Here is a 55,265-nt window from a genome sequence, read left to right as displayed (position 1 = left end):
CGCATCGAGGCGGGACAGTCGGAGGTCGAACAGTTCGCGCGGTAGCGGCACAATGTCGTGCTGCTGACAGGGATTGCCGGAAAAGCGGGCGCCCGACGGAACAGATCTACGCGTTTTGCATCGCGCGGAACTACCACGATCTCCACACGCCAAAGATGGTCCCCGTCGACGTTCATGCATTCAACGACGCCGTTTTTCGCGTGTTGATGCCGGGCGGCCATTACGTAATCGTCGATCATCGGGCGCAGCCGGGTTCGAATACGCGGGTGAGCACGACGTGCTGCATAGTCACCGCGATCCGCGGACGTCCTGCATCTTCGCGCGTGGAATCCGATACGACACCGATGGGTTTATCGTGAAATTCGGAGGCCTGCTGAGCTTACGTGTCGTGTTCGTCAATGACCGTTATCTGAATGGAACCGCCGTCTGAATGTCTTCGCGACGCTTAGGAAGAAGGTCTCTTCCTGGCCGATCTTTGTCCGACGTCGATCAACGGCACGCGAGCCACTTCTGCCCTTCGACGTGGAAAGACCGCAACAGCAACTTCCAAAGTACAGCGGCCGTTCACGCGGATGTCTATGCGCCACACGAGGCGCGCGCGACGGTCAAAAGGAGAGCTTTGACGGCCTGCCTCGAAGTACTCAGCTTCAACGTCCGATACAAAGACTACGAGCGTCATAACCACACGGGCGCTAGCTGGAGCGCAAACACGCGCCAGTTGAGGCGTTCAGCGTTCCTTGCCATGTGTATTGGAGTCGGGCGCCTCCGTGCAGCGCGTTGAGGCGTAACCTTTCAGCATGCTGGTCGTGCACGTGGTGAGGTGGCTTCCAATGCGTCACGCGTTCGGATCTGCGGTGAAGCCTCGCCAACGATACTGCGGCTGCTCATTCGCAAACTCGCCCGATGATCGGCCTGCCAGCGGGCGCGCGTCTGGATCCGGGCTTTTCCTTAATCGTGCAAGCAGCTTTGTTAGAAGCGGAATGTTGGCTATCTTTGACTCACCATCTGCCAGGCCGAACGAGAGAGGCAATCATGAAAGCATGGAACGTCGTGAATCTGCTCGTCGTCGTGGGATGCGTGACGTTGACGTCGAACGTCTACGCGCAAGCCAGCAACGCTATGCCGATGGGCTCGAGTCCGGCTGCAAGTTCAGGCAAGGCGACGCCAGCGGACAAGAAGCTGGCTCGGGATGTACGCAAGGCGTTGTCGAAAGCGCCCAACTTCAACGTGTCGAACGTATTCGTCAAGGCGCGCGGCGGTGTCGTGACATTATCCGGCAGCGTGTCGGACGGTCCTCAGATCCAGCAGGCCGCGGAAGTGGCGAAGGGCGTGCCGGGTGTAACGTCGGTGAGTAACCATCTGACGCTCTATACGAAAGGCTATTGACGCTTCGAGGCGGCGCCGGGAAGTACTGGCCGTTTTCAGCCGTGAAAAGAGGAGCCGACGCTCTCGCAGGACAAGATGTTCACCGTGCCGGTGGACTATCTCTCCTGGTGCGTGGGCCACGAACGCTCGGACCTGAAGTATCTGAAGGATTCGGTGCGCGCGATGTACCGATGAAACGTTGTTCCAAGAGCGCGAAAGGCACTTGACGACCCGATACTCGGTCGTTCAAGTCCAGTTCGAATGTTCCTTGCGCAGCTTATCCGGCCTCGGGTTGGATTTAGAAATGTTGGCGTGGATGCGAAGGAACGCGAGATAGTTGTCGTCTTCGGCCAGCATCAGGGTCGGCGTAGACGATGTAGCCGCGTTCGTTGACGAGAAGAATGTCGTTAGGCATGGCGGTGTCTCCTCGAAGATTAACAGTACTTGAAAAGCAGGGGCCGAACAACCCGTGCTACGAGCATGACTAGGTCGGTAAGGCCAGTCTTCGTGGTCAGGGTGCTGAGCCCTCGCGAATTCCGACTCGATGGGGGGAAGGATTGCGTTCGCCGTCCCAGCTCCGGCCATTCGCCGCGCGCGATACCCGTCGCGCGGTGCGCCGTACGCCCGGTTCAATGCGATCGGCCGTGGCCGCCGCCACCCCAGTAACGGCCGCCGCCCCAGCCGCCACCGCCGCCACCGCCGCCGCCGCCGCCGCCCCAGCCGCCACCGCCGCCGCCACCGCCGCCGCCGCCCCAGTTCGCGTGACCGGCGCCCGAAGCGCTGCTGCCGTAGCTACCACCTCCCCAGCTGGCGTGACTGCCGCTCCACGCACCCTGTCCATTTCCCGAGTAAGCGTGGCTGTAGTAGCCGTGTCCATAGTACCCATGGCCCGAGTAGCCGTGGCCGGCCCAGTACGTGTGATGGCCATAGTGGTAGTGGCTGTAACCGCCGCAACACCCGCCCCAGAAGGCGAACGACACCGACGGCCACCAGTAGTAGCCCGGCCAGTACCCGTAGTACGGGTATGGATACGCGTAGGGGTAGACCGGTGGATAGGCGATTGGATAGTACGCCGGCGCGCCATAGGCGGGCGCGGGGGCGAAATCGTACGTCGATGGCGGCCCGTCGGGCGACGTGCCGTCGGGCATGTTGAAGTCCTCTGGCGCCGGAGCCTGCTGCGTCGGGTCCCCGGGCGCGACGGGCACGCCATGCTGCGTGGCCGCCGTCGGCACGGCGGGATAGCCATTCGGATAGGCAGTGGAATAGGTAGCAGGATAGCCCGGGTAATACCCGTAGCCCGGATAGTAGCCGTACGGTACGTAGTAACAACCAGACAGCGCGCCGGACAACGCAAGAACTGCAACGGCGCTGCCGGCGCGCAACGCTGCATCGAGCGGGTTCATGACATGCTCCCTCGTTATTCGCGCGGCGACATGCGCCTCACACTTTCCATTCAGCTTATGTCAGGGTTCCATGTTGCACGTTATAAATTGGTAACGGCGTATTTCAGGTAGTGACCCTCCCGTAGATTGAACTGAACATCGCGAGGTCGTATCCGCCTTCAGCTTTTCGCAGATCGCCCAGATTTCCTTGAGCTTCAGCGGAGGCTTCTGATCAGTGAGCTTTGCGCTGGGCCGCGTGCAAGGCACCGTGAGGCCCGGACTAGCCTTTTTGCATCCAGTACTCGCCCTCGCATTTACTCTCATTTAGGTTCTGTGAGACGTCCGTGTTGGTCACAAAGTGAAGGATGCCGCAAATGCCACGCAGCTTCCCCGTGCCGCCAGTGAGCACCGTGCTTCCTATGACGGTGCGGACATCGGCGGACTGGCCGGTTGCAGACTGTGAGATCCCGTCAAACTTGCCGAAAATCTTGTCGCCGTCTTCCAGGTTGTAAAACCCATAGCCGATGACGGTGCCGTTGCCATCGACGGTGTCAACGGTGCCGCGCATCCATTGCTCCGTGACGCTTACGCCAGCAAACATCAACGCGCCCTTGGGAAAGGTGCGATGCAGTTCATAGAGTGCGAGCGAATGCCCCGGTATGTCTTCAACGTCCAGCAGGTGAAGCAGCGTGTATTTCGAATTTTCGCCTGACACCTCGTAGGATATTTTCTCCCGCCTTTGAGCGGAACTTGACTGGTTCATAGTCAGCCTCCATTGCGTAGTCCGTTCACCTTGCCGATGACTTTGCCACTAACTTCGGTAGCGGGCACCCGCAAAGCACTTTCAGTATCGGACGCGCCGTGGCACCCGCAAGGGATTTTCACATCCGTTTCGGCGTTCCGCCTTAACACGGTTCGGAGACCGTAGACGACCCACAAGGGACGTTAGCGTTGCTCTGAAGCAGCCCTTCACGCATGAACAACAGCAAAGTTACGGTCTCGCGATGAGTTGGTGGTGCGCCGTTACGCCAATTTCGCCGCGCTGCTTGCCGTGTGATTTTCCGTCGGAGTGATAGACCACGAGTACAGCGTTGTCGTGCGTCAGCGGCACTGGTGCGATCGTGGTGAGCGCCGCGTTGCCCTCGGCGTCTGCTACCAGGTCGTTGTCCTGACCGCTACCATCAAGCGGCGTGAAGCCGATCGGCTTCTCATTGAAGTGATTTTCGAAAAGGCTGTAGTGTCCGTTGGGCTTAAGACCAGAAAGCACGACAGTTACCTTCTCACGCCCGTCCGGCTGCGGCGTCAGGATCGCTTCCCCTCTGGCACCAAGCCAGGCGCCCAAGGTCAGATTCATCCGCTGGCCGGTAGCGGTCTTCAAAGGCAGCGTCGGCGTGTCAGCGATTAGCGCATTGCGAAGGCCAGCGCTTCGCTTAATCCCTTGCGGCCCGGTAGCGGCGGGGGCACCCGGTTGCTCGACGAAAACCTGTGGGTCCAATGGTGTCTTTTGCTGTGTCTCCCTAGAGAAGAACGCGGCATGAGTTTCAAACGGCAGCACTTTGGCTTCGTCGGCTGCATGCGCACCGAGCGCCGAGAGACCGACCGTTGCGATAAGAATCCTGATCGTGTGCGAGAGTTTCATATTTGTCGTTCGCATGTGTTCTCCGTTGTACTAGCACGAGGCTCGAGACGCCCAACGGCATTACCTGCCGAAGTCGTTGGCGTCGGTCAATCCGTCGCTTGCCAACACGAGGGTTCTCTGGGCTCGGCCAGCTTGCTGCCGAGATTGTCAGCGATCTGGCCCATGATGTCGAACGTCTCAAACTGGCCGAAAGTCGCCCAAAAGCACGACTGGTGCATGAGCAGCAAGGAAAGTTGTTTGGGTGTGCCAGAAACGCGAGCGACTGCTCGCGCATCGCTGACATATAATTCGAAAGTTGGTTAATTAGGATTTATATGATGGCGGATGAGCGACACATGGAGACCGCGCGGCCGGAGCTGCCAGCCGAGCGCGGTGTTGCGCAATATCACCGGCTGGCGTCCCTGCTGCGGCACCGAATTGCGAAGGGCGAGTACCCGCTCGGCACGCAGCTGCCGCCGATCACGCAACTCGCGGACGACCTGAGCGTCGCCGTCATCACCGTCCGGCAAGCATACGAGCTGCTTTCCAAGGAAGGGCTTATCCGCAGCCAGCGGGGCGTCGGGACCCACGTTGCAGCGCTGCCCGCCGTGACGGGCGACCTCGAACAGGTGATCAACAACCCCTTCGCCGCACCGCAGGCGCTTGCCTTCGAGATACTCGAAGTCCGGCGCCGCACCCTTGTGCCACAAGAACTGCTTGGACCGGATGGCCGGTCGGCCGACGAATACGTCTGTGTCCGCAAGCTGCACTCCTATTCCGGCGAGCCGTTCTGCTACGCCGAAATCTATGTGCCGACGCCGGTTTTCGAATCGTTGCCCAAGGACATCGCCATGCAGCGGAAACTGCTCGCCGCGGTGCTCGACAAACTTGGCGCGCGCTGCAAACGCTTGCGACAACGCGTGACCGTGATACCCGCCGATTTTCCTCTGTGCGATATGCTGAAGATCCCGTTTGCCTCGCCCGTCGCGAAGATGACGCGACGCCTGGTTGACGGCAAAGGCAACGTGCTGTACGCCGGTGCGACCTGGTATCGGGGCGACCGCTACGTTTCCGAGATCGACCTCCCCGCGTCCGCCCTGAAAACCGTGCCTGGGATCACCGAGCCGCAGCGGCGGGCTGTCGGGTAAGCCCGGACTTGACGCCGCTTTGCGCATGCCTAAACTACTAACATTAGGCATTTAGGTTTAAGTCCCTGAAGTTGAGTCCTGATTGGAGCTCGATGCGCATGCGGAACCTTCTCTTCCTCCTGGCTACCCCCGTCCTTGAGCCGCAAGCGATGGCGGTGGCCCCTTATCCGGCCAAGCCCATCAAGATCATCGTTCCCTTTCCGGTCGGAAGCGGACGGGACGCCGGGGCGCGCGTGCCCGACCAATCGCTGCCCGCCAGCAAGGGCCAGCCCGTCATCGTGGAAAACCGTCCCGCCGCCTCCGGCTTCATGGCGGCGCAGGCCGCCGCCCCGGCGGTCAAGATCGCATGGAGCCAGCCCGAATGAAGCCCGTACCTACCGTGGTCAGGGCGGCCGATCTTGCCGCCTACGCGCCGGCGAACCATACCGGCACCTCTAACGTGCGCGTGATCGGCCCCGAGACTGTCGGCGCGACGGCGCTCGAAGTGCTGGTCGGCACGATCGTGAAATCGCACGGCGCGCGGGCGCACGCGCACCCCCACCTGGAGCAATGCGCCTACATGATCGAGGGAACCGGCGAGTCGGGGGCGGCGGGCAGCGTGGAAGCGATGGCGCCCGGGACCTGGGCCTACGTGCCGGCCGGCGTATTCCATTCGTTTCGCGTGACCAGCGACCAGCCCGGGCGTGTGCTGGTCGTCTATACGCCGCCGTATGGCGAGAACCCGGCGCACACGATCACGGAACCCGACGACGCTGCCGCCGCGCCCGCTCACGGCAAGGTGCGCGTGCTTGCCGCCGGCGACGCCGCCACCGGCACGGTTCCCCTCATCGACCGCGAGACCGCTGGCGCGCGCTGGGTCGACATTGCGGCGCTGCGCATGCCTACCGGCAGCCCATCGGTCTGCACCGCGGAGCCTGACGCCGAGCAGGTTCTCTACGTCGAAGACGGACGGATCGACGCACGTGTCGACGGGCAGGACTTCGGTCTCGCCCCGGGCGACTTCCTGTTTCTTCCGCGCGGGGTCGCCGCCTCCCTGCGCTGTTTGCCGGAGCAGCCTGCATCCGGCTTCCTTATCAGGGGGCGGCTTCCATCCACTGCTTCAAATCCAGTAACAACGGGAGACAATTCATGAACGCAAGAATGCTCGCGCAGCCCACCACGTCCACCGGCGCCCCGCTGCCGCTGCCCGCTCTGCCACAGGACAAGCTCCTGACCGTCAACATCGAGCAGATCCCGCTGATCAGGGATGTCTTTCCGGGCATCCACATCAAGCCGCTGCGCCTTGACCTGGAGCGCGGCGAGTGGGTCTTCATGGCCATCCTGGAACCCGGTTGCTCGCTGCCGATTCACTACCACACCGGTACGGCGCAGGTGTGGACGATCCAGGGCTGCTGGGCGTATCGCGAGTACCCCGAGCAGCGGCAGACGGCAGGCTCTTACCTGTACGAGCCCGGCGGCTCGGTGCACACCTTCTACACCCCCGAGGACAACACCGAGGACACCATCACCATCGCCTGGATCGAAGGCGCGCAAGTGAGCTTCAACGAGGACGGCACGTTCCACTCGCTCAATGACGCGGTCTCGATCCGATACGCGATCGAGGCCCTCGCGGCAGCGCGCGACATCGGACCGGTGCCCTACATCCGCGGCAATGGCGCCGACGTAGCCGGTTCCTGACCGGAAAGAGGAGCACGGACAGAATGAGCAACGACTCGAACCAGGGTGGGCCGCTAGCCGGCCTGCGCATCATCGACATCACCGAAGTCGTCATGGGACCTTCGGCCACGCAGATGCTGGCCGACCTGGGGGCCGACGTGATCAAGGTGGAGCCGCCCGGCGGCGACATGCTGCGCGCCGTCGGACCCGGCGGGCGCTCGGGCGCCGGCCCGCTGTTCCTCAACCTGAACCGCAACAAGCGCAGCGTCATGCTGGACCTGAAGCGCCCTGCCGGCAAGGAAGCGCTGCTGAAGCTGGCGCAGACGGCCGACGCGCTGGTCTACAACGTGCGGCCGCAGGCGATGCAGCGCCTCGGGCTGGATTACGAGGCGCTGCGGCTGGTGAACCCGCGCATCGTCTACGTCGGCACCTTCGGCTTCAGCCAGCGCGGCCGCTATGCGGACTCGCGCGCCTTCGACGACCTGATCCAGGCGGCCGTCGCGATCCCCGAGGCCAGCGTGCGGGCCGGTTCCGACGTGCCGCGCTATGCCCCGCTCAACCTCTCGGACCGGGCCACGGGCCTGTACGCGTTCGGCGTGATCTGCGCGGCCCTGCTCGCGCGCGAGCGCACGGGTTGCGGGCAGGCGGTGGACGTGCCGATGTTCGAGACCACCGCGCAGATGATGCTGGGTGATCATCTGTACGGCCACACGTTCATCCCGCCGCGCGGCGGCTTCGGCTATCCGCGGCTGCTCAACCCGCAGCGGCGGCCGTACGCAACGCAGGACGGCCTGGTGTGCCTCGTCGTCTACACCGACGAACAGTGGCAGGCCTTCATGCGCGTGGTCGGCGAGGCCGAGCGGTTCAACAGCGACCCGCGGTTTGCCGACGGCGAATCGCGCACGCAGCATGTCGAGGCGCTGTACGAGATCCTCGCCGACAAGCTGAAAGCGCAGACCACGCAGCAATGGCGCGAGCTGCTGGAGCCGCTCGGCATCCCGGTGTTGCCGGTGCACACCTTCGAGTCGCTGATGGACGATCCGCACCTGCAGGACATCGGGTTCTTCCAGCAGTTCGAGCATCCCACCGAAGGCATGCTGCGAACCATGGCGGTGCCCAGCGAATGGCCGCAAACCCCGCTGCCGCCGCTGCGCCCGCCGCCGCTGCTGGGTGAGCACAGCGCGCAAGTGCTGGCCGAGGCCGGCTACTCGCCGCAGCAGATCCGCGAGATGGCGCAGGCGGGCGTGACGCAAGTGGCGGCGTGCAGCGAGTCAACGGGAGTCGAAGCATGACCGAGGTCGTGCACGCCAGCCGGCAGGACGGGCGGCTGATTCTCACCATCGACCGTCCGGAGCGCCGGAATGCGCTCAACGCGGAAGTGATCGGCACCTTGCAGAAAGCGCTGGATCGCGCCCGGTCTGACGAGACGATTCGCGCGGTGGTGCTCACCGGTGCGGGCGACGAGGCGTTCTGCGCCGGCGCCGACCTGGGCGGGGATGCCTTCGCGTTCGACTACGCCACGCCGACCAGCGCCTACGCCGACCTGCTGCGCACGGCCCGCACGCTGAACGTGCCGCTCGTCGCGCGGGTCAACGGCGCCTGCATGGCCGGCGGCATGGGCCTGCTCGCGATGTGCGATCTCGCCATCACGGCCCGGCACGCGAGCTTCGGCCTGCCCGAGGTGAAGGTGGGCGTGTTCCCGATGCAGGTGCTCGCCGTGCTGCAGGCCCAGTTGCCGCTGCGCTGCCTGGCGCAGCTGTGCCTGACGGGCGAGGCCATCGACGCGGCGCGGGCACGCGAGATCGGTCTGGTGAACGAGGTGGCTGACGACCTCGACGCTGCGCTCGAGCGCCTGCTGTCACGGCTGCTCGCCAACTCACCTACCGCGCTGCGGCGCGGCATGTATGCGATGAAGGCGATGCGCTCGATGTCCTTCGAAGAGGCGATCGCCTTCGGCGAAGGGCAGATCGGCCTGCTGGCCCTGACCCAGGACGCGCGCGAGGGCCTGACCGCATTCAAGGAAAAAAGGAAACCGCAATGGACGGGCAACTGACATCGTCGACGCCGGGCAAGGTTGTGCGCATAGGTGGCGCCTCAGGCTTCTGGGGCGACAGCAGCCTCGGACCGCTGCAGCTGGTGCGCTGCGGCGCCATCGATTACCTCGTGTTCGACTATCTCGCCGAGCTCACCATGTCGATCCTCGCGGGCGCGCGCATGAAGCGGCCGGAGGAAGGCTACGCCATCGACTTCGTCACGGTGGCGCTGCGCTCGGTGCTGAAGCAGACCGTCGAGCAGGGCATCCGCATCGTCAGCAACGCCGGCGGCGTGAATCCGAGGGGCTGCGCCGCGGCGGTGCGGGCTCTGGCCGACGAACTCGGCGTACCGGTGCGGGTCGCGATCGTCGAAGGCGACGACGTGCTCCCGCTTGCCGCCGCGATGCGAGCGGCCGGCACGGTCGAAATGACCAGCGGCGAGCCCATGCCGGAGCGCCTGGTGACGGCCAATGCCTATCTCGGTGCACTGCCCATCGCGCGGGCCCTGGCCGCGGGCGCCGACATCGTCATCACCGGCCGCTGCGTCGACAGTGCGGTCACCCTCGGCGTGCTGATGCACGAGTTCGGCTGGGCGGCCGACGACTTCCACCGGCTCGCCGCCGGCAGCCTGGCCGGCCACATCATCGAATGCGGCTGCCAGGCGACAGGCGGCCTGCACACCGACTGGGCCAGCGTGCCGGACTGGGCGAACATCGGCTATCCGATCGTCGAGTGCCGCGAAGACGGTAGCTTTGTGGTCACCAAGCCCGCGGACACCGGCGGCCTCGTCACGCCCGCAACCGTCGGGGAGCAACTGCTGTACGAGATAGGCGATCCGGCCAACTATCTGCTGCCGGACGTGACCTGCGACTTCCGCCAGGTGCGCATGGAGCAGGCCGGGCCGCATCGCGTGCTCGTGACCGGCGCGCGCGGCCGCCCGCCCACCGGCACCTACAAGGTCAGCGCCACCGCGCCGGCAGGCTTCAAGGTGTCCGGGCAGCTCACCATCGTCGGGATCGACGCCGCAGCGAAGGCCAAACGCACGGGCGAGGCGCTGCTCGAGCGCGGCCGCCGGCTGCTGCATGAGAGCGGGTTCGTGGATTTCCTGGCCACCCATATCGAGCTGCTCGGCACGGAGTCGGCTTACGGGCCGCATGCGCGACCGTTGCCGACGCGCGAAGTCGTGTTGCGCCTGACGGTGACGCATGCCGACCGGCGCGCACTGGAGATGTTCAGCCGCGAGTTAGCCGCACCAGGCACATCCTGGTCACCCGGTACGACCGGTGCCGGTGGCCGTCCCTCGGTGTCGCCGGTGCTGCGGCAGTTCGCCTGGCTCATTCCGAAGGCGCGGGTGACGCCGACGGTCACGCTCGACGAGACGACGTACACCGTGACGCTGCCGTCACCGCAACCGCAGGTCGCGCCTGGACCGCTGGCGCCCATCGAGGGCGCGCTGCCCCCCGGCCCACGCCAGACCGTGCCGCTCGTGAGAATCGCGCTCGGACGCAGCGGCGACAAGGGGGACACCTCCAACATCGGCCTCATCGCGCGGCATCCGGCCCTGCTGCCGGTGCTGAAAGACCAGGTGACGTCAGAACGCGTCGCGGAGTACCTCCGCCATCTGATGCAGGGGCCGGTCCACCGTTACGAGCTGCCCGGCATCCATGCCATCAACCTCGTCTGCGAGCGGGCGCTGGGCGGCGGCGGCATGGCGTCGCTGCGCAACGACCCGCTCGGCAAGGGCATGGCGCAGATGCTGCTCGATATGCCGGTCGACGTCCCCGCAGACCTGCTGCAGGAGCGCCCCGCATGAATTTCGACTTCTCCGACGACCAGCTTGCAATCCGCGACGCCGTCGAGGCCCGCTGCGCCGACTTCGGCGCCGATTACTGGCTTGAGCGGGACCGCGATGGACGCTGGCCCAGCGAGTTCTGCGACGCCGTCGCTCGCGGCGGGTGGTTCGGCGTGACCATGCCCAAGGAACACGGCGGCGCCGGCCTCGGCATCTCCGCGGCTGCGATGGTGATGCGCACGATCGGCAAGCTCGGCTCGGCGGCGGTGTCGTCGGTCCACCTGAACCTGTTCGGCCCGCAGCCGGTGGTCGTGTTCGGCAGCGAGGCGCAAAAGCGCCGCATGCTGCCGCCGTTGATCGACGGTTCGGATCGCGCCTGCTTCGGCGTGACCGAGCCCAGCGTCGGTTCCGACACCACACGCATCAGAACCTTCGCCCGCCGCGCGGGCGACCGCTACATCGTCCACGGCCAGAAGGTCTGGACCTCGACCGCGCAGCACGCCAACAAGATCCTGCTGGTGGCCCGCACGACGGCGATCGAGGCATGCGCGCGGCCGATGGAGGGCGTCACGCTGTTCTACACCGACCTCGATCGATCGCGCGTGCGCATCAGCGAGATCGACAAGATGGCGCGCAAGGCAGTGGACTCGAACGAACTGTTCATCGACGGGCTGGAGATCCCCGTCGAGGATCGCATCGGCGACGAAGGCCAGGGCTTCAGCTACCTGCTGCACGGCCTGAATCCGGAGCGCATCCTCGTCGCGGCTGCGGCGCTCGGCGCCGCTGAGACAGCGCTGGCGCGGGCAACCGACTACGCCAGGGAACGCGTCGTGTTCGGCCGGCCGATCGGCAAGAACCAGGCGATCCAGCATCCGCTGGCGGAATGCTGGATGCACCTGCAGTCGGCCGAACTGCTGATGTGGAAGGCGGCGGCGCTCTACGACGCCGGCAAGCCCTGCGGTGTCGAGGCCACGGCGGCCAAGTACCTGGCGGCGGAGGCCAGTTTCGAGACGTCGTTGCGTGCGGTGCGCACGCACGGCGGCTACGGCTACGCGAAGGAGTACCACGTCGAGCGCGGCCTGCGCGAAAGCGTGCTTTCGCTGCTCGCACCGGTGACGCAGGAGCTCGCGCTGTGCTACGTCGCCGAGCAGGCGCTCGGATTGCCGAAGTCGTACTGACCCGCGCAGCGCGAGACAAATCGCATCCAGGGCGCGGCAAAGGCAGGTCCGACGACACCAACCGGATCAATCAGCAACGGTCCATAAACCCGAGCCTGGAGACTGCGAAATGACGATGAACCTTGCGGGAGGACAGTTTCATGAAGAGGTTTGAGGGTAAGGTCGTAATCGTCGTCGGCGCCGCTGGCCACGGCAACATGGGGCAGTGCATTGCCCGACGCTTCGCCGGCGAAGGCGCCAGCGTGATTGTGGCTGGACGACGCGCGGAGCCGTTGGATCACCTGGCAAGCGAAATCGGAGGCGCCAGCCGGCTTTGCGATTTCACGCGCAAGGAAGACGTCGAAGCCCTCGTCGCCTTCGCGCACGAGCGCTACGGCCACGTCGATGTCGGCATCAACGCCACGGGCTGGGGACTTCTCCGGCCGTTCGAAGACACGAGTGAGGAAGAACTGCAGGCGATGATGGATCTCCAGTTCAAGGGGCCCTTTCAGTTCATGCAGGCGCTCGTGAAAGCGATGAGGCAAAATCCGACGCCGGGGGCTCGATCATCATGATTTCGTCGGCGACCGCGACGATCATGCTTGAGAACCACGCCGCCTATATGGGCACCAAGGCTGGCACCGACCACGTCGTGCGCTGTGTCGCCAACGACTTTGGCCATCTCGGAATCCGCGCCAATTCGATCTCTCCTGGCATCACTCGCACGCCGATGTCGGGTGACGCCCTGAACATCCCCGAAATATTGGGGGCCTTCGAGGCCGGCTATCCGCTCGGACGTATTGGCACTGTGGACGACGTCGCCGAAGCGGCTCTGTGGTTGGCAAGCGACGTGTGCTTCATGACGGGACAGAACCTGCAGGTCAATGGCGGTCTGACGCTGCGCCGCAATCCGACAGCGACGGAAATGGGCGCCGCCTATGCCCGGGTTATCGCGGACCTGTCCGCATGACGGAATCAATGGGGCAGACACGATTGAATATTCGTCCGCCGCCGAACGTGTCGTGCGAGGGGAGGCCGTGACGCAGCTGGAGGAAGCGGCGCCATGACAAATAAGTGCATCGGTTCTGGGGCGCATCCAGGCGATGCAGCTTCCTTGGTTCTCAAATCCAGTAAATCAAAGGAAATGGCGTGAGCATCTTCACACTGATATCGCCTGAATTCAGGGATCAGGACCGGCTGCAACTGGTGCATGAGTTCAATGGCTTCGACGGAACCGGCCAGAACCGTTCGCCCGCGCTGCAATGGCACGGCGCGCCGGCAGGCACCAGGAGCTTCGCCCTGACGCTGTACGACCCGGACGCACCCACCGGCAGCGGCTTCTGGCACTGGATCCTGTTCGATATCGATTCGTCCGTCACCCAGCTCGCCGCAGGCGTAGGTGCACCCGACGCCACTGACCTGGGCGCCAGCGGCACTCAGGCCATCAACGATTACGGCGCCACCGGCTACGGCGGTCCCTGCCCGCCCAAGGGCTTGCCGGCGCACCGCTATATTTTCACCCTGCACGCGCTGGGTGTGCCCAAGCTGGAGCTGCCGGCCAACCCGCCGAACGCGGTGGCGCGCTTCGTGATCTACCAGAACACGCTCGCCATGGCCACCCTGACTGGCCTCTACAACCGCTGAGGGTGCGCCTTGCTGTCACTGTTTGAACCGCTCGCCAGCAGCCCCAGGGCCATCTGCCCGAATCGAGGAGCACGATCTAAGCATGGGGACTGCTTCCTGCCCACTCGATGCCGGTAGAAACGCCCGGCCCAGTTTCATTCCAGCACTAGCCGTACGCCTGCCGGAAGTGTCCCGAGATTGCAACACAACTAGGAGACCGAAATGAAATCGAAGTGGGGTGGCGCTGCAGCGCTTGTCGTGTTCGCGAGCGCAGCACACGCGCAATCGTCGGTGACGCTGTACGGCATACTCGATACCGGGTTCCTGTATCAGAGCGCGAACGCGAGCAACTTTCAGTCGAAGGTGAATCTCGGGCATGTCTACGAGCTCAAGGACGGTGGCATCTATGCGAGCCTCTGGGGCCTGAAGGGCACCGAGGACATCGGCGGCGGCTACAAGGTCAACTTCAAGCTGCAGGGGTCGTTCGACACGCCCACCGGGAGGGCCGGATTGGCCGACACACCGACCGCCACCGCGATGTTCAACCAGCAGACGACGGTGGGCGTGTCGAGTCCATACGGCACGCTCGACCTGGGCCGGCAGATCCTGCCGATGATCTATGCGATGGCGGACACCGACGTACGGAACGCCCAATACTTCGGCAGCATCCTGACCGCGTGGCTCGGCCTGAACCAGGCCGCGGGCTGGCCGGGCACCAGCACGAACGGCTCGATCGGCGCGCTGTATGACGACAATGCGATCGTCTACCAGTCGCCGAAATTCTACGGCGCATCGCTTGCGCTCGAGTACGCGCCGGGCGGCGTCGCCGGGAAGTTTCAAGGCGGCACGCGCGAGTCGGCCGTGCTCAAGTATTCGAACTACGGCCTCAACGTGGCGGGGGTGTACTACAACGGACACGATGCCAACCCGTTTGCGCCCAACGGTGCCGTGACCCCGGCGACAGGCCTGAACAACAACCGGTTCTGGTACGTTGGCGCGCAATACACGTTTTACAATGTTTCCGTGTCGACGTCGTACGGCATGGGCAAGAACCCGGCGAAAAGCAGTCAAGACAGCTTCGAGATGATCTCCGCTGGCCTCGGCTACCAGTTCACCCCATTCTTCAAGGTCACGTCGGGCTTCTATTACTTGAGGGACCGAAATTTTTCCTCCAACCAGTCGAATCTGTTCGCGGTGGGCGCCGAATATAACCTGTCCAGGACCACCCTCGCCTACGCACAGGTCGGGTACGTCAACAACCGGGGCAACATGAGCCAGACGATCGTATACGCTGCGCCGGTTCCGGAAGGAACGTCGAGCACCGCAGCAATGATCGGCATCCGTCACGCTTTCTGACCCCGTGAACCACGACAATCGGAGCATCGAATGAGCACAAGCAACATGGCACTCAGGATGGCCGGCGGCATATTGCTCGCGCTGGCATCGGTTCACGTCTCGGCGCAGTCAGGCGCAGCGAGCGCGGCGTCGAATGGTGCCGCGACGGCGGCGTCGGCCGCACCGGCGGCCAAATCGGACCGGGCGGCCAGTCGCGCACTGCGCCGCAAGGTCTATTCGGCCATCGTGAAGCACAAGGAGATCAACGCCGGGAACATCAGTGTCGTCGCGAAGGGTGGTGCAGTCACCCTCTACGGGACGGTCGTCGACCCATCGCAGATCGACAAGGTGGCCGAAATCACCAAGGGCGTCCCGGGCGTCATCTCCGTGACCACCAAGCTGACGGTCGAGAAACCGTTCGGCGGCCAGTAAGCTATGGCGGTTCTGTTGCAGTAAGGCCGGTCCGCTATGATGTGCGGAACGACATGAACGACTGAAAGCTCGATGAAGACGATGAATCCGGTGGTGGCCCGAGTGCTCAAACGCCTGCATTATCCGCTGGACGTGATTCTGACTTGCGTGCGCTGGTAAGTGGTCTATCCGCTGAGCCTACGGCACCTTGAAGACATGATGGCTGAGCGCGGCGTTTGGATCGATCATTCGACTGAGCACCGCTGGGCCATCGAGCGCTGTTGCCGGTGCTGGAGAAAGCGTTTCGCCGCCGCAAGCGTCCGGTGGGTAAGAGCTGGCGGATGGACTAGACGTACATCCGCGTCAAGGGGGAATGGCGGTATCTTTACCGGGCCGTTGCTCGATGCGCAGGCACAGATGATCCATATTGCGCCCCGCACCTGGCGCACCGCTCTCTGGGCGATCGATCTTTCCGCCGACCTTCAGCAGATCGATCAGCGAGTGCCCGGCGTGTAACTGGATGAGCCCGAGATCCGCCTGTTCCTTTTCCACACTGCAACCAAGCACATCGCAGTAAAACCGGGTCTCGAATCGAGATCGGCGGCCCTGATCACGACGTGGTCGATCTCACGGATTTGAAACTCCATGGAAAAGCCTCCTCCTTCGTCCGGTTCTTCGTGCCGCTCGCGGGAACTTTCCGAGTGTAGGAGAAGGACGAGCCGGGCGTTAGCCTAGTCGCTTCGCCGAAGGTGAATCCGCTTGCTCATCGCCATGCGGATCGCACGTTGTCGGTATTTGCAGAGACGACCTGACCGTCGGTGATGTTTTTGAATGCCCCGGTGTACGCGCACGGGGCGATCAGGATTTCCAGCGGCATCATCGCGCGCGGGCCAGATCTCCGCGCTGTCCAACAGACGGCTGCTGCCCAATAGAAAGTGCGCACGAAAATCGCGTCGCGTTTGAGCGACGTTGCGTCCGGTGCAGTTCCAGTCGGCGGGCAGTCACTTTGAGTGACCGTTGTAGCTCGCGCAGCCGACGTTCGAATGTCCGCGTGACAGCGCGAGCCAACGGCCGTAGATGGCCACCCTTTGCCGACGTTCACCGCCGCTTAAGTCGAACGACCGGTTCCCGAGGTGGAGCAGCCAACGGGCTCCTCGACGCCGCGATGGCGAACGGCGGGAAGCAGTCAAAACGTCCCTCGGACCTATCCCGGTCTGGAATGAGCCGTATTCCTTTCCGCCAGTTCCCGCGCTGGTTGCGAATGGATACATTGCACAGCAACGATCTCGATCGCCGCGAGGCGGTCCATGCGATTCTCCCTCACTCAGTTGGCGGCAATCAGTTCATCCGCTCTCGACAGAAACATCTTAAGCACAGGCGATGCATTCGAACGACTGTAGCCGATCGCGAGATCGACGGTCGGCGCTTCGCCTTCCAGCGGCCGGCTCACCACCGACCACGGCAACAGGTTAATCGCATACTCGGGCATCAGCGACAGCCCGCGCGTCGAAGCGACGAGCGACATGGCCATCGCCAGGTTGTCGACGCCGTGCTCCGGCTTGGGGTCGAGCCCGTTCTCGTGCAGATAGCCCGCGACCACATCGTGCAGCACGCGCGCCTTGTTCGACGCCATCACAAACGTCTCGCCTTGCAGGTCCGACGGATGAATGGCTTGCTTCGCCGTCAGCCGATGATCGCTCGGCATCAGCACGACAAGTTTCTCGCGATAGACAACGCGATAGTCGAGATCCAGCCCCGGCTCCATGCGCACGAATGCAAGATCGAGCTTGCCGCGCGCCACGGCGTCGGCGAGATCGGGCGAATAGCCGCTCGACACCGTCACGTCGATGTTCGGCAACTCGTCGCGCAGCACCTGCATCGCGCGCGGCAGCCAGGTCATTTCCTGGCCTGTCAGAAAGCCGAGTGCGAAAACCTGCTTCGCGGGACGCGCAGCACGGCGCGCCGCTTCGATCGCGGCGTCGACCTGCGCTAGCGCAAGCCGTGCATGGTCGAGAAAAGCCTTGCCGGACGCGGTCAACTCGACGCCGCGCGCGCTGCGGCTGAACAGTTCCGCACGAACTTCGTCCTCGAGATCGCGGATCTGTCGGCTCAGCGAAGGCTGCGACGTGTACAACCGCTGTTCTGCGGCGACGGTGAGGCTGCCCGTTTCCGCAACGGCAACGAAATAGCGCAGATGACGTAGCTCCATGCGTTCTCCTGTTTTGCTCCGTTCTATCGCTCCACTTCGGGCCATGCTTCCGGGCCATGCTTCCAAGGCATGCCGGCAAGCCTACAAAGTCTTTTTCCGTTACGCAAGCAATGGCTAGATTATCTGCGAGCAGTCGCATCGAGCAGCGCGGAAGCCGGCGGCCCAGTTTCGCAGCCATACCTGCCTGTTATCGCTGACGGCCCGCCGATCAACCAGACGGAGCTTCGCCATGAATGACCTCGCAGGAAAAACCGCGCTTGTCACGGGCGCATCTCGCGGCATCGGCCGCGCCATCGCACTCTCACTCGGCCGCGCCGGCGCGCAGGTGCTCGTGCACTACAGCAGCAACGAAGCGGCGGCCGATTCGGCCGTCGCCGACATCGTCGCAAGCGGCGGCCACGCGCAGAAAATCGCCGCCGATCTGCGCACCGCCGACGGCCCGCATACGCTTGCCCGACGCGTGCGCGCCGTCGTCGGCGGACGGCTGGACGTGCTCGTCGCCAACGCGGGCATCGCCAGCGCCGCGAGCATCGAAGACACGACGGTCGAAAGCTTCGACGACCTCTTCGCCGTCAACGTGCGCGCGCCCTATTTCCTCGTCCAGCAGCTTCTGCCGATGTTGTGCAAAGGCAGCAGCGTCGTGCTGCTTTCGTCGCTGGCAGCGCGTGCATCGGTTGGCGAACTGGCTGCGTACGCCGCAACCAAAGGCGCAGTCGATACGCTCGTGCGCCACTTCGCTTCCGCGCTCGGCGAGCGCGGCGTGCGCGTGAACGCCGTCGCGCCCGGCGTCGTCGCGACCGATATGTCCAGCTTCGTGACAACCGACCAAGGCCGCGATTATGCGCTGAGCCTGCAGGCCTTGAAGCGCGTCGCTCAGCCTGACGACATCGCCGGCGCGGTGAGCTTTCTTGCTTCAGACAGGGCGAAGTGGATCACGGGCGACACGCTGCGCGTCGACGGCGGATCGAAGCTCTGAGTCACGTTAGAACCGCAATGGACCCGATCCATTTCAATCGATAAGGCATCCGGAATGACTGATACAAACTTAAAACTGTTCTCGTCCACCACAGTAGGACGACTGCAACTGTCACATCGCGTCGCACACGCACCGATGACGCGCCTGCGTTCCGACTCCGGCGACAGCCCGAGCGCGATGATGGTCGAGTACTACCGGCAGCGCGCGTCGCAAGGCGGTCTGCTGATTACCGAGAGCGCGCATCCTTCATACGACAGCCGTGGCTATGTCGGCGCGCCGGGCATTTACATGGACCAGCACGTCAAAGCGTGGAAAAAGATCACCGGCGCCGTTCACGCGAAAGGCGCGCATATCTTCATGCAGATCGCACACGACGGCCGTCAGTCGCACGTCGATCTGAGCCGGGGCAATGCGCCCGTTGCGCCCTCTGTCGTCCCGTACGAAACCACCGTGTTCACGCGGAACGGCTGGGTGCCAAACTCGCCGCACCGTGCGCTGGAGATCGACGAAATTCCGGCCATCGTCGAGTCGTTTCGTCGCGCGGCGGAACGCGCGAAAGCCGCGGGTTTCGACGGCGTCGAGTTGCACAACGCGAACGGCTATCTCGCCGACACGTTCCTGTAGGACGGCACGAACAAACGCACCGACGCCTATGGCGGCACGATCGAAAAGCGCGCGCGTTTTTCGCTGGAACTGGTGGACGCGTTCGCGTCCGTGTGGGGCGCGGATCGTGTGGGTGTGCGTGTCTCGCCGAGCGGCCGCTGGTTCTCGTCGAACCCTGATTTGCCCGAGCGCCTGCGCCGCAATTTGCCGCTCACGCCGTATCAGCGCGACGCGTTCTGGGGCGGCGACGAACGCGCCTACACCGACTTTTCCGCGTACGACGCAGCCCGCAGCGACGCTGCCGCCGAAGCGTCGACAGACGAAACCACCTGATTCAAGGAGTCACAACATGTCGACCAGTAACACCTCCAACACAGCAAAAACCGTCAAGATTCCCGGCCCCGATCATCCGATCACGATCGAGCGCAATCCTTCGCGCGTCGTGGTCAAGGTCGCCGGCCACACGGTCGCCGACACGCGCGACGCGCTGACGCTGCGTGAGGCGCACTATCCGCGCGTGCTCTATATCCCGAGAAAAGATGTCGACATGACGTCGCTCGAACGCACCGGCCATTCGACGTACTGCCCGTACAAGGGCGATGCCGCGTACTTCTCGATCCCGTCGGGCGGCGAGCGCGCCATCAATGCGATCTGGACTTACGAGTCGCCCTATCCCGCCGTCGAGCCGATCCGTGATCGCCTCGCGTTCTACACCGACCGTGTCGATTCGATCGAAGAACACGCATAAGGAACCGACATGAACGAACAGACAGTGGTGCTCGTCACGGGCGCATTGAGCGGCATTGGCCGCGCGACCGCTCTCGCCTTCGCGCGCTCGAAAGCACGCGTCGTGATCTCAGGCCGGCGAGCAGACGAAGGTCAGGCGCTCGCCGATACGCTCCGCTCGCTCGGTGCTCAGGCGGAGTTCATTGAAGCCGACGTGCGCGTCGAAGACGACGTGCAGGCGCTCGTCGAGCGCACGGTCGCGCGCTTCGGCAGGCTCGATATCGCGGTGAACGCGGCCGGCACGGAAGGCGAATCCGCGCCCGTCGTCGAACAGACGACCGCGCGCTATGCAGCCGTGTTCGACGCGAACGTGCTCGGCACCTTGCTCGCGATGAAGCACGAGCTGCGCGCGATGTCGGCGCAGCGCGGCGGCAGCATCGTCAACGTGTCCTCGACGATGGGCGCGCGCGGCGCGGCGGGCGCGTCGCTGTATGTCGCGAGCAAGCACGCCGTCGAAGGGCTGACGAAGTCGGCCGCGCTCGAAGCCGCTGCATCCGGCGTGCGCGTCAACGCGGTCGCGCCGGGGCCCGTGCAAACGCCGATGCTCGACAGGCTCACGCAGACGTCCGAGCGCAAGACAGCGTTTCTCGACACCGTGCCGCTCAAACGCGCCGGCACGCCCGACGAAATCGCCGAAGCAATCGTGTACCTGGCGTCGGCCGGCTTCATGACGGGCGAAGTGCTGCGCGTGAACGGCGGCCGCACGGCGTCGTGAGCCAGTCCCCGAGTCATGCCTTTCAGGCATGCCACACAGCTTATAAAGTCTTTTTCTTCGTGGTTCGACGCGCCTACATTACCTGTCAGGACGGCGCGATAAGAAGCGCAGACGGGCCAGCCCCCGCAACAAGCCCGACGCACCCATACGTTTCAGCTATACCGCGCCGCATCGACTTCAACCGGTTCTGAAAGGACAACTGCCATGACCCGCCATACTCACCAGACCGCGCCGACCCAGTTCGTCGAGGCCAACGGCATCCGTTTCGCGTATCGCCGCTTCGGCAATCCCGGTGCCGTGCCGCTCGTGATGAACATCCACTTCACGGGCACGATGGATCATTGGGATCCCGCCGTCACCGACGGTCTCGCGCAAAACCGCGAAGTGATCCTGTTCAACAACGCCGGCATTTCGAGCAGCTCGGGCACGGTGCCGGAGTCGATCGAAGAGATGGCCGCCAATGCCGGCGCGTTCATCGAAGCGCTCGGACTGAAGCAGGTCGACGTGCTCGGCTTTTCGATGGGCGGACTGATCGCGCAGGAACTCGCGATCGCGAAGCCTCTGCTCGTGCGCCGCGTCATTCTCGTCGGCACGGGCCCACGCAGCGGCGAAGGCATGGCGACGCTCACACCGGAAGCACAGGAGATATTCGGCGCCTCGTATGCGAATCCCGACGACCTGTGGCTGCGCGTGCACTTTTCGCATTCGGAAGCGAGCCAGGCGGCAGGCCGTGGCTTTGTCGGACGGTTCCGTCTGCGCGCCGACAACCGCGATCCCGAAGCCAGCGACAAGGTCGCGCCCGCGCAACTCGCCGCGCTCGCGAAGTGGGGCGCGCCGCGCGAGAACCCGTACGACTATCTGGACGCGCTGAAGCAGCCGACGCTCGTCGTCAACGGCGACAACGACGTGATCATCTACTCGATCAACTCGTGGCACTTGCAGCAGCACATCCCCAACGCGCAGCTGATCCTCTATCCGGACGCCAATCACGGCTCGCTGTACCAGTACCCGGAGCGCTTCGCCGCGCACGTCGATCAGTTCCTCTCGGAAGCGGACGCGCCGCAGGCGTAACGCCCTCTCACACGACATCGAACGGAATTTCATCATGACCAACCTGACAGGCAAGACCGCCCTCGTGACGGGCGCATCCCGCGGCATCGGCCGCGCCACGGCGATCGCGCTCGCCAAAGCAGGCGCGCGCGTGCTGGTCCACTACAGCAGCGCCGAGCAGGCCGCCGACTCGGTCGTCGCGGCGATTCGCGCGGCAGGCGGACAGGCCGACAAGGTCGCCGCCGATCTGCGCGACGCGCACGGGCCACATGAACTCGCGAAGCGCGTGCGCTCGCTGACGGGCGAACGGCTCGACATTCTCGTCGCGAATGCGGGCATCTCGAAGGCCGCCCCGATCGAAGAAACGACCGTCGAGGATTTCGACAATCTGTTCGCCGTCAACGTGCGCGCGCCGTTCTTCCTCGTGCAGCAGTTGCTGCCCGTGCTGGGCGACGGCAGCAGCGTCGTGTTGCTGTCGTCGCTCGCGGCGCGCGCCTCCGTGAACAATCTGTCGGCATATGCAGCGACCAAAGGCGCTGTCGACACGCTCGTGCGCCACTTTGCGTCCGCACTCGGCGAGCGTGGCATTCGTGTCAACGCGATCGCGCCGGGCGTCGTCGAAACAGACATGTCGAACTTCGCGAAAACGGACGCGGGCCGCGATTTCACGCTGGGCATGCAGGCGCTCAAACGCGTCGCGCAGCCTGACGATATCGCGGGCGCCGCCGTGTTCCTCGCCTCCGACGACGCGCGCTGGGTAACGGGCGACACCTTGCGCGTCGACGGCGGATCGAAGCTCTGAGGTGCTCGCAGCCGCGCGCCGTTCTGAATCGCGGCGCGTGCGATCGTTCAGACGTTGTGGACGAGCGCCGCGCCCGCGACGAGCGACGCCTGGCGTGCGCGCCTGGCACGCGAGCAACACGACGATCTTCGCGATTGTCTGGGGCATGACCAACCTTCTTTTAAAACGCCTGTGTTACGGAGCAATTCGTGCAGGCGATTGCGCGGCAGCCGTATCGATGCTGTTGCTCGCACTCGCCGCGCGCATTCATTCGCTGCCGCTGCTGATCGTCTCCGTCCTCGTGGCGCGCATCGGGTACGCGCTTCTCTTCATGGGCGGCCTCGCGTTCGCGATTACGGCGTCCCACGCAGGCCTGAGCGATGCCGTCACGAATTGCGCATCGCGATAGCTGTAGCGTGCGTGCTGACGGCAGCAAGCTCGGGAAGGTTCGGGACATCTTGTAGTAATCCGTGATGGGCAAGCTGTCTGAGCGAACGGTTGCCCGCTTCGAAAGTACGCACGAGTGCGTGCGCAACACGTGTTTCCGGCAATATGCCGAGGTGCTGAAAGACGTGCGGCGCCCTGATCCGTTCGACATGCCTACCAGGCATGCCCTCCAGCCTGGAAAGTCTTTTTCACGGCCGCAAGCGACGCCTAAAGTTAGCTCCGTCATGCTCACCGAGCAGCGCGATACGACCGACGTGTCGTGAAACCCACTGACAGGAGCCTCAAATGAACCAACCCGTCGTTCTCATCACTGGCGCCCTTACGGGCATCGGCCGCGCAACCGCTTTTGCGTTCGCCCGTTCAGGTGCGCGGCTCGTCGTATCCGGTCGACGCGCTGCGGAAGGCGCAGCGCTTGAAGCAGAGCTTCGCGTAGCTGGCGCCGAAGCACACTTCGTACAGGCGGACGTGCGCCGCGACGACGAAGTCCGCAACCTCGTGGATCAAACCGTCGCCCGCTACGGCCGGCTGGACGTGGCCGTCAACAACGCCGGCACCGAAGGTCGGCCTGGGCCCGTCGTCGAGCAGACCGCCGACAGTTATGCCGACACGTTCGACACCAACGTCCTCGGAACGCTGCTGAGTCTCAAGCATGAACTGCGCGTGATGACCGCGCAAAAGGCCGGCAGCATCGTCAACATCTCGTCGACTTACGGTCACGAAGGCGCTGCGTTCGCATCGGTCTATGCAGGCAGCAAGCATGCCGTCGAAGGCATCACGAAATCGGCCGCGCTTGAAGTTGCATCGACGGGTGTTCGCGTCAACGCAGTCGCGCCGGGGCCAACCGACACGGGAATGCTCGACCGCTTTACCAGCACGGCGGAAAACAAGGCAGCGCTCGCCGCCACGGTGCCGCTCGCGCGCATCGGCAAGCCCGACGACATCGCCGCAGCGGTGCTCTATCTCGCTGCCGACGGCGCCGCGTTCGTCACCGGTCAGATCCTGACGGTCGACGGCGGCAAGACGGCAGGCTAAAGCGACCTGACATGCTCGCCTGCGTAGCGACTGCTTTGCGGGCGAGTCAACTCTTCTCATCGAACTGGACCAGTACATGAATACCGATCTCACGCTTTACGAATCCAAGGCTTCTCCCAACGCTCGTCGAGTCCGCATTTTTCTTGCCGAGAAAGGCATTGAGATTCCGACGAAAGCTGTGGACCTTGGTGCGAAAGAGCAATTCTCCGATGCGTACGTCGCAATCAATCCTCGCCGACAGGTCCCGACGCTTGTACTCGAAGACGGCACGGCGATTGGCGAAGTCCCTGCAATCTGGCGCTACATCGAGGACGCGTATCCCACGAAGGCCGCATTGCTAGGCACGGCGCCGCAAGAGAAGGCGCTGATCGCGATGTGGGAGCGGCGCGCCGAACTCGACGGATTTGCGGCCGTGATGGAAGGCGTGCGAAACGCGGTCGCCGGATTGAAGGGGCGTGCATTGTCGGGCCCGCATGCTTATGAACAGATTCCTGAGATCGTCGAGCGCAGCAAGCTGCGCGTAGCCAACTTCTTCGCCGACTTCAACGAGCGTCTAAAGACGGTTCCTTTCGTGGCAGGCGACAAGTTTTCCGCCGCTGACATCACAACGCTGGCTACCGTCGATTTTGCTGCGGGCGCCATGAAGATGCGCCTTCCCGCCGAATTCGATGCCCTGCAGACCTGGTACGACAAGATGTCGGACCGCCCTTCTGCGAAGGCATAAAGGACCGGACACGGAAGGCGATGCCCGATGTTTGGGCATCGCTACGTAGGCTAAAGAGTTCGTTTCAATCCTGGAAGGTGAAAGTCGCGCTATCGCGGTTGGGAACACCGTGACTGGTGGGGATCCAATGTTCGTCGTGCCCCGTCGCCATCCCGGAGGCCCGGCTTCCGAAGTGAAACAGCCAATCGAGTGTCCTGGCGGTGCCCCGGTGAACGGCCGAAAGGGGCCGGGTGCCGACTCATGCCATTGGCATACATGCTTCGCCCTTGCAGGGGTGCGTTCGGCAGCCGGGACCCGTTTGAGACACTCAATGTCGCCGAAAGCAGCCGCTCGACGGCTCGACCACGTCGCCGCGCTACCACAGAGAAAGCTAGCGGCGCGGAGAATCATTGGAACTGCTAGCGCCACCCCATTTGCGCTCCCGACCCGGCAACTCCTGCAGCATAGTCATGAACGCTCGCACCTTCGCGCTCAGAAGCCGGCGCGAATTGTAAAGGGCCCAGATTTCCACGGGCGAGCCCGCCTTTCCCCAACAGGCGAGTCTTCCTGTCGACACATCATGCTCAACCAGCAAGCTGGGCAAGAGCGCCGCGCCTACGCCCTCGAGCACCGCGTCACGCACCATCAGCAACGATGACAGCCGCAACACGGGCATCGGCCTGATCGCTATCGCACCACCGTCTTCCGTTCGCATGTGCCATAACGCGCCTGATGGTGCCGCGGCCGACATAACGGCCGGCACCTCCAACCCGGTTGCATCGGGTGCCGGTCTCGAAGGTATCGACATGCCCGGCGCCGCGACCACGAGGCGCTCGTCACCGAGGATGCGCCGTCCCACGAGCTGCTCGCCATGCGCCGGGTCGATACGGATAACGAGGTCGTAGCCGTCCTCCACCGGATCCACGATGCGGTCTTCTGCAATGACCTCAAGTTCGACCTGCGGATAGGCGAGCGCAAAGCGCGCAGCGATCCGGCACAGCACGACATGCGCGAAAACGACAGGCGCGCTGATGCGCAGCCGCCCGCGCGCCACCGGGGCGCGTGAGGCGAGCGCTTCACCCGCCTCCTGAATCTCAGCCATGAGCCCCCGCGTGCGTTCATGGAGTGCAACGCCCTCTTCTGTCAGACGCAGCCTGCGTGAGCCTCGCTCGATCAGCCTGACGCCGAGGCTTTCCTCGAGCTCGGCCACGCGCCGCGAGAGGGTGGCCTTGGGGCGGTCGAGCGCCCGGCTGGCGGGCCCAAAGCCACCGTGCAGTGCAACTGCATTGAAATCGCCGAGCGACGTCAAATTCATGATCGTTCCGTGTACGAGACGAAGTGTATGGATTCTGGCACTTTCGACTATTGAGCGAAACGACTATTGTTTGTCTCACGGGCGGACCCAGCCCATCCACTTCAAGGAGATACCCATGGCAGTCCTCGTTACAGGCAGCACGGGCGTGATCGGTAAGCAGGTTATCGAGCATCTGGGCGGCAGCGGTGCCGAGGTACGCGCGCTGACCCGCACACCGGAGAAAGCGCAATTTTCTGGTGGCGTCACCGCAGTGAAGGGCGACCTGTCCGACGTCGACGCGGTGCGGCAGGCGATGATCGGCGTCAGCACGTTGTTCCTGCTTGCGCCCAACGTCGCGGACGAGCTGACTCAGGCGGTGCAGACCCTGAGCGTCGCACGGGAAGCGGGTGTGAAAGGCGTGGTTTATCTGTCGGTGTTCAAGGGCGCCGAATACGTCGACGTGCCGCACTTCACCAGCAAACATACGGTCGAGCGCATGATCGAACACCTCGACCTGCCGGTGACAGTGCTGCGCCCCGCGTATTTCATCCAGAACGACGTCCGGCAGAAAGACCCGCTGCTTTCGCACGGCGTCTACGGCATGCCAATTGGCGCGAAAGGCATTTCCATGGTCGACGTCCGTGATATCGGCGAGGCTGCCGCGCGCGAACTGCTGCGCCGCGAGCGTGGCTCAAACCCGCTGCCCGGCGAGACGTACGAACTCGTCGGTCCTGACGTGATCAATGCGCAGACCGTGGTTTCGATCTGGGCCGAGGCGCTGGGACGTCCCGTCCGCTACGGTGGCGACGATCTCGACGTCCTTGAGCAGCGCCTCAAGTCGGTTGCTCCTGCCTGGCTCGCATACGACATGCGGCTCATGATGGGCCGGTATCAGCAGGACGGCGCGGTCGCGTCCAGCGCGCACGTCGAGCGTCTGGCGACGCTGCTGGGACGGCAACCGAGATCCTATCGGGACTTTGCCGTCGCCATGGCTGCGGCGTGGGCTAAGGACTGACCTGCCAGGATACGCGATCGCGACTTTCAGAGGCTGGCACGCGCGACGGGGGGCTTGACGGGGCCGACCCCTGCTCGCGGGTGTATTCCGCTGCTTATGAAGGCCGCGTGGATATCGACCCAGCGTGACACTCGTGGCTTCAGGGAGCGGACGTCCGTAAATCGTCTCCAGAAGCACGAACGATTCAACGCGTTTCCCGCCGACTTCAGTCAGGGCCTCGCATCCTCTGGCTTGGGGCTCCTGGCATCAGCAAAGCGGCTTTGTACCGCGACGAGTTGGTCATCAGTGGTCGCCACCAGCCACAACCGTGCGTGCTCCGCGATTTGGCGGTTGTGGTCCTTCAACGGGCCCATTGCCGCGGCGGACTTCCAGACCACGGGGCCAATTCGGCTGCTCCTGCCCGACGGCGCACCCACCAGCAGGCAGTATGGCCCAAGAGGAAGCGAGACAAACGGAAGGGCCGGACTAGCGCGCACGCGCCAGTCGATGAACGGCGCCTCGCTGATGAGCAGGGGCGTGGGCAAGCCGTAAAGCACACTGAAATCGTACAGCGCCAATTGCTCGCGCATGCCCGCGTAGATACGTCGGATATCGTCGACAACCGCAGCGCGGATTTCATCCTCGAACATGGGTTCTTGCGCATAGCGTGCGGCGGCCTGCTGGGCGCTCAACTGATATGCGCTGAACAGGCCGAGTTCCATGCAGTCCTGCACTGCGCGCTGGACCTCCACGATAGTGCCGGCCTCCTCGGGCCTGCCTAACTGCGCTGCCCTCAAAAACCGGGCGAGTCCCGCTTCCTGGATCGCAGGACCTTCCACAGGCGCATCGTCGTCGCCATCCTTGTCGAGCGGCACGTGAATGTATTCTTCGGCCGCGAAGCGCGACTTCTTGCCTTCGTCAAACTTGATTTCGCCATCGGTGCAGTCCAGATATCGGGTACCGATTCGGCCATGCTCCCAAACCCAATTCTTCAGGAGCGGACGTAGCGGATGCAGTCTGTCTTGATTAGCCATCGAAGCCTCCAGGTACCCCAGTATAGATCCACATGACCGCTTGCTACGTTGGGGAGGGACATGGCATCAAATCTAACCAGTGGATCGACCTTTTCAAATCAGGCTTTGGGTCTCGCTGGCCAGGCACAGACTGGCCAGATCGGCCGCCCTCGAAATACTTGACGGGGACGGACTCAGGGCTTGTGGCAGCCGCTCAGCGACCTCGCAGAGCCGTTCGCGACGGTCTCAAATTGGCCGAACCGAGACGGCCGGTGACCGTCTCAGGCCGACCCGTTGCAGTCCTTGAAGCCGTACTGTGTCAAAGGCCGGTGTCAAGTACGCAGCGGACGCCGCCTGACAATTACCACAACCGCAGGCGGCGCATCGCGTTCGATCATTCTCTGCTGGACTTTGCCGCGGCTTGCTCGATCAGCTTTGCGACTTCGGCCGCATGCGAAATATAGGCGACGTGGCTCGAGTTGATTTCGACCGTGGTGCTCCCGGCGCGCTTGGTCATGAAACGTTCGAGATCGGGATTGATTGCGCGGTCTGCCGTCGCGACGACTGCCCAGCTCGGCTTCGTTTTCCATGCCGGGCTTGTGATCGGCACGCCAAACGACTGGGCGGCCGGCATCACCTGTGAGATCGCCATGAACTTCGCTTCGGCGGTGGGTACGTCGGCGGCAAAATCCGTATGGAACTGGGCCTGGTCGAGATACAGGTAGCCGTCTGCGGTTGCTTTGATCGCCTTGGTCGCGGGCGGCATTTTTTTTGTCAGATCCATCGGGCTTTCGCCGGCATCCGGCTGGAATGCAGCCACGTAGACCAGGCCCGCCACCTTCGCGTCGTTGCCAGCCTCCGTCACCACCGCACCGCCGTAGCTGTGGCCGACGAGGATGCTCGGACCATCCTGTGCATCGATTACCCGCGTGGTTGCCTTCACATCATCTGCGAAGGAGGTTTCCGGCTCTTGCACGACAGACACGTTGTAGCCGTCGCGCGTCAGGATTTTCGACACTGCCTGCCAGCCCGAGCCGTCGGCGAAAAAGCCATGGACCAGCACGATGTTCTTGACCGGCGCGGCCACCGCGGCCTGGGAACCCAGGGCGGCGAAGGAGAGAGCGAGTGCGGTGGCGATACGTGTTACACGTGAGGCTGCTTTCATTTTCAGGCTCCAAAAAGATCAGGTGATGAGAAGGTGTTGATGGGCATTCCCGATCGACCCAACCATCCTACTGGTAGGATGGTTGGGTCGCAAGTACTTTTTTAGAAATTGGAAATTTTCGCGCTCCGAATGTAGACTTACACTTAATTCAACCGACTAGATGGTAGAGGGAAATGACAGCGACCGGCGAAACCACCGCGGCGAAAATCGTCGAGGCAGGGCGACAGCTCATCATGCGTCGCGGCTACTGCGGGTTTAGCTATGCCGACGTTGCCGACGCGATCGACATTCGCAAGGCGAGCATTCACCACCACTTTCCCGCCAAGGCAGATCTGGTAATCGCCGTGGTGAAGCAGTGGCGCGAAAAGTTCGACTCCGACATGGCGTCACTGGAGGCGAGTGGTGCCGACGCTCTGGCGCAGTTACGGGCCTATATCGGCTTTTGGGAACGCTGCATTGCGGACGACAGCACGCCATTCTGCGTAGCCGGCATGCTTGGCGCGGAACGCCCGGCTTTGCCCGACGAAGTGGCGCAAGAGGTCAGAGCGTATTTCGAGAACCTCGCGGCGTGGCTCGAACATGTGCTCGAGTCGGGCGCGAGAGCCAACCAGTTCAAACTGAGTACGTCGGTTCAGGCTGAGGCCGCAACGCTCGTGTCGTTGGTCTACGGTGCGATGCTGGCCGCGCGGGCCTATGGCAACGCCGCACTCTTCAAGGACGTCACAGACGGCGCCGTCGACAGGATTGTCAAGCCACGCAAAAGAACCCGAATCGCCTGACGGTTGGCACGCCAGGTCTCTCGGCGTAGACGACGAATCCGGCGTCGGGGTACCTCGCGACTCGCGCTCGGGATGGTCTTGGACCGCGTGAATTTCGAGTCGTGATCACAGGGCGTGGGCGTTCGGACTGGCGCGGGCAGTGCTCAGCGGATAATCGCAACAACCGACAATGCAAAGTGAGTGTTGCGGGCGACTGGCGGCTTGTTGGGGCGGACCGGACGCCCGAGTGTCCAGCTAGAGCGGCAGACGAGCCCCATTGCCGCCAGTCGCATATGCGAAAAGCAGACGTTCACAGCGCGGAGTCGGCGGCTATCTCAGCGCGCTGGCAGCGTGAATCCGGGGGGCGCCCATTTCCTGGGCCATGTCCTCCAGCAATCAACGTTCGTGAGCAGCAAAGGTGCGATGACAATAATAGGAAAGCTCGTATCCCTGGTAAGCCGTCGGACCTTGCGGGCTGAAGGTCATGTCTTCGCCATAACGCCCGAGCGCATCGGGATTGCGGAAGGGATACACGCTGCGCTTGCGATGGCGCCGATGCTCTGTGCCGCGGCGATTCTCGGTCGTTCGGATATCGCTTTCGGAGCCGTTGCGGCGTTCTGGAACTGTCTCTGCGATCCGCAAGGGTCCAGGTCACAGCGCCTGAAGGCGATGGCCATCTTCACGGCCATGGGCGTTGTCGTCATGCCGCTGGCGTCCTATGCCGCGCATTGGGGCTATGCCGTCAGCATTGTCACCCTGTTTGTCCTGGTCTTCCTTTGTGGACTGACACGGTCCTACAAGCCCTCGCTCGGGCCTATGCCGGCGCAGGCGGGGTTGATTGCCTCGCTCGCGGTCGTGATCGGAATTGCGTCGCCCGAGCCGCTTGCCGCTGCACTCGCTCATGGTGGCTATTTTCTGCTCGGCTCAGCCTGGACCATGCTGTTTTGCATCTTCCTCTGGCCCGTCCCGTTCCCACAGTCCGCGGGCTTCACGCTCGCGACGATCTTCGGCAGGCTCGAGGACATGGCCGGTTTTTTGGAGTCGCTGGATTCGCGGCCTGGAATGGATGTGCAGGGCTGGACCGAGTTCGATACCGTTTATCGCCGCGGGGTGCGCATGTCGATCGAGCGCGGCAGGGCATTGGCGGCGCATGATGTTCGCAACGGCCCTGATCTCGGGCCGGGCGTCGATGCCGCGGGCAGGGTGTTTTCCACGCTGATCGCAATCGGTCATGCCCGACGCAACGCAGCGATTGGCGACGACGATGGATCGCGGCAATCGCTCCAGGGCCTGCGACAGTTGCTGCAAAGCGTGGCCGCGCAGGCACAGCAAGAACTGCACATTCCCGATACGCTGATAGCGCAAGCACACGCATTGTTGCGGCAGACGGCTGAACGGACGGACCAAACGGCAAGCGCCGTTGCCTTTGCGGCAAGGGCCATCGCTCGGCTCGCGGACGGGCGACACGCGCTCGCAATGGACCCCGAGACGCCCACGCCTGCCGCCGCTCGCGCGGTCAAGATTGAAAGGCTGGTCTGGGACCATGCGCTGAGGGTGGCTGTCGCATCGGTGCTCGCTTTCATGATCGGCACATCGCTCAGTGTCACGTTTGCATACTGGGGCGTGATCGCTGCAATCGTCGTGACCCAACCGGTTTCCGCCAATACATGGTTGCGCGTGCTGGAGCGTGCATGCGGCAGCCTCATCGGCGGAACGATCGCCGCTGTTCTTCTGACGAGTCTGTCCGGTCCGGTTGCGGTGACATTGGCAATCTTGCCGCTCGCCGCGGTGACCGTCGCATTGAGGTTGGTGAACTACGGTCTGTTCGTTGTCTTCCTGACGCCGATGTTCATGCTGATGTCGGATTTCATCCATCCGGCGGAGGGACTGATTGTCGCTCGTCTTACCAATGAATTCGTCGGTGCCTGCGTAGGCGTGGCGGCGAGCTTTCTTCTCTGGCCGCAGAAGGAGAGTAACGCGCTGAATGCCGTGATCTCAGCCGCGATTTCGGCCAACATGGCATTCGCGTCCGCCGCGCTTCGGATGGCTGGAGGATCGACCGCCACCCTCGATCGCCTCCAACGCGAAGCCGGTCTGGCCAGCTCACGGCTTGAAGTTGCGAGAGAACGTATGCTCCTGGAGGGCCAGCGGCGATCTGCGCGGCTCGAACAACTGCGGAACCTGACCGTCGCGGTGCGGGTGGTTTGCGGCGCCGCCGCGGTGATCGAAGTCCTTCGGAGCGGGGAACCGGACGCACATGACCGGGAAAGGGCCAATCGCTACGATGAGATGACCGCCACACTGCTGGAAGCCCTGACGTCGAGGGAAGCGATGCCACTGAATCAGTCTTTTGAAACGCCGGCAGATGACCTCGAACAGGCGATCCAGCATCTCGTGACCGCATTTGATAGCTACGTGGGAACCGTATAAGAACGCCAGCGAGCCCCTGTTTGACCGCGGCCTTGCGTCGGAGAATTTCCGCGTTTTCGTGACCGTATTCTTTCAAGCGAAATGACGGCAAGTCCGCTCGTCTACGCAATGCCGACGCTGCACAACCCTCTTGGCTGGGTAATGAGCGCGCGGCGGCGCCGCGAGCTTGTCAGTATCGCTCGACAGCATGGACTGATCCTCATCGAGGACGGGGCCTACGCATACCTCGCAGAAGATGCTCCGGCGCCGTTGGCATCGATTGCTCCGGAGACGACGATCTATGTCTCGAGCTTGTCGAAGAGTGTCGCGACAGGTCTGCGCGTCGGTTTCGTCTGCGCACCACGCGAATGGATTCCCAGGCTTGAACGGGTAATCCGGGCCACGACGTGGAACACTCCCGCAACCATGACGGCAATCGCCTGCAACTGGATAAACGACGGCACGGTGGCCCGGCTCGAAGACGAGAAGCGGCGGGATGCGAAGACGCGCCAAATCCTTGCCGCCGAAGCGCTCGGCAAGCTTAAGACGATGAGCCATCCAGCGTCGTACTTCATCTGGATCCCCCTGACGCAGGAAGTCCGCGCCGACGCGATTGCGATGGCGCTGATGCGTGAGCGCATTTCAGTGTCGACGGCCCTGCCGTTCGCGACATCGACGCATGTACCTCACGCCATCCGCCTCGCGATTGGGTCCGTCGATCTGGCCACGCTGCGCCGGTCGCTGGAAACAGTGGCCCGGGTTATTACCGAACAGAGCTACTGACCGGCAAGCGCGAGGGCGCGGTCTGTCCACCAGGATTGTCCGGCCAGGACCTGTCGTCTCACTACGACGTACTTTCTGTTGCGATGCAATCGTAGAACACGCCGCGACATACCCTTTCCCGACGACATCGCACGAAACGACCCTCGAAACGGAATGCGTCGCTTTCGAGTTGCCAGCACAAGCATAAGACCGCTTCGTTCCTGCACAAACCGGTGCAAAACGGAAGGGAGAAATGTGCTGACTGGTGCGCAGCGCCCGCGCACGTCCGCAGCCACCCTGGATGGATAGCATCGCGTTGTAAAGCGTCGAGGTCCCATCCCCGGACTGCGACGTGTGTGGTAGTGCCCGCACCTTCGTGTGCGGATTTTTTTCTGCCTTTTGGAGGTAGGGAAATGAGGCTCGGTGCAAATGTCTCCAGTGTGCGTGAGTACCTCGGATGGACGCGAACCGAGTTCACGTATCGTTTCGCGCCCGCCACGTTCGACCATAACAACAGGAAGCGCTGCTACGACAATCTTCGTTCGCTCGAAGTGCGAAAGCAGCATTCGTCAGAATTGCTTGCGTGGATGGAACCCGTGCTGAGAATCAGCGTCGCCGTGTTGCAGACCGACGATCTGACCCAACTCACGCATGATGCGATGTCATCGTTGCGTGCCCGGTATGTCGGCCCGCCGATGGATGCGCTTACGGTGGTGGTGAACCGGTGCTGTGATGGTGTCGAGCCGACGCCTGATGAATACCGGGCCGCTATGGAACAGGCGGATAAAGCCGGCAACCGCGAAGAGGTGTTGCAGTTGCTGGAGAAAATCGCAACAGAACGGCGCAAGTGGCATCGTGGTGGATCGCCCCTGGCCCAATCGCTGGAATCAGGCGTAACGGCAAAAGGCCCGCGCAGTAGCGAGCCTCTTCGCAGAAAAAGTCCCCGCCGAAGCGGGGATAGCGAGCCGAACTCAGAGATCAACGAAACGCGGCAACAGGTCCTGATCGGCGAGGCGGATTTCGATATCGTTAGCCGCCTTGACGTGCTCCCGGTTGTTCACATCAAAGACTTCATCCGTCACGCTGACGATGATCGTGCCTTGCTGCCTGCCATCGCGCATGACAGGGATTAAGTCGCGCGCTTCCGGCACCTGGGCCGGCGCGAGAGCGTGCGGTAGGTAGAGCATCCAGCTTACGCCTAAGCGGTCATCAAAGACCTGTTGATCCTGATAAGCGCGCGGCCCGAACGTCACATACAGCGAGCGATAAAGCTCAACCACTTTGGCTACAACTTCGGCCACGGATTTGTAATTGCCTAGCCGCGAAAGACCATTCGCTTTCTCATCCAGAGACAATTCGATGTTATTGGAAATAACTCCCGTGTCGATCATTAAGGACATGATGGCGGTCGCGCCGTCAGTTTGTCTTCCGTTCCATATGCCTATGACTTTCGGTCGATCAATTTTTTTCCCATGTCCATACTCTGCCTTCAAAACATCTATAGCAGCCTTCGACGCTGCTCCATTGGCGAAGACCTCATATTGAAGTGCATCTTGTTGCGTGTCTCCTGCGAGATACCAGTTCCCACCCAAGGTTTCGTCCTTGGTTGCAATAAAGTCGACAATGGCTTTAATGCGTTGAAGATGAAATTCGAATGCGCCTTTTGGTGCGGCAGCTTGATCCCGATGTTGTTCAAGTAAATTCACGATAATCACTCACGATTGATGGACCGAAGGCACGCCAAACTGGCGAAGTGTGTTCATCATGTAAGCTCGCGTTTGCGGTGTCTCAAAGTACCACATTAATCTGCTCGGCGGATTGGCGCGAACAGCTTCTCCTTGAATTGCTATTTGCTCCTGCATTTTTGTGAATCCTTTAAACGGAAATTTCAATTCCTTATTTTCTTTGAAAAATTGATCGTAATTTCCCTTGGCTTCCTGCAAGAGACATTGGGAATGCTGAAACCCATCAAAGTCTATGTCAAGCCAGTCCCATTCCATATTCCAGCCTTCGGCGGTCTCACGGCCTTTTCCGTCCGTTGCTATCGCATACTCGAAGCCGGTAATGCGCGCCTGGTATCGTCGCGGCTCAGGGTTCATGCTGTGGTTCTTTCGCACCAGTGCGCCTTTCTCCGGGGGGCACTTGCACGGTCTTTCGCGTTCGCGGCTCCGGTCACGCGGCAGTTCGTCCCATCCGCCGTCTGCACCCGCACCAGTGCCGCTGCTGCCTGCGGGACCAGCAGACGGTGCGGCGGTGGGGACCGGAACAGGCATAGGCATTGCATGCGCCATTGCGTTTGCTGCGCGTGCGAGCGTCGCCGGGAATGGAATACCCATCACCGTTTCTCCTTCATTTCCTGTTGCCTTTTACCCATTGCCTGCATCAACACTTCGAATCGCTGTTCACCCGGAACGCCTGATTTGTACAGCCATGCTATGACCGCCGGAATGCTGTAAAACTCCGGCGTCGTTGCTTCCACATACAGGAAATCGACTATCGGCACGTCATGCGTGAAGCGGAGCAACTTTGTTCGCGCGAAGGCCGCATTAAGCCGGTCGCGCAAAGTCGGATCATTGGCCAGCGCGGGATAATCGCGCACGATATGACCACGGATAAAGTCCACATAGTTACGGTCTTCATAGGCTTTCAGAAGCGCCCATTGCCCTTCAGTAAATTCCATTGTCGTTGATGGTGAGCCGTTGTCGTTCGTTGAGGTAGTGCCACGCATCGGCAGCCCTGAAAAGCTCGCGCTCGCTCTTGCCGTGGCATACCGCATTGAGCGCATGCAGCACCCTGGGGTCCCAGAAGCGCAGCAGGGCGGCTCGTCCTTTCGGTATGCCGGTATTCAGGTACGGGCGCAGCTTTGCGGCCTGCCTCTCCAGGCTTTCTGAGGTAATCAGCCAGATCACGCCAGGGCGGGCCTGTTCGAGTTCGCCCAGGTCCGCAAGATGGTCGCGCGCCGTCTTCGGATCAACCAGCCACGGCCCCGCGTGTGCGAGTGCCATGTCGTTCGTGCCCGCGAACAGCGAAACCGTCATGTGGTCTTCGGGCGTGAGTTGCTGGCCGGTATGCTGCTCGTACTGGATTCCGTCCACTAGCGCCAGCACGCGGCCGCTGTAGTGCCGTTCCCCATACTGTCGAAGCTGTTCATTGACAGAGGCGGGAATCATCAGCGCTCCAGGGTCATCGCGCCTTGCCCGGCAGCGTGAATCATGCATTCGAGACAGATGGACGACTGCGGAAGCACCGGCCAGGGCGTTGCGCCGTAGTGCGATAACGGGCCTTTTTTCTGCATCGTATTAGGGGAGCGTCCGCGACAATCGCACGCCCACGCGTAACCCAGGGCTTCGGCCATCTCGTAACCGGTTGCATACGACTTCAGCGTGTCGAACGGAAACCATTCGCCGGTTTCGGCATTCAGCGCCATTGCCGACGGCATTGGCGGGAAGTTCGAGTAGACTGAATAAGTGATACGGCAAAGCCCGCACTCTTCCTTGTCCCCGGTTTCATCCAGTTTCTGTTGTTCCATCTGACCTCTGCTGTTTTCCAGACACATCCGACGAATTAACCATCTAAAACGCGACACGGTCAACGACTTTAAATTGAGACAAAACTGTTTTGACAGATATTCACAATTGCTCTGCCTATCTCATTTTCAGGTGCATTTTTTCAGTGTCACCGTCCAACAAAAAAGCGGCATTGAGCCGTAATGCCGTTCAGTTAAGGTCTTTTTTGAGGTATCGAACGGTATAACGGAAAGGTCTGGATTTGACGACCCGAGCGCAAGTGCGCCCGGGCCGTTTTTCGTGTGCGCCCAGCATGGGCGCACTCCTGGAGGTGCAAGTCCTCCCATAAGCTGACCACAGCGAATGAAGTGAAGCGCAACTGCGTAAGGGTGACCGAGCGTGGGGAGGAAGCGTGGAGCAAAGCCGTGAGCCGATGGACAAGAACCGGATATGAGGCGGCACCGATCAGGGCGAGCGGGCACGAATCTGCGAAGCTCTTGTGGTCAAGGATTGGTGCCGTAAATCCGGCGGTTGTGCGGTGAAGGAGTGCTTTCTTACCTGGGGAGATCTCGCCTCATGCCTGAAAGGGCAACGGTGTCGAACCGGAGCGAGAAGTCAGCCGAGGTCGTAGTAGTCACAGGACAGGTCGGCAAGGCTGAAGCTGGTGACGAAGGACCGAACGGGAAGGAGTGTTCAGGGATATGCCGATGCGGCAGGCAATGCGTCAGATGCCCGTGCAAACGGGGCGAGCGGGAGCAGCGCGTGGTGAAGCTGCGCATGTACCTGTGAGCGACGAAGCCGGCTGCCCGCGGCATGAACCCGGGAGCACAGGGTCAGCGTTGATGGAAGCGGCGTTGACGAGAGAGAACCTGAAGCGGGCGTTCAAACGGGTGCGGGGCAACAAAGGAGCCGCTGGCGTGGATGGTCTGAGCGTTGACCAGACTGCGCGCCATCTGGTGACGGCGTGGCCAGCGATTCGTGAACAACTGCTGAAGGGGACGTACCGGCCCAGCCCGTACGGCGGGTGACGATTCCGAAGCCGGACGGAGGCGCGCGCGAGCTTGGTATCCCGACGGTAACGGACCGGTTGATCCAGCAGGCTCTGCTGCAGGTGCTGCAGCCGGTTCTGGATCCCACCTTCAGCGAGCATAGCTACGGCTTCCGGCCCGGACGGCGTGCACACGATGCGGTGCTTGCCGCGCAGTCGTACGTGCAGCCATGCCGGAAAACCGCGCTTAGGGACGTGCTCGCTTCACTTTCCGTCGCAGCAATTATTAGGACAACCGGGGGTCAGTTCAATCTCCACACGTCGGACCTTTTCAGGCGGCTCGACGAAATGCTCAAGGGGCTTGTATATTCCAGCGCGGACGTCGTATGGAACTTGAGTAAGACCAAACTGCATCAGCATTGCCTTTGTTGTGTCCGCACGTTGCATTGCCAACTGCTTAGGCTCTTTTTCGCTTGCCTCAGCCACTCCACCAATGGACAGTACCTCTTGAATAGGATACTTAAGGCGCATGTCGATGGCCCAATTTGCCAATTTTAAAATTTGATCCGCCGATACCTGCGTCGAGTTTCTTTCAAAATACAAATCGATATTTTGACCCGGAAGGTTCTGAGATGTATTGCATGCTTGTGCGCTGATAGACAGCAGCCCAAATGCCAAGGCACCCAATTTAATATTCATATACGACGTATCCCGCCAGGCTATCTGCATTATTAATTGCTTGCTGCGGATTTTCTTGCCCCCAGGTTGCCAAGAATCTTGTGATCGTATATTTCCAATCTTTGCTCCCAAAAGTGTCCGTAAAGTGCGTGCACTCATGAATGATCGTTGACAGCTTCGAATCCCCTCCTGACGTGAAATCGCGGGTTTCGCAAAAGACCTCGTGAATACTAATGGTATGCGTGGCTGTATCAGGGGCGCAAACGTGCGCAGCAGAACCACTGCTGACCGGATGGGGCAAACACCCAAGAACACGGTCAAGCTCAGGAGACTGCCGAATAAAATTCTTAGGTTGGAGACCACGCATAACTCTATTGACTGCGGTAAATCCTTGAATCAGAAGATTGCGCGTTGCATTGTCCTTCGTGCCAAACCAATTGGCGACGCGCGCTTGCTCTGAAAGACTCCATGTGTTCAATGCAGCTATTCGCTTGTCAACCAAAACAACCGCATCGTCGCGCAACTTCATGACCTTGGCGCGAAATTCGGCGTCCGTCATGTTTGGGCATATTGGTGTAGTGTCAATTGTCACATAAACCATTGAGCCCGGATTCGTGTTCGTCACTGCGCCAGAATGAACCTCGAACCATTCTTCATTTTCGTTCGCCTTGAAACCGTACTTATTGCGTTCACCAGATTCGTTCATTCCGGATTTCTCCTGTAATGTAAAGTGTCAAGCTTGATACTGCATTCGTCTTGATGCGTTCGGTCTTTCCATGCGTCTCGATCCCTCACTACAGGAATCCCCATCAGACGCCCGCGCTGATTTCGAGTATTAGCCGCCGCGCGTCTTTGGTGCTGATTCGCTGTGTGCGACCTGCGGCGTCCGTGACGCCACTTGCTACTACGTTCAGACCAACACGCGCTCGATAGCGCGCGTTCGCGAATGGTCGGCCTTTACGATCTCTCAGTACGAACTGTTCATCGAAACGATTCCGGGAGCGTTCCCGGCAATCGCACGCCCATGCGTAACCGAGGGCTTCAGCCATCTCGTAACCATTTGAATACGACTTCAGCCTATCGAACGGAAACCATTCGCCGGTTTCTGCGTTCAGCGCCATTGCGGACGGCATTGGCGGGAAGTTTGAGTAGATTGAATAGGTGATACGGCAAAGCTGGCATTCTTCCTTGCCCCCGGTTTCATCCTGTTTCTGTTGTTCCATCTGACCTCTGCTGATTTTCCAGAACACACCCGACGAATAAACCATCCAAACCGCGACACGGTCAATGACTTTAAATTGAGATAAAACTGTTGTGACAGATATTCACAATTGCTCTGCCCATCTCATTTTCAGGTGCATTTTTCCAGTGTCACCGTCCAACAAAAAAAAGCGGCATTGAGCCGCTTTTTTTCCGTAAGTGATCGACGCCGGTTAGTGCTTTGTCCACGAAGCGTCCATAGCCGCCAGTTTCCCGTTCGCGCCCTGCGCAGCGTCAGCGAGAATCGCTGCGGCGTCCTGCGGTGTCAGTTGGCGGTTAGGAAGCCCCTTGGCGTCGAGCGCAAGCACCGTGAACAGTTCCTGATCGCAGCGATTGGCGGCGTGGTAGTCCTCGCCGAGCTGGATCATCATCTCCAGCAGGTTCCGGTGTTCGTGCCTTTCCTCTGCAGTCACAGCAGGACTCCTGAGCATCGAGGTCGCAAGTGTAATCAGATGTCGGAGTTGCTGCCCCTGCCGGTCGCAAAGATGGAAGGCGGCCAGCGCGAGCCGTTCATACTGGAGAGCGTCTACAGGGGGACGGTAGGGAGATTGCTGCTTCCTGGTGGGTTTGGTCATGCACGGTCCCGGTTATCGTGAAAGATCGCCCGGACACATAGGGAGGTCCCGCGCGCGCTGGAAACCGACGAGATCGCCGGCGTGGTTGCGGCCTACCGGCACGGCGCTGAAAACGCCAGAAAGGCAGGGTTCGACGGCGTGGAAGTCCACTGCGCCAACGGTTATCTGCTTGACCAGTTCCTGCAGGACTCCACCAATCAGCGCACTGACGCATATGGTAGGTCGATCGAGAACCGTGCGAGACTGCTGCTCGAAGTCACGGACGCGTGCGTCGCCATATGGGGCGCCAACCGGGTCGGCGTGCATCTGTCTGCGCGCGGTGACGTGAAGTCGATGGGCGATTCGGACCCTGCGGCCACCTTCGGCTATGTCGCAGGCGAGCTCGGCAAACGCCGCATTGCCTTCATCTGCGCGCGTGAAGCGCTGGGAGACGACCGGCTCGGACCCGCGCTGAAGGCAGCATTCGGTGGCATCTATATCGCCAACGAAAAGATGACCAAGCACACCGCCGAACGTTTGCTTGCGGTCGGCGACGCCGACGCGGTTGCTTTCGGGCAGATGTTCATCGCCAACCCGGACCTGCCGCGCCGACTTAGATTGGACGCATCGCTCAATGAGCCGCGGCCCGATATGTTCTATCACCCAGGGGCGGAAGGGTACACGGATTACCCGGCGCTTGCCTGACCGTACAAATAGCCACTCCCGGGCCTCGCGCCGGCGAGGCTTTCTTTGGGACGATCAGCCCAGACAACGGAGAAGCCCGCCAGGTCGACGTACGCTTGCACCAGGAGATGCCGCTTCGGACCTCATCCGCATAGCCAGCCAGGTGCCCATGGGTCAACGCCGTTCTTACCGTATGTTTCACAACTCAAGGCGAACATGGAAGCAGCGATCGTCCCTAGGCATGCACCGGCATCGCAGACGAAAGCGAACGAATCGACAAGCCGTTTTTGGAGCCGGAGCTCTGGTCCCCCAGCGGTCAGTCGATGGCTGGCGAACAAACTTCGCCGTCCATCGCACCGGGAGCGCGGCCCATCCCGAAAGAGTCCGGGTGGGCTGCATCAGCTTGCAGGCATGCCCGGAATGCTGACGCCGAACGACTGAAGCAATAGCACCGCATTCAGCGCGAGGATGACGACCGTCGCGGCAATCGCTGCAATGTCCGTTAGCCGTCTATTGACGAACTCGCCCATGATGTCTTTGCGGCGGGTGAAGAGCACCAGCGCCACCATTGGGATCGGCAACGCAAACGAAAGTACGACCTGACTGATCACCAGCGCCTGGGTGGCATTCACGCCGAGGCCGACCACCACGAACGCCGGCACCATGGTCACCAGACGTCGCACCCAGACGGGAATCCGGAAACCGACGAAGCCCTGCATGATCATCTGGCCAGCCATGGTGCCGACAACGGAACTGGAGATACCCGAGCTGATGAGCGAAATCAGGAAAACCGCCGCCGCGCCCGCACCGAGCAACGGCGTGAGCGTATGGTAAGCAGTTTCGATTTCCGCGACGTCGCGGTGGCCGGCATGGAATGCCGCGCTGGCCATGATTACCATGGCCATGTTGACGAGACCTGCGAAGAAAAGCGCAACGATGACTTCCCGGTTCGAAAAACGCAGCAGTGCGCGGTGCTCGCTCGCGTTGCTCGCCGGAGTCCGGCCCTGAGTCAGCCCGGAATGGAGATAGATCGCATGTGGCATCACGGTGGCGCCCACGATACCGACCGAAACGGTCAGCGCTTCCCGGTTCGGCATTGAGGGTAAGATCGAGTGCAATCCGGCCTGTCCCCATGCGACGGGCGCAATGAACAATTCCACCAGGTAACACAGACCGATCACAGCAACGAGCGCGCCGATGATGATCTCCATTGGCCGGTAGCCGCTTTTTTCAAACACCAGGATGCCGTATGTCACCACGGCGGTCACCGCCATGCCGGCCATCAACGGCATTTTGAGCAGCAACGCGAGGCCGATTGCGCCACCGAGGAATTCGGCCAGGTCGGTTGCCATCGCAGCCACTTCGCTGACACACCACATGACGAAGACGGCCTTGCGCGGCAGTTGCTCGCGACACATTTCCGCCAGATTACGGCCCGTCACGATGCCGAGTTTGGCAGAGAGCGCCTGGAACAGCATGGCGATCAGGTTGGCCATCAGTACCACCCACAGCAGCGTGTACCCAAACTGGGAACCGGCCTGGATGTTGGTCGCGAAATTGCCTGGGTCCATGTAGGCGATCGAGGCAATCACTGCGGGCCCGGCGAACAGCAGAGCAGAGCGCAAGCCGGTTCGTTTGCCGGCCAGCACATCGCGAATCGCAACAGTCGTGCGATCTGTGAGCGTATTTTTGCCGGCAGTGCTGTTCATGGACACTTCCCGACTTCTCTGGACAAACGTGGCACTGCTATTACTCCAGGTTCTTTAGCGCGTGATGGCAATATACAACGGCCAAACTCCGCGGATGAACGGGGCGGGTGCTGCGCAAAGCGCGCCCGGGGCCGCGGGAAGCTCGGTCAAATACGGCGAAATCGCATGCGCATCGTCAGCTTCGCCCGAAATTTGTTAGGCTACTGACAGGAAGCGGTTGAGCATCGCTCCATATCAGCGCCATTCGCAATTCGTCCTTGCGTGACGGTGAATCCATCCAGCAGAATGAGTGGTTGATTCTCTCATGCACGCCCTCCATGAAGCTTTCACGTCGCGAAGTACTTGGCCGTAGTCTGGCCATTCCCCTGAGTCTCGGCCTGTCGCCTTTCCTCGCCCTTCGTTCAGGTATCGCCAGCGCGGCGCCCCCCAATCTCGCTATCGTAATGAATTCCGGCGAAGCCAGCGTTTCGGTCATCGACATGGCGTCGCACAAGATCGTCCGGACATTGCCGACGTTGCGCGAACCCAGTCACTGGGCGCTTTCGCGCGACAGAAGCAAGCTCTATATTGCCGACGCCAGCGGCAATGCACTGTTCATTGTCGACCCGCACACCGGTTTGGCGCTTGGCCATAAGGTGATCGCCGATCCGTACCAGCTTGGCTTCACGCCGGATTTCCGCTACCTCGTCGTCAATGCACTGCGGCTCAACTATGTCGACATCTACCGCCCCGACGACCTGACGCTCGTCAAGCGCTTCTCGCCCGGCGGCATGCCGAGCCACCTCGACTTCTCGCCGGACTCGCGCTGGAGCTTCAATTCGATGCAGGAGTCCGGCACGCTCGTTTCATTCGACCTGACGAACCTGACGATCCGCTGGAAGTCGAACGTCGGATCGACCCCCGCCGGCGTGCTCTGGCACAACGGCAAGGTACTGGTCTGCGTGATGGGCAGCGACCATGTGGCGGAAGTCGATCCAGTGACGGGTAACGTGCTGCGGCGGGTGAAAACCGGCGTCGGCCCGCACAATGTCTTTCTTACGCCCGACGGCGCGACGCTCTACGTGAGCAACCGGATCGGCGGCTCGCTGGTGGCGCTCGATCCAACCACCCTCGAGCTTCGTCGTACCTATCCGTTCCACGCTGCGGGGCCAGATGATATTGCTGTCGGCCCCGACGGCAAGCTATGGGTGACGCTGCGTTTCCGGGAGCAGGTCGCCGTACTCGATCCAGCCAGCGGTAACTATGAGACCATTAATGTCGGACGCTCGCCGCACGGCATCTTCCTCACCACCGAAATGAGCCGCCCAGGTCTCGTTACCGCCGAAACGCTCTAACGCCCATCATGCTGATATTTCTCGACAGATTCTTCAATATGCTGGCCGGTGAAATCGACCAGTATCTCGTTCTGCCGTTGCTGTATCACTTCGGCTGGATGCAATGGGAAGAGCTTTCCTTCGACTGGGCGCTAATCTGCGTCTATGGCCTCTTCGCGGTTATCGTCACGTATGCGGTTTGCTGGCCGCTCGAAGCACTCTTTCCGATCGAACGCTGGGATGACCGCAAAGCCGTCGTAACCGACGCGTTCTATACGATCCTCAACCGCGTCGGGGTGTTGCCTGTCGTCAGTTTCCTGCTGTTCTACCAGGTGCAGGTGTGGGTGAACGGCTTCGTGGTCGATCACGGCTACATACCGCCAACGCTTGAGACGTTGATACCGCCGCTTCTCGGACATCCGGTCATTACCTTCATCGCGTACGCGCTGATTCTGGACTGTGCCGATTACTGGCGTCACCGCCTGTCGCACTCATACCGTAGCTGGTACGCACTGCATGCGTTGCATCATGCGCAGCGACAGATGAGTTTCTGGTCGGACGACCGCAACCATCTGCTTGACGACCTGGTCGCCGCAATCTGGTTCGGCATCGTCGGCCTCGCGATCGGTATTCCGCCGCTGCAGTTTCCGCTGCTGTTCCTGTTCATGCGCTTCATCGAAAGCCTGAGCCACGCCAATATCAAGCTTTCGTTCGGCTGGCTCGGGGACCGGTTGATCGTCTCGCCACGCTTTCACCGGTTGCATCATGGCCTGCGCGCGGCCGGCCGCAATTCCTGTAACTACGGCGCCGTCTTCCCGATCTGGGACGTCGTGTTTGGTACAGCGGACTTCTCCGCCGAGTACCCGCCTACAGGCGACCGGCGCGCACCGGAATCGATGGCCACGGGCGGCTACATCGCACAGCAACTGGGCGGCTTGCAGTTTTTCCTTGAACAGTGGCGGCAACCGGCAAAGGCTCGCCGCAGTTCCTCCTGAGAACATCCCTGCATTGCGCCAATGCCCAAACGGGCCGGTTCATGTGCGCCTGGATTTGGTCCGGACCGGCTGGTGCAAAGAACCTGTCAGCAGACCGTAAAGCATCTGCTCTGTGCCTTTGAACCTGAGGTGCGATAATTGCAGTTGCCGGTTTCAGAATGCCCGGATGCCGGCATTTACCCTCGCTCTATCCAGCTATCCTCAGTTCAAAGAGTTCGAAGTGGTAAAGACTCTCAAGCAAAGATCAGGGCACATACACGTCGCGATACGGCCTGCGTTCCGGCAACATAGGGGGCTGTCTCTCCCCGACGCGACGCGCCCGTCAAGGCGCCCATGGAGTGAATGATGTTGCGCAGAACCAGTTCCTGGTTTGTGCGTTACACGCCCCGCGCGCGCGTTCGCACGCTCGCGCGTAAAGCGATCGGGCTGGCAATCTTTGTCAGCGGTTCCGCAGTGATTGTCGTGTATCTGCTACGACGCGTCTCCGAAGGCTAAACGTCAAAGACAGGCGTGGCGCATTTGATTTCCAGGCAGTCCCGCGATGCAAACGTCGGGCGTCTGGAGCTACAGAGCAGCGCCCTCGCGGCTGGCAGCCCGACGCTTCGACTTCCTTTGCCTGGTGTTCAGGCGCGATCACCGGAGGCACAAGGCAGCCGTAGTGTTAGAACGGGCAGCGCAGGTGACGCAGTGACGTACCTGCTAAATCTGGTTGGCGATGACAGTTACGGTATGGCCGTGAGTGCCGCAATCTCGATGACAACGTCTGTCACTTGAATGGCAGCGTTCGCGGAGTCAGCGGTCGCTCGCGTAATGCCGTTAGACGTCTCAAACTAGCCGACACCCGTCCGACGCGATCGGCCGCGCCCGGACCCGTTTCTGCCACTGCGGTAAGTTTCCCATGATGGACACCTCCTGTTCCAAAGGATAGGTGTGCACGAAAGCGGGTCAACTCCACAGCACGAAAAACGCATCCATACATGGCCGGAGACCCGCCTCTAATTAAACTCGTCATCAATATCTACTGCGTGATTCGTATGAAGGTCAAATTGGAAAGGCAATGACGAAGACGATTCGCTGCCAGTGGGACAGTGGAGAGATCGCGCTGGACGTGGATGAGGCCGGTAGCGGCGCTTCGGTCGTCCTCCTGCCGGCCCTGAGTACGATTTCCACGCGCCTGGAGATGCGCCCGCTGCTCGACTTGCTCGCGCCTCAGTTTCACGTGACGACGGTTGATTGGCCGGGGTTCGGCGATCAGGCGCGGCCAAAGGAAGAATGGTCGCCGGAGCTTCTCTCGGAGTTTCTTAACTGGTTTCTAAGCGACATCGTGGCACCACCGCACGCCATTGTGGCGGCCGGACATGCAGCCACCTATGCGCTTTACCAGGCCGTCTTGCGCTCAGATACGGTTGATCGCCTGGTCCTCATCGCACCGACGTGGCGCGGCCCGTTGCCGACGATGATGGGTGGCCAGCGGGCCTGGTTCTCCCGTGTGCGCTCTGCCATTGTTCACCCCCTCGCTGGCCCGCTTCTCTACCGGCTCAACGTCAGCCGCCATGTCATCACCATGATGGCGAGAGAACACGTTTACAGCGATCCTGACTGGCTTGGCGGCGATCGTCTCGCGGCCAAACTCGCCGTCACCCGTGCACCCGGAGCCCGGCACAGTTCGGTACGCTTTGTGACCGGTGCGCTAGACCGGGTCGCCAACCGTGCGGCGTTCCTTGATCTTGCGCGCCGAGCCAACATTCCGATCCTCGTGATCTACGGCGATCAGACGCCGCCGAAATCGCGTGTCGAAATGGAGGCGTTAGGACAATTGCCAAATGTTCAGGTTGAATGGGTCATGAAGGGCAAGCTCGCGATTCACGAAGAGTTTCCAGAAATCGTCTCCATTGCCATCAGGCGGTTTTTGACGAAGGAATCGCCGCTTTAGACGATCAACGACAGACCGTCATAGCCAGACGCTCTGGAATGCTTCCTCTATCAACTGTCACGCACAGGACGATGCCTGGAACTCCATCGCGCTGCACACATCGCCAGGCATCCCGGAGCGCGTGTCGCCGCTCGCGAAAGTACTTGCAGCCGCAGTGTGCACGGATCTCTTCGCAGCGCATTTCGAAACCCGCAGGGATGGGGAGCGCGCTGTCGAGCGCGGTGCGCACCTCATGGATGACGCGCATCGCGATCCAGCCGGGCATCAATCATCCGCATTACAGACAGCGGGTTATCCGGGCGACGCATAGCCAAATATGGCCGCATTACGAATCGATGTGCACCGACACGCCGGTCGACGAGTAGACCGGCGTCGCCTTGTGGCCGTCGACCGTGATCGTCGTGAACTGCTTCGTCGCCCCGTTGCCATCGATCAGATCGATGGTGTCGCCGACCTTGGGCGCATAGCCGCTCACGAACTTCACGTGTAGCGTGCCGCCGGCGATGGTCAGCTGATTACCAACGTGCAGTTGGCCGGCGCCTTTACCGTCAATGTCGAGTTCGAGTGTCGTGCCGGCGAGCTGCGTGTACTTGCCGACGATGGACACGGGCGACGCCGCCGCGATGGTGATGCCACCCGCACCCACATACACGTCGCCCGTGCCGAACGCATTCGGAGAATCGGCCTCGAGCACGCCGCCGCTTACCTGGGAGCCGCCCGACCAGGTGTTGTTGCCGCCGAGCTTCAATGTTCCGCTACCCTGCAGCGTCAACTTCCCTGCGCCGGCAATGTCGTTGCGCCACAAATCCGACGCGTTGAATCCGCCCTGGGACGCATCCATCGAAACGATGACGCTGCCATGGAACGCACCATATCCGTCCCCGGCTGCAAACATGTTGAGGCGGCCCCATCCTTCCGCATCGTCCATGACCGGATAGCCGGAAGGAAGCTCGGTCGTTTTGAGCACCACGCGGCGCTGCTCAGCGCTCAGATACGGAAAGCGCGTCTCCAGTAACACCTCCGCACCCTTCGGCACAACGGGAGGCGCATTGGTCGATTCGATCGGAGCAAAGCCGAACGTCATACGGCGAGTGAAGTCCGCTTTGTTCGTCGCGTAGTCGGCGAAGCGGTCCGTCGCTGCCGTGCCGGAGTGGGCGAAAGCGGCGAAGCTCATCGAATTGGTATTCGTCGACTGCATCAGGGCCGCGTGCGCCTGGCTAAATGCGGCGCTCTTCAACGTGGCGTTGCTCGGATCGGAAAGATTCGCAGCAGTCGCCGCAAGTGCAAACATTCGACCAGCAATGACGTCGAGCGGCGAGTGCATACCGGCGAAAATGCGGTTTTCGCCAAGTTCGAGGCCGCGGCTCGCCATCTCCTGGAACCGCTCCGGCAGCACGTAGGCCATCGTCATCGCGTCGCGCATGGCCTCCGCCTCGTGACCGCTGATAAATCCGCCATCGGTCGAAGGCGTGGTGCTCTCGGCAGGCACCAGAGTCGGATCTACCACGACACTCGTGCTCCAGCGGTATGGCCGCGCGTATTTGTAGAAGCGCTTGGCCGGCTCGGTGGACGCGTTGTTGCCCATGATGTTGAGCAGGTCGACAACCTGGCCGAAACTGGTGTTGCCGCCACTGCTGCCGACGCCGATGTTGTTGCCGTTGTCGTTGTACAGAACGGTCGTCGCATCCGCCGGAATCGACGTGATGGTCGTTACCTGCTGCGCCGCCGCGCGCCACGCATTGGTGAGCGGTCCCATGCCATCGGTCACGCTATAACCTTTGCCGCGCCGGTCGTCGTAGTAGGCTGCGTCGGCCTGTGCCGGAGTTCGGTTGGTCGTCTCGGCGACCACGAATTGAATGTTTGCGGCATGGACGGCACTGTTCACGACAGCCCCACCCGGCGTACCGTCATTGGGTAGTCCTGTCCACGTGGACTGCACGACAGCCGGAAAGGAACCATTGGCGGGCGCGGAGACACCCGCATCGACGATCTCGGTCAACGGTTGCCAGATGTCGAGGAATCGCGAGACGACACGCACGCCCGCATTCGTGGCGAGCGTCGCATATCGCGCATCGCCGCGCTGGTTAGTCGCAATCGTGTCGACGAACGCGGGCACGTCGGGGATTGCGGCGTTGTCGACAAAACCGGGGTCGGCAGGGGGCGCCGGGATCGAGGCCGTCGCCGTCGTCGTCGAAGTGTTCGAGGCGCTCGGCGTAGAAGAATCATTGCTACCACCGCACGCGGCTAGTACCGCCACGCTTGCGAGCACCGTGAGGCGCAGCGGGAGAGGGACGCGAAAATGTGGCATCACGAGACTTTCTTGTGGTTGTTGGTGGCGTCGGATTGTGCGGGTGAATTATTACGGCATTGTTGCGACTGATTACGCGGTATCGGATATCGTGGCGCGATTCGCAGGTATCCCGGAAGACCTGGTGGTCGAAGCTGCACATGCGTCGCAGACGTGTGAACGCAGAACTCCTTAGTATTTGATTGCGGCTCATCCGCATTCGCGAAGCATGCGAAAGGTTTCATTCCGCGAGGTATTGGTGCAATGTCGATTCGGAACGCCAACCACAGGGCGATCCTTTAACGGACAACCGTTTCGCGTGAGCCTAAAACCACCCCTTTACCGTCGCCACTCGCCAGACGACAAACATGACGAGGCCCACCGACGCGGCGGTCAACAGAATGAAATCAATCGAGCGCACTAGCTTTTTCATATCGACGTTGGATCGGACGCGCGACGTCCGCATGAGAACCGGAAGTTAGGCGCGTGGAAGTACCGAAACGCTCGCATGGAATGTCGAACGCTCACCAGTACTTCAGTGATGCGAGAAAAGCGCGTTATCTGAGGGCGTTGCGAAGGAAAGGCGATGTCCGGATTGCGAATTCACTACCGGCCCTGAACCGTAGTCGTTATTCGCGTGTGCCTGCCGCGGGCTGCTCTCGTCCGGATAGTGCACTTTCGACTGATGGAGCGTGCCGTTCTGTTCGGCCTGTATGACGTTCGCTTCCACCTCGGAGCGACTGAGGGGCTGCGCCGACGAGAGCGCTGGAATGGCGATTGTGGTTGCAAGGATCGCATGAGCGATAAGTACTTTCATAAGTTGGCTCCTTGGTGAATAAGCAAATTTCGATGGATCGAATGGACCACGCTAACTGCATGGAAAGCGAGTCGATCTTCACGCTGAGGTGGACCGCGAACAGATAGCGATCGACGGGGCGCCCGGGATTCAGTGCGTGGATATGACGGTACGCCCTGCAACCTTAAAAGCCGCTTATGCCGTCTCCGAAAAATGCGCGGCGTCCGCCAGCCATGCTCCGACCGTTTATCGATAAAGGCGATTTGGCAGTCTCTTTGACGAACCGGGTTCGCCTGACTCGCCAAGCACTGCGGACTGACCCGCCGCAACCGCGAATATCCGCACTTCGCCGCCAAACCGGGCCATCATGGCGAGCATTCAGCAGATGTTTTTCGAGCGGACGGAGGCTGCGTTTGTTGCAAGCGCCGCTTCAGTACCGCACGCTCCGACGCGCCTCGCGCTTGCTCGCATGGCGTGGACGACGGACGGCCACCGGGCACCACGCGTTAGCGCCCGGCATTGGACGACTGAACGGTCTGATCAAATCAGGGTCGGTAAATATGTGCGCTATCGAACACACGCCGGCGAGTCGAATGTCCATGATTTACCGGTAAACGTCATTCCCCTAAGCCGTTTCGAAGTGGCCAGCCGGACTGACTTCGATGGGTGTCAGCATGGCTTGTGCGTAACGCGCTATATTTGAAATCTCACTGCGCGATGCGGCAATGCTCGTATTCGCCCGACAGGCGACGATCTCGAGCTTCTTCTGCACGGCGACGCCCTACTTGCCGCGCGTGTATGCGCCGCGAAAGCTTCGTCTATCGTTGTGAGCGTTGGTGATTATCAATCCCCGAGATTAACCGGGCTCGTGTTGGACCGTTGCAGACAGGCCTGGCTCGGGTCTTCCGCTTAACCACGACTTCACAGGACGGCAATATGTCACTTCGTATCAATGACACCGCGCCCAACTTCAGCGCGCGGACCACGCAGGGCACCATCGATTTCCACGACTGGATCGGCGACCAATGGGCGGTCCTGTTCTCTCATCCGAAAGACTTCACGCCGGTTTGCACGACTGAACTGGGCTACATGGCGAAGATCGAGCCGGAGTTCACCAGGCGCAACGCGAAGCTGATCGGGTTGTCGGTCGATCCGGTCGAAGACCACGAAAAATGGGCCGCGGACATCGAGGAAACGCAGGGCGCCGCCGTCAAATACCCGATGATCGGCGACACCGACCTCGCGATCGCCAAGCTGTACAACATGCTGCCGGCCGACGCGGGCGATACCAGCGAGGGCCGCACCGCCGCGACCAACGCGACCGTGCGCTCGGTCTTCATCATCGGTCCCGACAAGAAGATCAAGCTGACGCTGACCTACCCGATGAGCACCGGCCGCAACTTCGACGAAATCCTGCGCGTGCTCGATTCGATCCAACTGACCGCCAAACACAAGGTCGCGACGCCGGTCAACTGGAAGCAGGGCGAAGACGTGATCATCACGTCCGCGGTCAGCAACGACGAGGCGCAGCAGATTTTCCCTGGTTTCAAGACCATCAAACCGTATCTGCGCACCACCAGGCAACCGGGTTGACAGATGTGGCACGGCGGCCGCGTGCGGCCGCCTCGCCGACCTTCCTGAGGGATACAGATGATTTTTCGTCAGCTGTTCGATCCTGCTTCGTCGACCTACACGTACTTACTCGGCGACAGCGGCGAGGCGGTGCTCATCGACCCCGTCTACGAGCAGGTGCCGCGCGATCAGGCGCTGCTGCGCGAGCTGGGCCTATGGCTGCTCACGACGCTCGATACCCACGTGCACGCTGATCACGTAACCGGCGCATGGCGCATGCGTTTGCGTTGCGGCAGCGAGATCGGGCTTGCCGGGGTCGTCGAGGCGAAAGGCGTCACGCGAGCGCTCGCGCATGGCGATCGGATCGACTTCGGCACGCGTCATCTGACCGTGCGCGCGACGCCTGGCCATACGAACGGCTGCCTGACCTACGTGCTCGACGATCTGAGCATGGCCTTTACCGGCGACAGCCTGCTGATTCGCGGCTGTGGCCGCACCGATTTCCAGCAGGGCAGTCCGCAGCAGTTGTTCGCGTCCGTGCGCGAGCAGATCCTGTCACTGCCGGACGACTGCCTCCTCTATCCCGCGCACGATTATCGCGGCATCACGGTGACGAGCGTGACCGAGGAGCGGCGCTTCAATCCGCGTCTGGGCGGCGACGTCGACGTCGGCGATTTCGCCGGGTACATGAACAACCTGAATTTGCCGCATCCGAAGCAGATGGCGGTCGCGGTGCCCGCAAACATGCGTTGCGGGCAGCCGGAAGGCGGCGCCGAAGTTGCGACCGAAACGCCGGATTGGGCACCGTTGACGCTGCGCTTTAGCGGCGTGTGGGAAATCGAGCCGATGGCGCTGCTCGAACATGGCGCTGCGTTTCAGATCGTCGATGTGCGCGAGGCGCCCGAGTTCATCGATCGTTTGGGTCATCTGCCGGGCGCGAAGCTGGTGCCGCTGTCGCAATTGACAGGGCGGCTCGATGAACTGGAGCGCGAGCGGCCGGTGGTCGCGGTGTGCCGGTCCGGCGTGCGCTCGGCGCAGGCAAGCGTGCTGCTGACGAAGGCGGGGTTCGGCAAGGTGGCGAATCTTGCCGGTGGGATGCTGCGGTGGAGGACGGAGGGGTTGCCGGTTGCGTCGGATAGTGTTTGAGGGGGAATCGGCGCTTCGGAACCCCACAAGCTCAGCCTTGGCCTTGGCGACAGCCTCGACCTTGCCCCAAAGCCGCGCCAGCCTTCGAATAGCCAGCGCTCCGTTGCGCCGGCCGCGTGACCAGCCAGATCCCCCGCATACGAGCACCAGGAAATTGAAAACGGTAACTTTGCCAACGTCGTTATATTTCAGCAGAAGACTCCACAAGGTGAAGGCCACTGCGGACAGCAAAGCGAGATGGGCCAGCAATGCCATCGATCCCAGCGTGAACGCGTGCAACGAACCACCGGTCGCGTAGCCCGCCGCAAGCAGAACGGCGCCGCCAAACCCGAGTTGATAACCCGTCATGACCATGACGTCCATGCTCTGCGAAATGCGCTTTCCGGGCGGTTTCAAGGGTGAAGCGCAACTGGGTTAATGAAACGCAGGCGGATGCGGCTGCTTCGCGTCTTGCCACGCGTCGCACGGGCACGGCAAATACGGCCGCCGAGACCCATCGGCCATCGAACGAAATGCCACGGGCGACCGGACGTTACGCCGGCTGCTATGTCCGCATCACTGTGTCGGGCGATCTTCCGACCATGCGCTGGCGAGTGGTGCGCACCTTCACACCTGCGGCGCAGGCACCCGTGGGTCCAGTCATTGTGCGCCGACCGCGCGATGCTCGCTCGCGCGGCTTCACCCGGTGCGGACGTCGATTGTCGATCCGCACGCGACTCGTTCGTCGTATAGATGGAACCGATCAGGTTCATCGCCCAGGAGCACATCATGCGCAAGCACATCGTTTCCATGTTCCTCAGCCTGGATGGCGTCGCTCAATCCCCCGGCGCGCCCGAGGAGGATGCCAGTGGTGATTTTCGTTTGGGTGGCTGGATCGTCCCTTACGCCGACGAAGCGGTCGGCGCAAGTGTGCATCATCTGCTCGCGCAGCCGTTCGAGTTGCTGCTAGGGCGTTGCACGTACGACATATTCGCGTCTTATTGGCCATATGTACCGGCCGATTCACGCAACCGCGACATGGCCGACCAGTTCAATCAGGTCCGCAAGCACGTGGCCACGCATCGATCCGATGCGCTCGGTTGGCACAACAGTCATGCACTGAAGGGCGACCTTGCCGACGCGATACGCGCGCTGAAACTTCAGGACGGTGCCGATCTATTGACGTTCGGCAGCGGCGACATGGTGCGCCAACTGCTGGCGGCGGGCCTCGTGGATGAACTCCAACTCCTGATTTATCCCGTCATCCTCGGGCACGGCAAACGCCTGTTCGGCAACGATGCGCAAGCGTCCGCCTTCACGCTGGCACAGGCGACGAGCACCCCCGGCGGCGTGCTGATCACGCGCTACACCCGCAACGGCGAAGTCCGAACCGGAACGTTCGAGTAAGCGCGAAGCTTCCGATCGACGCTTACAAACGAAGGCCTATTTCTTCCTCACGTCCCGCGCTCGCCTGCCACGCGCCACGGTATCGGCGAACAGGTCGATCACGACCTCGCGCAGCCAGCGATTGCCTTCATCCTGATGGACGCGCTCGTGCCACAACAAATGGATCGGCGCCGCGGGCAGCGTCATCGGCAGCGCGCGCAGGCTGAGCGAGAAGGGCGTGGCCAACTCCAGAGCGAGGCGCTCGGGCACCGTGGCGATCAGGTCGGTACGTTGCAGGATGTAGCCGACGCTCATGAAGTGCGGCACCGTCAGTCGCACCTGACGCCGCACGCCGCGCCGTTTCAGCCACTCGTCCACTTGACCGTGGCCGGTGCCGGCCGACACCACCACCAGATGCTCGGCTTCGCGCCACGCGGAAAGCGTGAGCGGCGCGTCCTCGAGTGGGTGAGTGCGCCTGAACAGACAGACGTAGCGCTGATCGAACAGACGCCGCTGATAGAAACCCCCCTTCAACTGCGGCAACAGACCGATCGCCAGGTCGACCCGGCCGTCGGCCATTTCGTTGCTCAGATTGACGCTCGTATTGCGCACCGTATTCATCGCGATGCCTGGCGCGACGCGCGACAATCGTTCCAGCAATGCGGGCAAAAACACGACTTCGCCAATGTCGGTCATACCGATCGTCATCGTACGGATCTCGCGCAGCGGATCGAAGCCCGTCACCGGATTGAGCGCGGCGTGCAAGGTGGCGAGCGCCTGCGAGACCGGTTCCGCGAGACGCAGCGCGAACGGGGTAGGCACCACGCCGCCCGGCGCCCGCACGAACAGCGGATCACCGAGCAGGCGGCGCAGCTTCGCGAGCGCATTGCTGACGCCCGGCTGGCTCATGTTCATTTGCTCGGCGACGCTCGCCACGCGCCGCTCCTGCATCAGCCGCTGGAACAGCAGCAGCAGGTTGAGATCGAGATCGCTCAGTTCCATGGTCTCGGCATGACCTAAGGTCATTCATTTCAGTGATGAAGTAGATTCATTTCATCTTATTGAGTAATGATCGTCTAGTGCTGAAAATACCAACACGGTATCCGCATGCGACGCGCCGGGCGCGCGTTCCAGAGTGGCCCGAATCGATAAACCCGCATATCGGAGACACAATCATGAACCGGATGGATCTGAGCATCGCGATCGTCGGCGCCGGCATCGGCGGCCTTACGCTGGCGCTCGCACTACGCGAACATGGCATC

Annotated in this window: 55 protein-coding genes and 7 pseudogenes (2 of these 62 running past the window's edge); 39 read left to right on the top strand and 23 right to left on the bottom strand. The window is 61.8% G+C overall.

Annotation, left to right across the window (positions count from 1 at the left end):
- Nucleotides 1-45 carry the final stretch of a hypothetical protein gene (locus HDG32_RS20985; protein ID WP_184070394.1) on the top strand. 138 nt of this gene lie to the left of the window's left edge, so 45 of the gene's 183 nt are visible here — the last part of the coding sequence; its start codon lies off the left edge, out of view; it ends in the stop codon at nucleotides 43-45.
- 987 nt (nucleotides 46-1,032) lie between these two features.
- Nucleotides 1,033-1,386, top strand: coding sequence for a BON domain-containing protein (locus HDG32_RS20980; protein ID WP_184070392.1), 354 nt, complete (start codon nucleotides 1,033-1,035; stop codon nucleotides 1,384-1,386).
- A 608-nt stretch (nucleotides 1,387-1,994) separates the two neighbouring features.
- On the opposite strand, the gene HDG32_RS20975 is transcribed toward HDG32_RS20980, so the two are convergent.
- The 3 genes from HDG32_RS20975 to HDG32_RS20965 all read right to left on the bottom strand — a co-directional run bounded on the left by HDG32_RS20975 (nucleotide 1,995) and on the right by HDG32_RS20965 (nucleotide 4,401).
- Entirely contained in the window at nucleotides 1,995-2,768 is a 774-nt protein-coding gene (locus HDG32_RS20975; RefSeq protein WP_184070390.1) for a hypothetical protein, read from the bottom strand.
- Nucleotides 2,769-3,027: 259 nt separating this feature from the next.
- On the bottom strand, nucleotides 3,028-3,510 hold the full coding sequence (locus HDG32_RS20970) for a hypothetical protein (protein ID WP_184070388.1): 483 nt from the start codon (nucleotides 3,508-3,510) through the stop codon (nucleotides 3,028-3,030).
- Nucleotides 3,511-3,738: 228 nt separating this feature from the next.
- Nucleotides 3,739-4,401 carry a hypothetical protein gene (locus HDG32_RS20965; protein WP_260336543.1) on the bottom strand — a complete coding sequence of 221 codons (663 nt, stop codon included), beginning with the start codon at nucleotides 4,399-4,401 and terminating at the stop codon, nucleotides 3,739-3,741.
- A 320-nt stretch (nucleotides 4,402-4,721) separates the two neighbouring features.
- On the opposite strand from HDG32_RS20965, the gene HDG32_RS20960 reads away from it, so the two are divergent.
- The 14 genes and pseudogenes from HDG32_RS20960 to HDG32_RS20900 form a co-directional block, all read left to right on the top strand.
- Nucleotides 4,722-5,513 carry a GntR family transcriptional regulator gene (locus tag HDG32_RS20960; protein ID WP_260336542.1) on the top strand — a complete coding sequence of 264 codons (792 nt, stop codon included), beginning with the start codon at nucleotides 4,722-4,724 and terminating at the stop codon, nucleotides 5,511-5,513.
- Nucleotides 5,514-5,611: 98 nt separating this feature from the next.
- Nucleotides 5,612-5,878, top strand: a complete 267-nt coding sequence (locus HDG32_RS20955) for a hypothetical protein (RefSeq protein ID WP_184070386.1) — start codon at nucleotides 5,612-5,614, stop codon at nucleotides 5,876-5,878.
- A complete protein-coding gene (locus tag HDG32_RS20950; RefSeq protein ID WP_184070384.1) occupies nucleotides 5,875-6,645 on the top strand; it encodes a cupin domain-containing protein in 771 nt (256 codons plus the stop codon). Before HDG32_RS20955 ends, HDG32_RS20950 begins: the two co-directional genes overlap by 4 nt.
- Nucleotides 6,642-7,190 carry a 2,4'-dihydroxyacetophenone dioxygenase family protein gene (locus tag HDG32_RS20945; RefSeq protein WP_184070382.1) on the top strand — a complete coding sequence of 183 codons (549 nt, stop codon included), beginning with the start codon at nucleotides 6,642-6,644 and terminating at the stop codon, nucleotides 7,188-7,190. Before HDG32_RS20950 ends, HDG32_RS20945 begins: the two co-directional genes overlap by 4 nt.
- A 23-nt stretch (nucleotides 7,191-7,213) precedes the next feature.
- On the top strand, nucleotides 7,214-8,461 hold the full coding sequence (locus HDG32_RS20940) for a CaiB/BaiF CoA-transferase family protein (RefSeq protein WP_184070380.1): 1,248 nt from the start codon (nucleotides 7,214-7,216) through the stop codon (nucleotides 8,459-8,461).
- Nucleotides 8,458-9,222: an enoyl-CoA hydratase-related protein gene (locus HDG32_RS20935; RefSeq protein WP_184070378.1), complete on the top strand. Its 765-nt coding sequence runs from the start codon at nucleotides 8,458-8,460 to the stop codon at nucleotides 9,220-9,222. The genes HDG32_RS20940 and HDG32_RS20935 overlap by 4 nt, the downstream gene beginning before the upstream one ends.
- Nucleotides 9,207-11,015: an acyclic terpene utilization AtuA family protein gene (locus tag HDG32_RS20930; protein WP_184070376.1), complete on the top strand. Its 1,809-nt coding sequence runs from the start codon at nucleotides 9,207-9,209 to the stop codon at nucleotides 11,013-11,015. The genes HDG32_RS20935 and HDG32_RS20930 overlap by 16 nt, the downstream gene beginning before the upstream one ends.
- Nucleotides 11,012-12,172 (top strand): acyl-CoA dehydrogenase family protein, encoded by a 1,161-nt coding sequence (locus HDG32_RS20925; RefSeq protein ID WP_184070374.1) that lies wholly within the window; start codon nucleotides 11,012-11,014, stop codon nucleotides 12,170-12,172. Before HDG32_RS20930 ends, HDG32_RS20925 begins: the two co-directional genes overlap by 4 nt.
- Before the next feature lie 122 nt (nucleotides 12,173-12,294).
- Nucleotides 12,295-12,726 (top strand): SDR family NAD(P)-dependent oxidoreductase, encoded by a 432-nt coding sequence (locus HDG32_RS36560; RefSeq protein WP_311540137.1) that lies wholly within the window; start codon nucleotides 12,295-12,297, stop codon nucleotides 12,724-12,726.
- Nucleotides 12,727-12,749: 23 nt separating this feature from the next.
- Nucleotides 12,750-13,121 (top strand): SDR family oxidoreductase, encoded by a 372-nt coding sequence (locus HDG32_RS36555; protein ID WP_409340046.1) that lies wholly within the window; start codon nucleotides 12,750-12,752, stop codon nucleotides 13,119-13,121.
- A gap of 179 nt (nucleotides 13,122-13,300) precedes the next feature.
- On the top strand, nucleotides 13,301-13,795 hold the full coding sequence (locus HDG32_RS20915) for a YbhB/YbcL family Raf kinase inhibitor-like protein (protein ID WP_184070372.1): 495 nt from the start codon (nucleotides 13,301-13,303) through the stop codon (nucleotides 13,793-13,795).
- 201 nt (nucleotides 13,796-13,996) lie between these two features.
- Nucleotides 13,997-15,130, top strand: coding sequence for a porin (locus HDG32_RS20910; RefSeq protein WP_184070369.1), 1,134 nt, complete (start codon nucleotides 13,997-13,999; stop codon nucleotides 15,128-15,130).
- Between the two features lie 30 nt (nucleotides 15,131-15,160).
- The gene (locus HDG32_RS20905) at nucleotides 15,161-15,541 is read left to right on the top strand and encodes a BON domain-containing protein (protein WP_184070367.1); all 381 of its coding nucleotides are present in this window, start codon (nucleotides 15,161-15,163) and stop codon (nucleotides 15,539-15,541) included.
- A 72-nt stretch (nucleotides 15,542-15,613) separates the two neighbouring features.
- Nucleotides 15,614-15,942, top strand: a pseudogene (locus HDG32_RS20900) (DDE-type integrase/transposase/recombinase); the annotation flags it as partial.
- Here HDG32_RS20900 and HDG32_RS20895 read toward each other — a convergent pair.
- Nucleotides 15,920-16,167 (bottom strand): annotated as a pseudogene (locus tag HDG32_RS20895) (VOC family protein); the annotation flags it as partial. The pseudogenes HDG32_RS20900 and HDG32_RS20895 overlap by 23 nt on opposite strands.
- Before the next feature lie 677 nt (nucleotides 16,168-16,844).
- A complete protein-coding gene (locus HDG32_RS20890; RefSeq protein WP_184039479.1) occupies nucleotides 16,845-17,729 on the bottom strand; it encodes a LysR family transcriptional regulator in 885 nt (294 codons plus the stop codon).
- A 229-nt stretch (nucleotides 17,730-17,958) separates the two neighbouring features.
- Between HDG32_RS20890 and HDG32_RS20885 the strand changes: the two genes are divergently transcribed.
- From HDG32_RS20885 to HDG32_RS20840, 10 genes and pseudogenes are all read left to right on the top strand, one after another.
- Complete coding sequence (locus HDG32_RS20885) at nucleotides 17,959-18,705, top strand: SDR family NAD(P)-dependent oxidoreductase (RefSeq protein WP_184070366.1); 747 nt, start codon at nucleotides 17,959-17,961, stop codon at nucleotides 18,703-18,705.
- 54 nt (nucleotides 18,706-18,759) lie between these two features.
- A pseudogene (locus HDG32_RS20880) lies at nucleotides 18,760-19,641 on the top strand (hypothetical protein).
- 16 nt (nucleotides 19,642-19,657) lie between these two features.
- Nucleotides 19,658-20,056, top strand: coding sequence for a DUF427 domain-containing protein (locus HDG32_RS20875; RefSeq protein WP_184070364.1), 399 nt, complete (start codon nucleotides 19,658-19,660; stop codon nucleotides 20,054-20,056).
- A 9-nt stretch (nucleotides 20,057-20,065) separates the two neighbouring features.
- Nucleotides 20,066-20,809: an SDR family NAD(P)-dependent oxidoreductase gene (locus HDG32_RS20870; RefSeq protein ID WP_184070362.1), complete on the top strand. Its 744-nt coding sequence runs from the start codon at nucleotides 20,066-20,068 to the stop codon at nucleotides 20,807-20,809.
- Between the two features lie 204 nt (nucleotides 20,810-21,013).
- On the top strand, nucleotides 21,014-21,880 hold the full coding sequence (locus tag HDG32_RS20865) for an alpha/beta fold hydrolase (protein WP_184070360.1): 867 nt from the start codon (nucleotides 21,014-21,016) through the stop codon (nucleotides 21,878-21,880).
- 34 nt (nucleotides 21,881-21,914) lie between these two features.
- Entirely contained in the window at nucleotides 21,915-22,661 is a 747-nt protein-coding gene (locus HDG32_RS20860; RefSeq protein ID WP_184070358.1) for an SDR family NAD(P)-dependent oxidoreductase, read from the top strand.
- Between the two features lie 217 nt (nucleotides 22,662-22,878).
- Nucleotides 22,879-23,049 carry a hypothetical protein gene (locus tag HDG32_RS20855; RefSeq protein ID WP_184070356.1) on the top strand — a complete coding sequence of 57 codons (171 nt, stop codon included), beginning with the start codon at nucleotides 22,879-22,881 and terminating at the stop codon, nucleotides 23,047-23,049.
- A 64-nt stretch (nucleotides 23,050-23,113) separates the two neighbouring features.
- Nucleotides 23,114-23,350 (top strand): hypothetical protein, encoded by a 237-nt coding sequence (locus tag HDG32_RS20850; RefSeq protein ID WP_184070354.1) that lies wholly within the window; start codon nucleotides 23,114-23,116, stop codon nucleotides 23,348-23,350.
- Nucleotides 23,351-23,372: 22 nt separating this feature from the next.
- Nucleotides 23,373-24,119: an SDR family NAD(P)-dependent oxidoreductase gene (locus HDG32_RS20845; RefSeq protein WP_184039500.1), complete on the top strand. Its 747-nt coding sequence runs from the start codon at nucleotides 23,373-23,375 to the stop codon at nucleotides 24,117-24,119.
- A 76-nt stretch (nucleotides 24,120-24,195) separates the two neighbouring features.
- Nucleotides 24,196-24,843 (top strand): glutathione S-transferase, encoded by a 648-nt coding sequence (locus HDG32_RS20840; protein ID WP_184070352.1) that lies wholly within the window; start codon nucleotides 24,196-24,198, stop codon nucleotides 24,841-24,843.
- Between the two features lie 370 nt (nucleotides 24,844-25,213).
- On the opposite strand, the gene HDG32_RS20835 is transcribed toward HDG32_RS20840, so the two are convergent.
- Entirely contained in the window at nucleotides 25,214-26,137 is a 924-nt protein-coding gene (locus tag HDG32_RS20835) for a LysR family transcriptional regulator (RefSeq protein WP_184070350.1), read from the bottom strand.
- 115 nt (nucleotides 26,138-26,252) lie between these two features.
- Here HDG32_RS20835 and HDG32_RS20830 point away from each other — a divergent pair, with 115 nt between their 5' ends.
- Complete coding sequence (locus HDG32_RS20830; protein WP_184070348.1) at nucleotides 26,253-27,131, top strand: NmrA/HSCARG family protein; 879 nt, start codon at nucleotides 26,253-26,255, stop codon at nucleotides 27,129-27,131.
- 209 nt (nucleotides 27,132-27,340) lie between these two features.
- Here the strand turns inward: HDG32_RS20830 and HDG32_RS20825 are convergent, their stop codons facing one another.
- Together HDG32_RS20825 and HDG32_RS20820 are read right to left on the bottom strand one after the other, a co-directional pair.
- The gene (locus tag HDG32_RS20825) at nucleotides 27,341-28,144 is read right to left on the bottom strand and encodes a hypothetical protein (RefSeq protein WP_184070346.1); all 804 of its coding nucleotides are present in this window, start codon (nucleotides 28,142-28,144) and stop codon (nucleotides 27,341-27,343) included.
- Between the two features lie 373 nt (nucleotides 28,145-28,517).
- Nucleotides 28,518-29,288, bottom strand: coding sequence for an alpha/beta hydrolase (locus tag HDG32_RS20820; protein ID WP_184070344.1), 771 nt, complete (start codon nucleotides 29,286-29,288; stop codon nucleotides 28,518-28,520).
- A 173-nt stretch (nucleotides 29,289-29,461) separates the two neighbouring features.
- On the opposite strand from HDG32_RS20820, the gene HDG32_RS20815 reads away from it, so the two are divergent.
- From HDG32_RS20815 to HDG32_RS20805, 3 genes and pseudogenes are all read left to right on the top strand, one after another.
- Nucleotides 29,462-30,067, top strand: a complete 606-nt coding sequence (locus tag HDG32_RS20815; protein WP_184070342.1) for a TetR/AcrR family transcriptional regulator — start codon at nucleotides 29,462-29,464, stop codon at nucleotides 30,065-30,067.
- A gap of 384 nt (nucleotides 30,068-30,451) precedes the next feature.
- Nucleotides 30,452-32,476 (top strand): FUSC family protein, encoded by a 2,025-nt coding sequence (locus HDG32_RS37060; RefSeq protein WP_184070340.1) that lies wholly within the window; start codon nucleotides 30,452-30,454, stop codon nucleotides 32,474-32,476.
- A gap of 99 nt (nucleotides 32,477-32,575) precedes the next feature.
- Nucleotides 32,576-33,238 (top strand): annotated as a pseudogene (locus tag HDG32_RS20805) (aminotransferase class I/II-fold pyridoxal phosphate-dependent enzyme); the annotation flags it as partial.
- Nucleotides 33,239-34,188: 950 nt separating this feature from the next.
- Here HDG32_RS20805 and HDG32_RS20800 read toward each other — a convergent pair.
- Genes HDG32_RS20800 through HDG32_RS36545 form a run of 5 tightly spaced genes read right to left on the bottom strand, consistent with a single transcriptional unit; the run spans nucleotide 34,189 to nucleotide 36,746 of the window.
- Entirely contained in the window at nucleotides 34,189-34,923 is a 735-nt protein-coding gene (locus HDG32_RS20800) for an immunity 52 family protein (RefSeq protein ID WP_184070338.1), read from the bottom strand.
- 9 nt (nucleotides 34,924-34,932) lie between these two features.
- Nucleotides 34,933-35,553: a restriction endonuclease fold toxin 5 domain-containing protein gene (locus HDG32_RS20795; RefSeq protein WP_184070336.1), complete on the bottom strand. Its 621-nt coding sequence runs from the start codon at nucleotides 35,551-35,553 to the stop codon at nucleotides 34,933-34,935.
- The gene (locus HDG32_RS20790; protein WP_184070334.1) at nucleotides 35,553-35,897 is read right to left on the bottom strand and encodes a hypothetical protein; all 345 of its coding nucleotides are present in this window, start codon (nucleotides 35,895-35,897) and stop codon (nucleotides 35,553-35,555) included. Before HDG32_RS20790 ends, HDG32_RS20795 begins: the two co-directional genes overlap by 1 nt.
- Complete coding sequence (locus HDG32_RS20785) at nucleotides 35,884-36,387, bottom strand: DUF4123 domain-containing protein (RefSeq protein ID WP_184070332.1); 504 nt, start codon at nucleotides 36,385-36,387, stop codon at nucleotides 35,884-35,886. Before HDG32_RS20785 ends, HDG32_RS20790 begins: the two co-directional genes overlap by 14 nt.
- Entirely contained in the window at nucleotides 36,387-36,746 is a 360-nt protein-coding gene (locus HDG32_RS36545; RefSeq protein ID WP_260336541.1) for a hypothetical protein, read from the bottom strand. Before HDG32_RS36545 ends, HDG32_RS20785 begins: the two co-directional genes overlap by 1 nt.
- Nucleotides 36,747-37,424: 678 nt before the next feature.
- Here HDG32_RS36545 and HDG32_RS20775 point away from each other — a divergent pair.
- Nucleotides 37,425-37,951 (top strand): annotated as a pseudogene (locus HDG32_RS20775) (reverse transcriptase domain-containing protein); the annotation flags it as partial.
- A 24-nt stretch (nucleotides 37,952-37,975) separates the two neighbouring features.
- Here HDG32_RS20775 and HDG32_RS20770 read toward each other — a convergent pair.
- From HDG32_RS20770 to HDG32_RS20755, 4 genes are all read right to left on the bottom strand, one after another.
- On the bottom strand, nucleotides 37,976-38,410 hold the full coding sequence (locus HDG32_RS20770; RefSeq protein WP_184070507.1) for a hypothetical protein: 435 nt from the start codon (nucleotides 38,408-38,410) through the stop codon (nucleotides 37,976-37,978).
- Nucleotides 38,400-39,095, bottom strand: a complete 696-nt coding sequence (locus HDG32_RS20765; RefSeq protein ID WP_184070330.1) for a M35 family metallo-endopeptidase — start codon at nucleotides 39,093-39,095, stop codon at nucleotides 38,400-38,402. Before HDG32_RS20765 ends, HDG32_RS20770 begins: the two co-directional genes overlap by 11 nt.
- Before the next feature lie 103 nt (nucleotides 39,096-39,198).
- Nucleotides 39,199-39,612 (bottom strand): hypothetical protein, encoded by a 414-nt coding sequence (locus tag HDG32_RS20760; protein ID WP_184070328.1) that lies wholly within the window; start codon nucleotides 39,610-39,612, stop codon nucleotides 39,199-39,201.
- A gap of 210 nt (nucleotides 39,613-39,822) precedes the next feature.
- A complete protein-coding gene (locus HDG32_RS20755; protein WP_184070326.1) occupies nucleotides 39,823-40,224 on the bottom strand; it encodes a hypothetical protein in 402 nt (133 codons plus the stop codon).
- Nucleotides 40,225-40,269: 45 nt separating this feature from the next.
- Between HDG32_RS20755 and HDG32_RS20750 the strand changes: the two are divergent.
- Nucleotides 40,270-40,908 (top strand): annotated as a pseudogene (locus HDG32_RS20750) (alkene reductase); the annotation flags it as partial.
- A gap of 377 nt (nucleotides 40,909-41,285) precedes the next feature.
- On the opposite strand, the gene HDG32_RS20745 reads toward HDG32_RS20750, so the two are convergent.
- Complete coding sequence (locus HDG32_RS20745; protein ID WP_184070324.1) at nucleotides 41,286-42,596, bottom strand: Nramp family divalent metal transporter; 1,311 nt, start codon at nucleotides 42,594-42,596, stop codon at nucleotides 41,286-41,288.
- A 317-nt stretch (nucleotides 42,597-42,913) separates the two neighbouring features.
- On the opposite strand from HDG32_RS20745, the gene HDG32_RS20740 reads away from it, so the two are divergent.
- The 3 genes from HDG32_RS20740 (at nucleotide 42,914) to HDG32_RS20730 (ending at nucleotide 46,837) form a co-directional block, all read left to right on the top strand.
- A complete protein-coding gene (locus tag HDG32_RS20740) occupies nucleotides 42,914-43,930 on the top strand; it encodes a YncE family protein (protein ID WP_260336540.1) in 1,017 nt (338 codons plus the stop codon).
- An 8-nt stretch (nucleotides 43,931-43,938) separates the two neighbouring features.
- The gene (locus HDG32_RS20735; protein ID WP_184070322.1) at nucleotides 43,939-44,904 is read left to right on the top strand and encodes a sterol desaturase family protein; all 966 of its coding nucleotides are present in this window, start codon (nucleotides 43,939-43,941) and stop codon (nucleotides 44,902-44,904) included.
- Between the two features lie 1,057 nt (nucleotides 44,905-45,961).
- Nucleotides 45,962-46,837, top strand: a complete 876-nt coding sequence (locus tag HDG32_RS20730) for an alpha/beta fold hydrolase (RefSeq protein WP_184070320.1) — start codon at nucleotides 45,962-45,964, stop codon at nucleotides 46,835-46,837.
- 4 nt (nucleotides 46,838-46,841) lie between these two features.
- Here the strand turns inward: HDG32_RS20730 and HDG32_RS37270 are convergent, their stop codons facing one another.
- The 3 genes from HDG32_RS37270 to HDG32_RS20715 all read right to left on the bottom strand — a co-directional run bounded on the left by HDG32_RS37270 (nucleotide 46,842) and on the right by HDG32_RS20715 (nucleotide 49,941).
- Nucleotides 46,842-47,102 carry a hypothetical protein gene (locus HDG32_RS37270; protein WP_184070318.1) on the bottom strand — a complete coding sequence of 87 codons (261 nt, stop codon included), beginning with the start codon at nucleotides 47,100-47,102 and terminating at the stop codon, nucleotides 46,842-46,844.
- A gap of 60 nt (nucleotides 47,103-47,162) precedes the next feature.
- On the bottom strand, nucleotides 47,163-49,145 hold the full coding sequence (locus HDG32_RS20720) for a phosphatase PAP2 family protein (protein ID WP_184070316.1): 1,983 nt from the start codon (nucleotides 49,143-49,145) through the stop codon (nucleotides 47,163-47,165).
- Nucleotides 49,146-49,659: 514 nt separating this feature from the next.
- Complete coding sequence (locus tag HDG32_RS20715) at nucleotides 49,660-49,941, bottom strand: DUF4148 domain-containing protein (RefSeq protein WP_184070314.1); 282 nt, start codon at nucleotides 49,939-49,941, stop codon at nucleotides 49,660-49,662.
- Nucleotides 49,942-50,856: 915 nt separating this feature from the next.
- Between HDG32_RS20715 and HDG32_RS20710 the strand changes: the two genes are divergently transcribed.
- Both HDG32_RS20710 and HDG32_RS20705 read left to right on the top strand, forming a co-directional pair.
- Nucleotides 50,857-51,513, top strand: coding sequence for a peroxiredoxin (locus HDG32_RS20710; RefSeq protein WP_184070312.1), 657 nt, complete (start codon nucleotides 50,857-50,859; stop codon nucleotides 51,511-51,513).
- Between the two features lie 57 nt (nucleotides 51,514-51,570).
- A complete protein-coding gene (locus tag HDG32_RS20705; protein WP_090807797.1) occupies nucleotides 51,571-52,638 on the top strand; it encodes a rhodanese-like domain-containing protein in 1,068 nt (355 codons plus the stop codon).
- Between the two features lie 195 nt (nucleotides 52,639-52,833).
- Here the strand turns inward: HDG32_RS20705 and HDG32_RS36535 are convergent.
- Nucleotides 52,834-52,986: pseudogene (locus HDG32_RS36535) on the bottom strand (EamA/RhaT family transporter); the annotation flags it as partial.
- Nucleotides 52,987-53,406: 420 nt separating this feature from the next.
- Here HDG32_RS36535 and HDG32_RS20695 point away from each other — a divergent pair.
- A complete protein-coding gene (locus HDG32_RS20695; RefSeq protein ID WP_184070310.1) occupies nucleotides 53,407-54,024 on the top strand; it encodes a dihydrofolate reductase family protein in 618 nt (205 codons plus the stop codon).
- 36 nt (nucleotides 54,025-54,060) lie between these two features.
- Here HDG32_RS20695 and HDG32_RS20690 read toward each other — a convergent pair whose 3' ends face one another.
- Nucleotides 54,061-55,005 carry a LysR family transcriptional regulator gene (locus tag HDG32_RS20690; protein WP_184070308.1) on the bottom strand — a complete coding sequence of 315 codons (945 nt, stop codon included), beginning with the start codon at nucleotides 55,003-55,005 and terminating at the stop codon, nucleotides 54,061-54,063.
- A 173-nt stretch (nucleotides 55,006-55,178) separates the two neighbouring features.
- Between HDG32_RS20690 and HDG32_RS20685 the strand changes: the two genes are divergently transcribed.
- A protein-coding gene (locus HDG32_RS20685; protein WP_184070306.1) for an FAD-dependent monooxygenase crosses the window boundary here: on the top strand, nucleotides 55,179-55,265 show its start. Its footprint extends 1,131 nt past the window's final position; only the first 87 of its 1,218 coding nucleotides appear in the window; its start codon is at nucleotides 55,179-55,181; the stop codon falls past the right edge of the window.

The sequence above is a fragment of the Paraburkholderia sp. CI2 genome, from assembly GCF_014201055.1.
Lineage (GTDB): Bacteria > Pseudomonadota > Gammaproteobacteria > Burkholderiales > Burkholderiaceae > Paraburkholderia > Paraburkholderia tuberum.
Note: the sequence above shows the minus strand (reverse complement) of the source record. Positions and strands in the feature narration are given on the sequence as shown.

Bases quoted from the DNA above. Each gene is read 5' to 3' on its own strand.
- HDG32_RS20945 (WP_184070382.1), top strand. From the start codon at position 6,642: ATGAACGCAAGAATGCTCGCGCAGCCCACCACGTCCACCGGCGCCCCG.
- HDG32_RS20845 (WP_184039500.1), top strand. From the start codon at position 23,373: ATGAACCAACCCGTCGTTCTCATCACTGGCGCCCTTACGGGCATCGGC.
- HDG32_RS20710 (WP_184070312.1), top strand. From the start codon at position 50,857: ATGTCACTTCGTATCAATGACACCGCGCCCAACTTCAGCGCGCGGACC.
- HDG32_RS20690 (WP_184070308.1), bottom strand. From the start codon at position 55,005: ATGGAACTGAGCGATCTCGATCTCAACCTGCTGCTGCTGTTCCAGCGG.
- HDG32_RS20890 (WP_184039479.1), bottom strand. From the start codon at position 17,729: ATGGAGCTACGTCATCTGCGCTATTTCGTTGCCGTTGCGGAAACGGGC.
- HDG32_RS20755 (WP_184070326.1), bottom strand. From the start codon at position 40,224: ATGACCAAACCCACCAGGAAGCAGCAATCTCCCTACCGTCCCCCTGTA.
- HDG32_RS20820 (WP_184070344.1), bottom strand. From the start codon at position 29,288: ATGAAAGCAGCCTCACGTGTAACACGTATCGCCACCGCACTCGCTCTC.
- HDG32_RS20735 (WP_184070322.1), top strand. From the start codon at position 43,939: ATGCTGATATTTCTCGACAGATTCTTCAATATGCTGGCCGGTGAAATC.
- HDG32_RS20770 (WP_184070507.1), bottom strand. From the start codon at position 38,410: ATGAATATTAAATTGGGTGCCTTGGCATTTGGGCTGCTGTCTATCAGC.
- HDG32_RS20745 (WP_184070324.1), bottom strand. From the start codon at position 42,596: ATGAACAGCACTGCCGGCAAAAATACGCTCACAGATCGCACGACTGTT.
- HDG32_RS20695 (WP_184070310.1), top strand. From the start codon at position 53,407: ATGCGCAAGCACATCGTTTCCATGTTCCTCAGCCTGGATGGCGTCGCT.
- HDG32_RS20740 (WP_260336540.1), top strand. From the start codon at position 42,914: ATGAAGCTTTCACGTCGCGAAGTACTTGGCCGTAGTCTGGCCATTCCC.
- HDG32_RS20870 (WP_184070362.1), top strand. From the start codon at position 20,066: ATGAACGAACAGACAGTGGTGCTCGTCACGGGCGCATTGAGCGGCATT.
- HDG32_RS20980 (WP_184070392.1), top strand. From the start codon at position 1,033: ATGAAAGCATGGAACGTCGTGAATCTGCTCGTCGTCGTGGGATGCGTG.
- HDG32_RS20905 (WP_184070367.1), top strand. From the start codon at position 15,161: ATGAGCACAAGCAACATGGCACTCAGGATGGCCGGCGGCATATTGCTC.
- HDG32_RS37270 (WP_184070318.1), bottom strand. From the start codon at position 47,102: ATGCCCGGCTGGATCGCGATGCGCGTCATCCATGAGGTGCGCACCGCG.
- HDG32_RS20855 (WP_184070356.1), top strand. From the start codon at position 22,879: ATGCTGTTGCTCGCACTCGCCGCGCGCATTCATTCGCTGCCGCTGCTG.
- HDG32_RS20795 (WP_184070336.1), bottom strand. From the start codon at position 35,553: ATGGGTATTCCATTCCCGGCGACGCTCGCACGCGCAGCAAACGCAATG.
- HDG32_RS20950 (WP_184070384.1), top strand. From the start codon at position 5,875: ATGAAGCCCGTACCTACCGTGGTCAGGGCGGCCGATCTTGCCGCCTAC.
- HDG32_RS20705 (WP_090807797.1), top strand. From the start codon at position 51,571: ATGATTTTTCGTCAGCTGTTCGATCCTGCTTCGTCGACCTACACGTAC.
- HDG32_RS20970 (WP_184070388.1), bottom strand. From the start codon at position 3,510: ATGAACCAGTCAAGTTCCGCTCAAAGGCGGGAGAAAATATCCTACGAG.
- HDG32_RS20925 (WP_184070374.1), top strand. From the start codon at position 11,012: ATGAATTTCGACTTCTCCGACGACCAGCTTGCAATCCGCGACGCCGTC.
- HDG32_RS20715 (WP_184070314.1), bottom strand. From the start codon at position 49,941: ATGAAAGTACTTATCGCTCATGCGATCCTTGCAACCACAATCGCCATT.
- HDG32_RS20825 (WP_184070346.1), bottom strand. From the start codon at position 28,144: ATGGCTAATCAAGACAGACTGCATCCGCTACGTCCGCTCCTGAAGAAT.
- HDG32_RS20760 (WP_184070328.1), bottom strand. From the start codon at position 39,612: ATGGAACAACAGAAACAGGATGAAACCGGGGGCAAGGAAGAATGCCAG.
- HDG32_RS20960 (WP_260336542.1), top strand. From the start codon at position 4,722: ATGGAGACCGCGCGGCCGGAGCTGCCAGCCGAGCGCGGTGTTGCGCAA.
- HDG32_RS20850 (WP_184070354.1), top strand. From the start codon at position 23,114: ATGGGCAAGCTGTCTGAGCGAACGGTTGCCCGCTTCGAAAGTACGCAC.
- HDG32_RS20940 (WP_184070380.1), top strand. From the start codon at position 7,214: ATGAGCAACGACTCGAACCAGGGTGGGCCGCTAGCCGGCCTGCGCATC.
- HDG32_RS36555 (WP_409340046.1), top strand. From the start codon at position 12,750: ATGCTTGAGAACCACGCCGCCTATATGGGCACCAAGGCTGGCACCGAC.
- HDG32_RS20910 (WP_184070369.1), top strand. From the start codon at position 13,997: ATGAAATCGAAGTGGGGTGGCGCTGCAGCGCTTGTCGTGTTCGCGAGC.
- HDG32_RS20930 (WP_184070376.1), top strand. From the start codon at position 9,207: ATGGACGGGCAACTGACATCGTCGACGCCGGGCAAGGTTGTGCGCATA.
- HDG32_RS20840 (WP_184070352.1), top strand. From the start codon at position 24,196: ATGAATACCGATCTCACGCTTTACGAATCCAAGGCTTCTCCCAACGCT.
- HDG32_RS20790 (WP_184070334.1), bottom strand. From the start codon at position 35,897: ATGGAATTTACTGAAGGGCAATGGGCGCTTCTGAAAGCCTATGAAGAC.
- HDG32_RS20815 (WP_184070342.1), top strand. From the start codon at position 29,462: ATGACAGCGACCGGCGAAACCACCGCGGCGAAAATCGTCGAGGCAGGG.
- HDG32_RS20965 (WP_260336543.1), bottom strand. From the start codon at position 4,401: ATGCGAACGACAAATATGAAACTCTCGCACACGATCAGGATTCTTATC.
- HDG32_RS20830 (WP_184070348.1), top strand. From the start codon at position 26,253: ATGGCAGTCCTCGTTACAGGCAGCACGGGCGTGATCGGTAAGCAGGTT.
- HDG32_RS20730 (WP_184070320.1), top strand. From the start codon at position 45,962: ATGACGAAGACGATTCGCTGCCAGTGGGACAGTGGAGAGATCGCGCTG.
- HDG32_RS20765 (WP_184070330.1), bottom strand. From the start codon at position 39,095: ATGAACGAATCTGGTGAACGCAATAAGTACGGTTTCAAGGCGAACGAA.
- HDG32_RS20935 (WP_184070378.1), top strand. From the start codon at position 8,458: ATGACCGAGGTCGTGCACGCCAGCCGGCAGGACGGGCGGCTGATTCTC.
- HDG32_RS20885 (WP_184070366.1), top strand. From the start codon at position 17,959: ATGAATGACCTCGCAGGAAAAACCGCGCTTGTCACGGGCGCATCTCGC.
- HDG32_RS20875 (WP_184070364.1), top strand. From the start codon at position 19,658: ATGTCGACCAGTAACACCTCCAACACAGCAAAAACCGTCAAGATTCCC.
- HDG32_RS20865 (WP_184070360.1), top strand. From the start codon at position 21,014: ATGACCCGCCATACTCACCAGACCGCGCCGACCCAGTTCGTCGAGGCC.
- HDG32_RS20835 (WP_184070350.1), bottom strand. From the start codon at position 26,137: ATGAATTTGACGTCGCTCGGCGATTTCAATGCAGTTGCACTGCACGGT.
- HDG32_RS20955 (WP_184070386.1), top strand. From the start codon at position 5,612: ATGCGGAACCTTCTCTTCCTCCTGGCTACCCCCGTCCTTGAGCCGCAA.
- HDG32_RS20975 (WP_184070390.1), bottom strand. From the start codon at position 2,768: ATGAACCCGCTCGATGCAGCGTTGCGCGCCGGCAGCGCCGTTGCAGTT.
- HDG32_RS20720 (WP_184070316.1), bottom strand. From the start codon at position 49,145: ATGCCACATTTTCGCGTCCCTCTCCCGCTGCGCCTCACGGTGCTCGCA.
- HDG32_RS20860 (WP_184070358.1), top strand. From the start codon at position 21,915: ATGACCAACCTGACAGGCAAGACCGCCCTCGTGACGGGCGCATCCCGC.
- HDG32_RS36545 (WP_260336541.1), bottom strand. From the start codon at position 36,746: ATGGAACAACAGAAACTGGATGAAACCGGGGACAAGGAAGAGTGCGGG.
- HDG32_RS20785 (WP_184070332.1), bottom strand. From the start codon at position 36,387: ATGATTCCCGCCTCTGTCAATGAACAGCTTCGACAGTATGGGGAACGG.